The following is a 57,671-nucleotide window of genomic DNA, read 5'->3' as shown; positions in this document are numbered from 1 at the left end:
CGGATTGTCCTGCAGCATCGTGTACACCGCGGTATCGCGTCGCGCCGCCACCTCACCGGGCGTGCCGGTGGGCGGGACCGAGGACACCGCGGCGTCGAAATAGTCGACGATGAGCTGGTCGACCGCCGCCACCAGGCCCGCCTTGGTCTTGAAGTGGTGCTGCACCAGGCCGAGGGTGACGCCGGCCTCGGACGCGATCGCCCGCAGCGAGACCCGGGATTCGCCGAACTGGGCGAACAGGTCCATGGCGGCGTTGCGGATACGCGCCTTGGCGGTCAGGTCGTCATTGCTCGCCCGGGGATTCAGCATCTGCCCTCTACTAGTCCTGGAAGACCGCGGCCACTACGCGGGCGTGGTCGTTCGTGCCTGGATGCACGGCTTCCGATACAGCTGTACCACACGGTGGGCTCGGCGGTTCGCAAACCCGACGTCAGCGGCAGGTCGCTGATCCGGGTGACCGGGAACACGGCCGTACCAGCGGTGATCCGCGATGCGAGTGTGGCCGCGGTGGTGGGCACGCTATATTTCTCTGTGCAGCTGGTTCGCCGGAGGCGGAGTCGAGGAGCCCCTGATCCGTCCGAAGGCGTCGAAGCCCGGTGGTAGTCACTACGCCGGGTGAAGAGGGAACCCGGTGAGAATCCGGGACTGTCCCGCAGCGGTGAGTGGGAACGACAGCCGTCATTCCGCACTGGGCGCGTATGCCGCCCGGGAAGCGACGGTCGGTAGGACCAGCCCCGGGCCTCGAGCGCCGGGGTCGCCCCTTTCGGGGTTGGTGCCCATGAGTCCGAAGACCTGCCCGCTGTGCCGGATACGCCGTATCCGGCGGTCGGCGCCTCGTGGATCGAGCGCCGCGCCGAGTGGGACCGGGCACGGGATCGATGCTTACGGGCTCCGTCGGCGCGCGTTCGGTATGGGTGGCGGCCTTCGACTGCTCGAACGAGGGGGCAACCATGTATTCCATTCCCGCACAGGGAAGTACGCGGATCGGGCACGCTGCCCGCTTCGCGCCGCGACCATCCGTCGTGCAGAGTCTGCGCACCCATGCCAGGGCGCGGGTGCCGTTCTCGGTGGAGTTCAATCCACCTCGCGACGCCGCCGGTGAGGCTCGGCTGTGGCGCACGGTCCGCGAGTTCGAGCGCATGCATCCGGCATTCGTGTCGATGACCTACGGGGCGGGCGGTTCCACCAAGGACCGCACCGCGCGCATCACCGGGCAGCTGGCGCAACAGACAACATTGCTACCGGTCGCGCATCTGACTGCGGTCGGGCACAGCATCGCCGAGTTGCGCGCGCTGGTCGGCTCCTACGCGGACTGCGGCATTCGCGACATCCTGGTGCTGCGCGGCGATCCGCCCGGCGATCCGCTCGGCGCCTGGCAGCCGCATCCCGAGGGCGTCGAGTACGCCGAGCAGCTGGTGCGGATCGTGCGCGATCTCGGCGACTTCAATGTCGGCGTCGCGTCGTTCCCGCAGGGGCATCACCGCTCCCCGGACCTGGAGGCCGACACCGCCTTCCTGGCCGCGAAACTCCGTGCCGGAGCGGACTATTCGATCACCCAGATGTTCTTCGACGTCGAACACTATCTGCGACTGCGGGATCGGGTCCTGGCCCACGATCCGGTCGAGGGCGCGAAGCCGATCATCCCCGAACTGATGCCGATCACCTCGCTGCGCACCGTGCAGCGCGCGGTCGAGCTCTCGGGCCGGGAACTGCCCGCGCCCATCATGACTCGACTGCTCCGGGCGGCGGGTGACGGCCCGCAGGAGAATCGCGCCGCCGTGCGCGCGGCCGGCATCGAGATCGCCACCGAGATGGCGCAGCGGCTCATCGACGAGGGCGCGCCGTGCCTGCACTTCATCACGCTGAACTTCGCCAAGGCGACCAGCGAGGTGCTGACCAACCTGGGCTACGAGGTGACGGCCGCACCCCTGAGCGCCTGACCTGGCGCGCGGGCGTCGTATGCTGCCTACGCAGCTGGTTCGCCGGTGATCGCGGGACAGGGAAACTCCGCGGCGGTCACCGGCGTCGAAGCCCGGCGCGGCGGTGACGTCGACGGGTGAAGAGGGAACCCGGTGAGAATCCGGGACTGTCCCGCAGCGGTGAGCAGGAACGAAAGTCGTCACGAGCACTGGACCCCCGGGTCCGGGAAGCGACGGCCGGTAGGACGATCCGATCGCGGATCGATGCCTGTGAGTCCGAAGACCTGCCCGCTGTGCCGGATGCGCCGCGTCCGGCGGTCGCCGCCTCGTGGAGTGGGCGCAGCGCCGACCAGGCCGTTCCCGCTCTTTCGCGGGATCCGGCCGCATCGGGATGCGCACCGTAGGGCGTCGGCTGTTCCCTTGCTAGCCAACGGAGTTCCTGTGGTTCCTTCCACTACCTCTACCGCCTCGGTCAATACCCGATCGCTGAGCGAGCTCGACCCCGAGCTGGCCGCGGCGATGGCCGGTGAACTCGCTCGCGAACGCGACACCCTCGAGATGATCGCCTCGGAGAACTTCGTGCCGCGTGCGGTGCTGCAAGCCCAGGGCAGCGTGCTGACCAACAAGTACGCCGAGGGCTACCCCGGGCGTCGCTACTACGGCGGGTGCGAGCACGTCGACGTGGTCGAAACCCTCGCCAGGGACCGGGCCGTGGAACTGTTCGGCGCGGAATACGCCAACGTGCAGCCACATTCGGGGGCGCAGGCCAACGCCGCCGTCCTGATGGCTCTGATGAGCCCGGGCGAGCGCCTGCTAGGTCTGGATCTGGCACACGGCGGCCACCTCACCCACGGTATGCGGCTGAACTTCTCGGGCAAGCTGTACGCGGTGCAGTCCTACGGCGTCCGCAAGCAGGACCACCGGATCGATATGGACGAGGTGCGCAGAATCGCCCGCAACACCGCGCCCCGGGTGATCGTGGCGGGGTGGTCGGCGTATCCGAGGCATCAGGATTTCGCCGCTTTCCGGGAGATCGCCGACGAGGTGGGCGCCTATCTGTGGGTGGACATGGCGCATTTCGCGGGCCTGGTCGCGGCCGGACTGCACCCGTCGCCGGTGCCGTACGCCGATGTGGTGTCCTCGACCGTGCACAAGACCCTCGGCGGTCCGCGCTCGGGGCTGATCCTGGCCAAGCGGGAGTTCGCCAAGCGGCTGAACTCGGCGGTCTTCCCCGGACAGCAGGGCGGACCGCTGATGCACGTCGTGGCGGCGAAGGCCGCGGCGTTCAAAATCGCTGCGGGAGAGGAGTTCCGGGATCGTCAGGTGCGCACGCTGTCGGGCGCGAAGATCCTCGCCGAGCGGCTCACCGCCGCCGATGTCGCGGGTAAGGGCATCACGGTGCTCACCGGCGGCACCGATGTGCACCTGGTCCTGGTCGACCTGCGCGATTCCGCGCTGGACGGCCAGCAAGGGGAGGACCTGTTGCACGAGATCGGAATCACCGTGAACCGCAATGCCGTTCCGTTCGACCCGCGTCCGCCGATGGTCACCTCCGGCCTGCGCATCGGCACCGCGGCGCTGGCGACTCGTGGATTCGGCGATGCGGAGTTCACCGAGGTGGCCGACATCATCGGGACCGCGCTGGCGGGCGGCTCCGATACCGCCGCCCTGCGTGAGCGGGTGGTGAGGCTGGCTCGCTCGGTTCCGCTGTACGACGGCCTGGAGGACTGGAAACTCCTCTGAGGAGGCGTTTTTCGACCCCCCGCCGTGCGCCCCGCGCTGACGCACCGATGCCGGTCGGTGCGTCAGCGGTGGTGTGCGCGGGCTCAGCCCTGAGTGCTCGGCACGTACGGGATGTGCTGAGAACTGTTGTCGTCCACTCGGATCGGACGGCCCAGCTGTGGAAAGGCGCGCTGCGCGCAGTCCGTGCGTTCGCACACCTTGCAGCCCGCGCCGATCGGCACCGCCGTGCGCGGATCGTCGATGGGCAGACCGTGCGAGTAGACGAGTTTGTCGGCATAGGTCAGGTCGCAGCCGAGCCCGATGGCGAAATCTCGCTTGGGGGAGAGGTATCCGGGGGTCTTCTCGTCGGTGGTGCGCGCCAGCCACAGGTAGTTGCGCCCGTCGGGCATCCGCGCGATCTGGGTGCGGATACTGCCCGGGGTGGAGAACGCCTCGTGCACGACCCACAGCGGGCAGCTGCCGCCGACCCTGGAGAAGTGAAAAGCCGTGGCTGACTGACGTTTGGAGATATTGCCCGCACGATCGGTGCGCACGAAGAAGAACGGCACCCCGCGCTTGCCCGGGCGCTGCAGAGTGGAGAGCCGGTGGCACACGGTCTCGAAGCCGACCTCGAACTTGGTGGCCAGCAATTCGATGTCGTAGCGCAGGGATTCGGCCGAATTCCAGAATTCGGTGTAGGGCGCGATGAGCGCGCCGGCGAAGTAGTTCGCCAAGCCGATGCGCAGCAGCCCCTGCGAATGCGCGGGCATGGATTCGGCCTCCTCGATCAATGCCGCGATCGGCGCGGCCTGGGTGAGAAATGCCAGCTGCGTGGCCAATTGGAAGGCCCGCTGCCCGGGGGTGAGCCGTCGTGCCAGCGTCAGCACCCGGTCCACCGGATCGTAGAACCGCTTCGGGCCGGGAGCGTCGGGATCGTCGGTGCGGAGGGTGACCGTGATGCCGTGCTGCTCGCGCAGCAGCTGGGTCAATTGCAGGTCGAGCCCGCCCAAGCTCAATCCGTTGCGCGCGAACAGTTCCTCGGCCGCCGCGTCCAGCACCGGAATGTGATTGCGGCGGTCGTAGAAGTAGTCGCGCACGTCCTCGTACGGCATGGCGGCGGTGGAATCGCCGGTGTCGCCGTCGATTCCGGCCGACACCCGTTCCATCTGCTCGGTCGTGCCGCGCAGCCGCCGGTGCAGCCCGACCAGCAGCCGAGCGGCGGCCGGCACCCGGGCGACCAGGTCGTCCATCTCGGCGGTGGTGATGCTCGCGCCGTCGGGGTCCTCGGCGAAGACGTCCTGCAGATCGGCGATGAGCCGGGCGTCGGTGTCGGCGGCGAAGAATCCCATGTCGAGGTCGAAGCGGGCATTGAGCCGCAGCAGCACCGGTACGGTCAGCGGGCGCTGATCGTGTTCGAGCTGGTTGACGTAGCTCACCGATAACTCCAGGGCCTTGGCCATGGCCGACTGCGAAAGTCCCCGTTGCTCCCGGAGCGTGCGCAACCGCGCGCCCGCGTACATCTTCTGCATGGCGTCAATCTAGCAACTCGGAGTTTCACAACTTTTACAAATTCACAGCTCCGCTTCCACAAAAATAGGCATTTGCGGGGTATTTCCGCTGCTTTATTCGCTGTGTAGCGTGCGAAATACACCGATGGAACTGCTGCCTTGGGAGGCCCCGACCGTGAAGAATCATCTCGTCCGCACCCACCGCTCCGCGGAGAACTTCCCCCGCGAAGAGCATCTCGCGTGGCGGATCGCCGAGGTCGCGGCGGACGCGGTGGAGGTTGCTCCGGAGACCGAAGAGATGATCGTCAACCGGATCATCGACAACGCGGCCGTCGCCGCGGCCTCGGTCACCCGCCGCCCCGTCGCCAATGCCCGCGCCCAGGCGCTGACCCACCCGTACGAGCCCGGCGCCACCGTCTTCGGTGTGCGGGGCCGCTTCTCGCCCGAATGGGCCGCCTGGGCCAACGGCGTGGCGGTGCGCGAACTCGACTTCCACGACACCTTCCTGGCCGCGGAGTACTCGCACCCGGGCGACAACATCCCCTCGATCCTCGCCGTCGCGCAGCACACCGGGCGCTCGGGCCGGGACCTGATCCGCGGTCTGGCAACGGGTTACGAGATCCAGGTCGATCTGGTGCGCGCGATCTGCCTGCACGAGCACAAGATCGACCACGTCGCGCACCTCGGACCGTCGGCCGCCGCGGGGATCGGCACCCTGCTCGGCCTGGACACCGAGACCATCTATCAGGGGATCGGCCAGGCGCTGCACACCACCACCGCCACCCGTCAGTCCCGCAAGGGCGAGATCTCCAGCTGGAAGGCCTACGCCCCGGCGTTCGCCGGAAAGATGGCCGTCGAGGCCGTGGATCGCGCCATGCGCGGCGAGGGCGCGCCCTCGCCCATCTGGGAGGGCGAGGACGGCGTGATCGCCTGGCTGCTCGGCGGCCCGAACGCGGAATACGCTGTGCCCCTTCCCGGTCCGGGCGAGCCCAAGCGCGGCATTCTGGATACCTACACCAAGGAGCACTCGGCCGAGTACCAGAGTCAGGCCCCCATCGACCTGGCGCGCCGCATGCGCGATCGGATCGGCGACCTGGACCAGATCGCGACCATCGTGCTGCACACCAGCCACCACACCCACTACGTGATCGGCACCGGCTCGAACGATCCACAGAAGTTCGACCCCAGGGCTTCTCGCGAAACGCTGGACCACTCGGTCATGTACATCTTCGCGGTCGCGCTGCAGGACGGCACCTGGCATCACGAGCGTTCCTACGCACCCGAGCGCGCGCAGCGCCCGGACACCGTCGAGCTGTGGAAGAAGATCTCCACCGCCGAGGACGCCGAGTGGACGCGGCGCTACCACTCCACCGATCCGAACGAGAAGGCCTTCGGTGCGCGCGCCGAGGTCACGCTGAAGAGCGGTGAGGTCATCGTGGACGAGCTGGCCATCGCCGACGCGCACCCGCTGGGCGCGCGGCCCTTCGCACGTGAGCAGTACATCGCGAAGTTCCGCACGCTCGCCGAGGGCGTCGTCGAGTCCGCCGAACAGGACCGTTTCCTCGAGGTGGCTCAGCGTGCGGGCGAGCTGTCCGCGAACGAGCTGCCCGAACTGAACTTCACCGTCTCGGCCGACGTGCTCGCCCGTGCGCCGCGGTCCCCGAAGGGCCTGTTCTGATGAGCGGCCTGCTCGCCGCCGCCACCTCCGCCGCCGACAGGCGCGCGGCGTTCAAGGCCGGTCTGGCCTCCGGCACGATTCAGCGTTTCCCGGGTGCGTTCAACCCGTTGGTGGCCAAGCTGATTCAAGAGATCGGCTTCGAGGGGGTCTACATCTCGGGCGCGGTGCTCTCGGCGGATCTGGGACTGCCCGACATCGGGCTCACCACCCTGACCGAGGTGGCCGGGCGCGGTCAGCAGATCGCCCGGGTGACGGATCTGCCGGTGCTCATCGACGCGGACACCGGATTCGGTGAGCCGATGAGCGCGGCCCGGACCGTGACGGTCATGGAGGATGCCGGCCTCGCGGGGCTGCACCTCGAGGACCAGGTCAACCCCAAGCGCTGCGGGCACCTCGACGGCAAGGCGGTGGTGCCGACCTCCGACATGGTGCGCCGCCTGCGTGCCGCGGTGGCGGCGCGCCGGGATCCGAACTTCGTGATCTGCGCGCGCACCGACGCCGCGGGCATCGAGGGCATCGACTCGGCGATCGAGCGGGCCAAGGCCTATGTCGACGCCGGAGCGGACCTGATCTTCACCGAGGCGCTGTACACCGAGGCCGACTTCGAGAAGTTCCGCGCCGCCGTCTCGATTCCATTGCTGGCCAACATGACCGAGTTCGGCAAGTCCGAGCTGATCGCGGCGCGGACGCTCGAGTCGATCGGCTACAACGCGGTGATCTATCCGGTGACCACGCTGCGCCTGGCGATGTTCGCCGCCGAGGCCGGGCTGCGGGAGATCGCGGCCACCGGCACCCAGTCCGGGCTGCTGGATCGGATGCAGCACCGGAGCCGTCTCTACGAACTGCTGCGGTACGAGCGCTACAACGAATTCGATTCCGACATATTCAATTTCACTCTCGGGAGGGATCAATGACTACGGCATCGCGCAGTGATTCGGCGCGGGCGGCGGACGGACCGGAGAGCGCGATACAGACCATCTACAAGGGTCTCGCAGGCGTCGTCGTCGACACCACCTCGATCTCCAAGGTGGTGCCGGAGACCAACTCGCTGACCTACCGCGGCTACGCGGTCCAGGATCTGGCGGCCAACTGCAGTTTCGAGCAGGTCGCGTACCTGCTCTGGTACGGCGAGCTGCCCAGCGTCGCGGAACTGGAACGGTTCTGCCAGCAGGAACGGGCCTCCCGGCGAGCCGATCGCTCGCTGCTGTCGCTGGTGACCAAACTGCCCGAGAACTGCCACCCGATGGACGTGGTGCGCACGGCCATCAGCTACCTCGGCGCCGAAGATCCGGCCGAGGACGACAACTCGCCGAGGGCCAACCGCGCCAAGGCGCTTCGCATGATGGCGGTGCTGCCGACCATCGTGGCCGCGGACCACCGCCGGCGCCACGGACTGGATCCGATCGCACCGCACTCGCATCTGGGGTTCGCCGAGAACTTCCTGAACATGTGCTTCGGCAAGGTGCCCGCGCCGGAACTGGTGAAGGCGTTCGAGGTCTCGCTGATCCTGTACGCGGAGCACAGCTTCAATGCCTCCACCTTCGCCGCGCGCGTGGTCACCTCCACGCTCTCGGACATCTACAGCGCGGTCACCGCGGCCATCGGCGCGCTCAAGGGTCCGCTGCACGGCGGGGCCAACGAGGCGGTCATGCACGACATGATCGAGATCGGCGATCCCGCGCTGGCCGAGGCATGGATGCGAAACAAGCTGGCGCACAAGGAAAAGGTGATGGGCTTCGGCCACCGGGTCTACAAGAACGGTGATTCCCGGGTCCCCACCATGAAGCAGGCGTTCCTGGACATCGCCGCGGCCACCGACGGCGACAAATGGGTTCGGATGTACGAGATCCTGGACCGCACCATGACCGAGGCGACCGGCATCGAGCCGAACCTCGACTTTCCCACCGGCCCAGCCTATTACCTGCTCGGATTCGATATCGAGGCGTTCACCCCGATCTTCGTGATGAGCCGCATCACCGGCTGGACCGCGCACATCATCGAACAGGGCGAATCCAATGCCCTGATCCGGCCGCTGAGTGAATATGTCGGCGTGCCACAGCGTTCCGTCGTCGCCTGACAGCCCCGGCGCGACATTTCCCGACGGCCCGCACTCACCGGTGCGGGCCGTTCTCCTTTTCGGCGGCGTATCCGGTCGCCGCAGTACCGAAGCAAGAGGTAGCCGACCATGTTCTCGAAAGTCCTGGTGGCCAATCGCGGTGAGATCGCCATTCGCGCGTTCCGCGCCGCGTACGAACTCGGCGCGCACACCGTAGCGGTGTTTCCCCACGAGGATCGCAATTCACCGCATCGGCTCAAGGCGGACGAGTCCTATCAGATCGGCGAGGTCGGACATCCCGTCCGGGCATATCTGTCGGTAAGCGAAATTATCGCTGCGGCAAGACAATCCGGTGTGGACGCGATGTATCCCGGGTACGGGTTTCTTTCGGAGAATCCGGATCTCGCGGCGGCGTGTGCGCGTGAGGGGATCACGTTCGTCGGGCCGTCGGCGCATGTGCTGGAGTTGACGGGTAACAAGGCGCGCGCGATCGCGGCGGCCAAGGCTGCGGGGTTGCCGGTGTTGGCGTCGAGTGAGCCGTCCGCGGATGTGGAGGAGTTGGTCGCGGCGTCGGAGGCGATGGAGTTCCCGGTGTTCGTCAAGGCGGTGGCCGGTGGTGGTGGTCGGGGTATGCGGCGGGTGGCGGATCGGGCGCAGTTGCGGGAGTCGATCGAGGCTGCTGCGCGGGAGGCGGAGTCGGCGTTCGGTGATGCGACGGTGTTCCTGGAGCAGGCGGTGATCAATCCTCGTCATATCGAGGTGCAGATCCTGGCTGATCAGGCCGGGAATGTGATTCATCTGTACGAGCGTGATTGTTCGTTGCAGCGGCGGCATCAGAAGGTGATCGAGCTGGCTCCGGCTCCGAATCTGGATTCGGTGTTGCGGGATCGGATCTGTGCGGATGCGGTGGCGTTCGCTCGGGAGATCGGGTACAGCTGTGCGGGGACGGTGGAGTTTCTGCTCGATGAGCGGGGTAATCATGTGTTCATCGAGATGAATCCGCGGATTCAGGTGGAGCACACGGTGACCGAGGAGATCACCGATGTGGATTTGGTGCAGTCGCAGATGCGGATCGCGGCGGGGGAGAGCCTGGATGATCTGGGTTTGAGTCAGGGTGCGATTCGTGTTCGTGGTGCGGCGTTGCAGTGCCGGATCACGACGGAGGATCCGGCGAACGGGTTCCGGCCGGATACGGGTCGTATTACCGGGTATCGGTCTCCGGGTGGTGCGGGTGTGCGTTTGGATGGTGGCACGAATGTCGGTGCGGAGGTGGGTGCGTACTTCGATTCGATGTTGGTGAAACTCACCTGCCGAGGCCGCGATTTCCCGACAGCCATCGCCCGGGCGCGACGGGCCGTCACCGAATTCCGCATTCGCGGTCTCGCGACGAATATCCCTTTCCTCCAGGCGGTTCTGGACGATCCCGCGTTCCAAGCCGGGCTGATCACCACCTCGTTCATCGACGAGCGGCCCGAATTGCTGACCCGGAACACCTCGGCCGACCGCGCCTCCAAGATCCTCGACTATCTGGCCGACGTGACGGTCAACAAGCCGCACGGGCCCCGGCCCACGACGGTCTACCCGCACGACAAGCTGCCCACCGTCGACCTTTCGGCCGCGCCGCCGGACGGTTCCCGCCAGCGGCTGCTGGCGCTGGGACCGGAGGGTTTCGCGCGGGCGCTGCGCGAGCAGAAGGCGTTGGCGGTCACCGACACCACCTTCCGCGACGCGCACCAGTCGCTGCTGGCCACCCGCGTGCGCACCAGTGGATTGCTCGCCGTGGCCGGGCATGTGGCACGCATGACGCCGGAGTTGCTGTCGATCGAATGCTGGGGCGGGGCAACCTATGACGTGGCGTTGCGGTTCCTGTACGAGGATCCGTGGGAGCGCCTGGCCGCGCTGCGTGAGGCGGTGCCGAACATCAACCTGCAGATGCTGCTGCGCGGACGCAACACCGTCGGCTACACCCCGTACCCGGAGAAAGTCACGCGCGGTTTCGTGTCCGAGGCGACCGCGACCGGTATCGACATCTTCCGGATCTTCGACGCGCTCAACAATGTCGATCAGATGCGCCCGGCCATCGACGCCGTGCGCGAAACCGGCACCGCCCTGGCCGAAGTCGCGCTCAGTTACACCGGTGACCTGTCGAACCCGAACGAGACCCTCTACACCCTCGACTACTACCTGAAACTCGCCGAGCAGATCGTCGAGGCCGGCGCGCACGTGATCGCGATCAAGGACATGGCGGGGCTGCTGCGCGCACCCGCCGCGCACACCCTGGTCACGGCCTTGCGCACCAACTTCGATCTCCCGGTGCACGTGCACACCCACGACACTCCCGGTGGTCAGCTGGCGACCTATCTGTCCGCGTGGATGGCCGGTGCCGACGCGGTGGACGGTGCGAGCGCGCCGATGGCGGGTACCACCAGCCAGCCCGCGCTCTCGGCAATCGTTGCCGCAGCGGCGAATTCGCCGTACGACACCGGGTTGAACCTGCAGGCCGTCTGCGATCTCGAGCCGTACTGGGAGGCGCTGCGGAAGGTGTACGCCCCCTTCGAATCCGGGCTGCCGTCGCCCACGGGGCGGGTCTACACCCACGAGATTCCCGGTGGTCAGCTCTCGAACCTGCGTCAGCAGGCGATCGCTCTCGGGCTGGGTGACCAGTTCGAGGAGGTCGAGGCGAAATACGCTGCGGCGGACCGGCTTCTGGGCCGTCTGGTCAAGGTCACCCCGTCCTCCAAGGTCGTCGGCGACCTCGCGCTCACCCTCGTCGGGAAGGGTGTGGATGTCGAGGACTTCGCCGCCGACCCCGCTCGTTTCGACATCCCCGACTCGGTAATCGGTTTTCTGCGTGGTGAACTCGGCACTCCGGCCGGTGGATGGCCCGAGCCGTTCCGGACCCGGGCGCTCGCCGGTCGTGGTCTCGCCGAGCCCGACATCGAACTGCTCCCGTCGGACGAGGAAGGGCTGGACGGAACATCGAGCGAACGCCGGGCCACCCTCAACCGGCTGCTGTTTCCCGGACCCACGGGCGAATTCCTCACGCACCGTGAGAAGTACGGGGATACCTCCCGGCTCTCGGCGAATCAGTTCTTCTACGGGCTGCGTCACGACGAGGAACATCGCGTGGAACTCGGGAAGGGCGTCACCCTGCTCATCGGCCTGGAGGCGATCTCCGAGCCGGACGAGCGCGGTATGCGCACCGTCGTCTGCCTGCTGAACGGACAGCTGCGGCAGGTCGTCGTGCGGGACCGATCGATCGCGGACCCGACTCCGCTTGCGGAGAAGGCCGATCCCACCGATGCGGGCCACGTAGCCGCCCCCTTCTCGGGCGTGATCACCGTCGCGGTCGCGGTCGGCGACCGAGTGGACGCGGGGGACACCGTGGCCACCATCGAAGCCATGAAGATGGAGGCGGCCGTCACCGCGCCGCGCGCCGGTGTGATCGACCGAATCGCCATCGGCGCGATCCAGCAGGTCGACGGCGGCGATCTACTGCTCGTGGTGGCCGATCGCTGAGCCGCCGAGGGTGCGGGCCGCATGCCATCGGTCGGGAGCTTGGGAGAACCGCCGCCAAGACGCCGGTCATGAGGCCGAAATCGCCGATCGCCGTGTCACGATAGCCGGATGATTCTGTTTGCTGACGAGTTGCCATCTGCTGGACCGTCAGCCATCGTGTCGCTCTGCTGGATCATGGCGGCAGGGGTTGCCGCGCCGATTCTGTCGCGGTTGCTGCGCGGTGCGATACCGGGTGTGGTGCTCCTGCTGCTGGCGGGTGTGCTGCTGGGTCCGTTCGCATTGGACTGGGCGGGTACCGGCGGCGGTGTCGATCTGCTCAGCGAACTCGGCCTCGGAATGCTGTTCCTGCTGGCCGGTTACGAATTGGATCCTCGGTTGCTGGGCGGGCGGTCCGGGCGGGTCGCGTGGCTGACCTGGCTGGTGGGTCTGGCCTTCGCGCTGGCGCTGGTGACCTTCGCGGCGTCGGACGCCGACTTCACCGCTCGCATCGCGGTGGCCATCGCACTCACCTCCACGGCACTGGGCACACTGCTGCCGATCGTGAAACACGATGGGCTACTGGACAAGCCGCTGGGGCGTGCGGTTCTCGCGCACGGAGCGGTCGGGGAACTCGGACCGGTGGTGGCCATGTCGGTCCTGCTCACCAGTCGAAGCGTGGGCGGTGCGATCGTGGTGCTGGCCCTGTTCGCGATCGCCACCGGCGTGATCGGGTTCGTGCCGCAGCGGATGCTCGACCGGGTCCCCGCTTTCGGTCGCATGCTCGACAAGGCCGGCGGCGGCTCGGACCAGTTGCCGGTCCGCGGTGTGCTGCTGCTTCTGCTGGTTCTCATGATGGTGGCCGAGGTGTTCGACCTCGACGTCGTACTCGGTGCGTTCGCTGCCGGTCTGATTCTGCGCAGGCTCATCGCGGCCGGTCATCCGGAGGTCGAATCCTCGCTGGAGACAATCGGATTCGGCATGCTGATCCCGGTGTTCTTCGTCGTCTCCGGGATGGGGATCGATATCCACGCCGTCGCCGCCGATCCGCTGCTGTGGGTGCTGCTGGTGGTGATCATTCTGGTGGCGCGCGGACTTCCGGTCCTGTTGAGCGAACGGTTCGTTCCGCACGGTGCGAACCTGACCTCCGGTCGCGAGCGTGCCGAACTGGCCCTGTACGCGGCCACCGGATTGCCGATCATCGTCGCGGTGACACAGGTCGCGACCGGCGCCGGTCTGCTGCGCGCCGAGCTCGCCTCGACGCTGGTCGCCGCGGGTGCGACCACGGTGCTGCTGTTCCCGTTTCTGGCGCGGTTGCTGCAGGGGTCGCGTCCCAGCCGCTGACCGCGCCCGGTCGAATGCCGGGCCGCTCCTGGCCGGAAGGATCTCTCGCGTTCCTGGAGGCCGCACGAGACGACCGACCATCACGTAATGTGGCAAACATCCGGCTATCGCTCGGGTGTTCACGGCTCCATGAAATCGACCCTGACCGCGAGACATATCGTGAAAGAGGTAATCATGGCGAAGGCGTACCTGGTGGGAAGTGGAATCGCCGCGTTATCGGCCGCGGCCTTTCTGATTCGGGACGGTAAGTTCTCCGGTTCCGACATCGTTCTGCTGGAGGAGCAGGGGCGCGAGGGCGGGAGCCTGGACGCGGCCGGATCGCCCGAGAGCGGCTACACGATGCGCGGCGGGCGCATGTTCGAGATTCACTTCGACTGCACCTACGACCTGCTGCGCTCGATTCCCTCCATGGACGATCCCACCGTGTCGGTCACCGACGACACCTTCGCCTTCCACAAGGACTTCGCCTGGAACGACCACGCGCGGCTGGTGGACGACACCGGAGTTCCGATCGACGCGCACACGATGGGGTTCACCGAACGCGACCGGCTGGAACTGATCAAATGCGTCGGCACGCCGGAGAAGCTGCTGAACGGCAAGCGCATCACCGACTGTTTCAGCCCGGAGTTCTTCACCACCAACTTCTGGTGGATGTGGTGCACCACCTTCGCCTTCGAACCGTGGCATTCCGCGATCGAGTTCCGGCGCTACCTGAATCGATTCGTGCACCTGTTCAAGACCTTCGACACCATGTCCGGGATCTACCGCACCAAGTACAACCAGTTCGACTCGATCGTGCGGCCGATGCTGAAGTGGCTCACCGACCAGGGCGTCACCATCCGGCTCGGCGCGAGTGTGACCGATGTGCGCCTGGCGGAGGGCAAGGCCCTGACCGCCGAGGCGCTCACGGTGATCAGCGACGGCAAGACCGAGGAGATCACACTCGGCCCGGACGACCTGCTGCTGATCACCAACGGCTCGATGACGGCCGACTCCACGCTGGGCTCCACCGACACCGCCGCGGTGCTGGACACCTCGCGGTCCTCCGGCGCGTGGAAGCTGTGGCGGACCCTGGCGGCCAAGCGATCCGGGCTCGGCAATCCCGAGGTCTTCGATTCCTCGATCAAGGATTCGACCTGGGCGTCGTTCACCGTCACCACCAAGGACCCGACCTTCTTCGCCGAGATGGAGAAATTCAGCGGCAGCGAGGCGGGCAAGGGCGGCCTGATCACGTTCAAGGATTCCAACTGGCTGATGACGATCGTGCTCAACCACCAGCCGCACTTCCGTGAGCAGCCCTCGGACACCTTCGTCTGGTGGGGCTACGCCCTGTTCCCGGACAAGCCCGGCAACACGGTCACCAAGACCATGGCGGAGTGCACCGGTCAGGAGATCCTGCGGGAAGCGCTGTCGCACTTGAAGATCGACAACCGCGAGCAGATCCTGAAGAACTCGATCGTGATCCCGGCCCTCATGCCGTACATCACCAGCCAGTTCCTGGTCCGCTCACACGGAGACCGCCCCGACGTCGTCCCCGCGGGCTCGACCAACCTCGCCTTCATCGGCCAGTACGCCGAGGTCCCCGACGACGTGGTCTTCACCGTCGAGTACTCGGTCCGCACCGCCCAGGTCGCCGTGGCGACCCTGCTCGGCCTCGATACCCAGCCCAAACCGGTCTACAAGGGCGGCCACGACCCCAAGATCCTCGTCGAAGCCCTCGAAACCATGCACCGCCGCGGCGATCGAGCCGCCGCCGGCACGCGCTGACAACACGACGCGGCCCGGGCACCCGGTAAGGGGTGCCCGGGCCGCGTCGCGAGTCCTGTCGCCGGAAGAGTTCTCCGGTGAGCGCTCCGAGCAGGTGGCGGGGAGTGGACTGTGGCGGCGTCGTGGTCAGAGAACCGGCTGCGGGGTCTCCGGTCGAGCGAGGCGGCGGGTGAAGGTGCCGTGGAACCCCCAGGGGATGTGGTGGCGGAGCCAGGCGGTGGCGAGCGGGCCGGATTCGAGATCGCGGGCATCGAGAACCACGAGTTGTGAGCGGTTTTCGGTGAGGTCGTGGTTGAGCGCCAACAACCAGCCCTCATCCTCGTCGGCGTCGGGTGTGCGGGGCACGAACAGGGGCTCGCCGATGGAACTCGCGCCCAGGTCGCAGAACGTGGTGGCGCCGGTGCGGTGGTCGACCTTGAGGATCGCGTTGAACAGCCCCGCGGGGCCGCCCGCACCGGCCAGATAGCTGTAGCGATGAGCGCGGGTGGACCTGCGCCAGTCGTACTGCGGGAATTCCCCCGCGCGGTCGGAGAGTTCGTGCTCGATGACGGTGCCCCCGCGGGTGATCCGGTATCGCATGAGTCGCGAGTCGGGGAACTGCGGGGTGTCGGGGGTGTCGCGGTTGACCATCCCGGTCATGGTGCGAAAACTGTCCCATTCGGCGTCCAGCCGCACCAATTCGACCACCACGTCCTCGCCGTCGTCATAGGCGTTGGTGACGTGCACGTGCAGCAGCGCCTCGTGCTCGACGATGCGGGGGCGGCCACCGGCTTTCGGGACGAGGACGAATCGAGTTCCCTTGGCCCGCTTGAATTCCAGCGAATCGATGAACGAATCGGAGGCGAGGGCGATCTTGCGGATATCGGGCAGCAGCGGGTCCAGGACGAACACCATGTAGTCGCCGGTCAGCGCGAAGTCGTGGTTCCAGGGCAGATCCCGCAGCGGGATGGTCGCCAGCCGGTGCAGTCGTCCGGCGCGGTCGATGCGATAGGTGCGGATGCGGGGCGTGGGCAGCAGATCGAGGCCGAAGTTGTACATGTCGCCCGTGGCCGGATCCCATTTCGGATGGGCGGAGAACGCGCCGAGGAAACCGAGTCGCCCGCCGAAATCGGTGGGGCCCAGGGTATCGAGCGAGTCCGGATCGATGCGATGGGGATTGCCCAACTCCCACAGTGCGAGCAGCCCGCCCGCGTAGTTGACGATATTGGTATTGGCCACATTGGCGGGCAGGCGGCCGATATTGGCGAGCGGACCGCCGGGGATCTGCCCGCCGACACCGCGATAGCGGATCCGGTCCGAGTGCTGCCCGTGTTCGAAGTGGCGGGTGCGGACATAGCGGTTGCGATAGCGCACCGTGGCACCGTCGAGAACGAACTGCGAGATCATGCCGTCGCCGTCGAACACGTTGTGCAGCAGGGATTTACCGACCTGGTGCTTACCCGGGCCGATGCGGTAGAGGGTTCCGGTCAGATCCCGGGGGAGCCGCCCGTCGATCTGGTCGACTGTGTAGTCGCGCTCGTCGAGCAGCGGGGCGGTGGCGGCGCGATAGGCGGCGAGGCTGATGGTCATCGCGGATTCTCCCTTGAATCACCGATCTGATGACAGCTGTCATCTGATGACGTATGTCTGCAAATGTAGGGAGGGCCTAGAGTCTTGTCAATGGGCAGACCAGCAACCGCGCGCAGCTACGGCGGCGTGAGCGCCGAGGACCGCCGGGCCGAACGCCGCACCCGGCTACTGGCCGCCGCCCGTGAAACCTGGGGCGAGGCAGGCCTTTCCGCCGTCACCGTGCGCGGAATCTGCAAACAATCCGGCCTCACCGACCGCTACTTCTACGAGCACTTCGCCAACCGCGACGAACTCCTCGCGGCGGTGGCCGACGAGGTGCGCGAAGAACTTCTCGGCGTGCTGGTGGTCTCCGGCGTCACCGCCGACGGCGGGGCCGAGGCGAAACTGCACGCGGCCCTGCGCGCATTCCTGGAGATCGTCGCCGGTGATCGCCACATTCACCGCATCATGACCAGCGACACCAACACCGTCCCCGCCCTCGCCCAGCGCCGCCGCGAAGTCCTGACCACCATCGCCGACCTCGTCGTCCAGAACGCCCCCGCCGCCTTCCCCGGCGACCTCACCCCCGAGGCCCTGCGCCGAGCGGCCCTGTTCGTCACCGGCGGCGTCAACCAGCTGATAGACGCCTGGCTCGACGGCACGCTCTCCCTGGACGCCGACGCCCTCGCCGCCGAATGCGCGGCCCTGTGCGTCAGCGTCTTCGAGCGCGAGCGGCACTGAGTTAGCGTCTGTGCCCTCGACGCTCTCCCCACTCAGTGTGGAACGTCGGTATGGCCGTCGGCGGCACGCCGCCACTTCGCTGCCCATTCCGAACGGCGATGCTCCTCCGGCAGCGCATCCACCGCAGCCCGCACTTCGTCCTGCGCTCGGTCGGCCTGCCCTAGGGTCCGTAGTACGCGAGCCCGCTGGAGCCCGAAAAACCCTGGGGTGTACCAATATCCGGCCTCAGGCGGTTTACGGCCCTCGGTCGCTTCCATCGCCCGGTCGGCGCGGACCAGGAGGCGTTGCGCGTCGCGCGGTTCCGCGGAGGCGGCATGGATACGTGCACGCTGAAAATGCTCGTACACCCTGATCAGCGGATCCACGTCGCGGACGGTCAGTGCCGCGTCCGACAGTCCGGCCGCCTCGGCACGATCCCCACGCGCCAAATCCACATACGCCGTGAAGGACAAGCCGTGAACGAGCCGGTCCGAGTCACCGGACTGGGTGGCCAACTCCACCGCCTTGCGCAGGCTTCGATTCGATGCGCTGTTCGCACCGGATGCGTGCTCCAACCAGCCTCGGTACTGATCGATTTCGGAGGCGATGCCCGCAGCCTTCCGCGCTGCCGTACCGCTACGCGCCTGGTCGACGAAGGTCTCCGCCATGGCCGACATTCCTCGTACCGCAGGCAGCACCGCGAGCGTGCCCGTGCGGTCCTCGATACGGCGGGTGGCCGACAACATGACCGCGACGTCCGAGAGTGCCGAGAGATCAACGCTGGCAGGTGTTTTCGCGGCCGAGGTCAGTCGTTCCAGATCCGACCCCAACGCAGCCTCATACGCGGCCACCGCAGCGGCGGGGACGGTTCGTTTACCTGATTCGAGCAGCGACAGATACGACGCCGAATAGTGCGTGCGACGAGCGATCTCGCGCAACCCGATACCCGCCGCTTCGCGGGCGGTCCGCAGCATCACCCCTGGCTCCATCACCCCAGCTCCCGGATAGAAAACACCTGTCAACACGGTATCGGTTCCGGTCGGAATGCGGCACGCCTAACGTCGAATTCAGCCCCACCGCAGGGTGTTCGAAAGGTCCCTCGCAGTCCCCGGCGGTGGGCGCGGACCACGCCGACCAACGAAGGGGCGGGCATGGATGTACCCACACGACGCGATGACGAAGACCTCCGAAAGTTGGCGCGCTCCCTACCGGACGGCATGGGATTCCTGCATCGCGCGGATGGTTCATGGGCGCTGGTTGGTGCGGATGGTTGGCCCATCGATCCGGAAGACCTCGAAGAGGAGACCCTGGTCGCCATTACGGCCGTGATGTTCGAACAGATCGATTTAGAGCCGATCAGCCTCACGGACACCGAGCTCTCATGATTATGCCGGGAGCCTCGTGTCTTGGCACGGGTGTATCCCGCTCGACGAACTATGGGGGTGGGGTCTGGACTTGGGCGAGGCGAATGCGGTGGTCTTCTGCGGTATCGCCGAAGTCGCGTTCGTCGCCTTCGCGGAAGTGTTTGTAGAACCATTCAGGTACTCGGGTGGTGTCCAGTCGGGTTCGGAGTATGCCGTCCTGTATATCGCGGGCCACGCTGCGCAGGCGGTGCCATTCGGAGTCGGGTACGGCGCCGGGGCGTGCGTTGTGGAGTTCGCTGTTGACGACCTTGGTGAGTCGGTCGCGCTCGTCGGCCACCTTGCGTTGGCCGGACCAGATCTCGTAAGCGATCTGGTAGGCCGCCAGTGACGGGACGAAAAAGGTGAGGAGGGTGTCGAGGAAGGTGGCGTTCGAGACCGCGAGACCGACGACGAGTCCGATAGAGGTCCACAGGATCGCAGCGGCGGCGATGAGGTGGCTGTAGCGGCGACGGAGGCGAGCGTCCCAAGCGAGGTTCTGTTCTTGGGCGATAAAGACGTCGTAGGGGTGGTGGACGTCGTTGGTGGGGTCGTACCAGCCCTCGGTGATGCGCTTGTCCTTTTTCCCTCCTTGGGGAAGTTGGCGTGCGAGGCGGCGAATGTCTGGTTCGGGTATGGGGTCGCCTGCGACTGTGGCACGCCATGGCAGGTGGAAAAGGGCAGTGTCAAATCTTTCTTGGAGTAGAGCGCCTTGTCGGGCGGTGCTCCCGGCGAGACCCTTGAGTAAGAACGCGGAGACGACGAACCAGAAGAATCCGGCGATCGAGATGGGGGTGCGGCCGTAACCGCTCAGCGTTATCAGGACGCCGACGGCGGCGAGGGAGATAGCGGCGGTGACGCGCACGGCCTCGAGGAGTTGGCCGCGTTGATGGCTTACCGCCGCGGCGCGTTGCAGAAGCAGCATGTCGTCGTCGAGTTGCCGTTCGTGGATGGCGCGGGGCGGAATCCCTCGAATACCGGTGGGGTCGGTGGAGAAGTTCATGGCTTGGTGATCCGGTTTCCGAAGAGCTTTCTCCACTCGTTGTAGGCGGCTTCGTCCTGGCCGTCGTCTTCAAGGTCGACTGCTCGTTCGGCGATGGCGCGTGCTTGGTCGAGCGCATTGGCCGCGGCGAGTTTCTGAGTGGCGTTCATGACGGCGTTGACGTCGCCACCGAGTTCGGCGGGGTCGGGCCACTCGTCGTCGATGCGTTCGGTGGCGGTGGCCAGGAACAGCACGATCTCGTCCTGGAAGCGTCCGATCGGTGGCTTCACCAATGACAGCGCTATGACTTCCAATAGGAAGGATGGCGAGACGGGCTCGCCGACTTCACGGTTGATGCCCTTGACCATCTTGACGAAGGGCACATACTTGCCGTCGCACTCGGTATTCTTGGCGATACTCAGTTCGTGGTGGCGCTTGGGGTCGGTCGCGATCCAGTCGCCTGCCGAGGGGTTGGGGATGTAGTAGCCGCCATCCTCCCGCTTAAACGCGGGGACCACGTCGATGGACATGACATCGTCATCGGGGCCATAGGGGATCACGACGGCCATGCCGTCGCGGGCGGCATGCTTCCATTTCTGTCGGAGAAGGGACTCGAGGGCGTTGATCACTTGAACCGGGGCCTGGTCGCGGAAGCTGGCTTGGAAGCCTTCGGCATCGAGGACGACGAAGATGTCGATGTCCTTGAGTTTCTTCGTCTTCGTGTCGCGCCGGTAGCTGCCGGTAAGGAAGTCGTCCGCGAGGTCCCAGTGTGAATTAACGAAGTCGCGGATGGCCGTATGTCGTGCCTTGGCCAGATCCTGCTCAGTCTGGGTAATTTCCAGGTTGTGCCTGAGGTTGTCGAAGGCGTCGTCGATATATCCCATAGCGGGTGTACCTAACTCCATGGTCTCAGTAGTAGTAGCGCATGCCAGTCGAAGCGTGTGGGGCTGAGCCGAGGGTGCCGAAGGTAATGCCTTGCAGGCCTACAGTGTTCGACCGGTGGCCGGCCCCCCATCCCGGTTGGTCGGATGGGGTCCTGTTGTGGGTGCAGAGCAGTTTGTAAGTAGTGCCTGCGGGCACTTGGTCGAGTTTGGCCCGGAACCGGGAGAGCCGGGCGCGGGACGCGGTGAACTCGGTGTCGCCTTCGCCGGAGGAGGTATAGGACACCGGGAACTCGATCACCGCGACCACCCCGCCTGAGGGCTGGTGACATTCGAGGACGACTGCGGCCAGTGAGCCCTCCTCGATCCACGCTTTGATCGCATTCTCGGTCTGCACCCAATCGCGGTATAGCCGATCCATGTTGACTCCGAGGTCGGCGAGAATCTCGGTGATGGTGCCGAGGATGACATCGGTCAGGTGTGTCGCGGTGTGCGTCTGGGTGTAGCTGTAGGTATGGGTAGAGGTCATCGCTGAGTCACCGCCCGGCGCAGCACCTCGCGGTCGATCAGCGGACCGGAGATGGCGGCGTTCACCTCCGGAGCGGGCGGGACGGCCTCGGACAGCCGAGCGTGCCCGCCTGCCGCGGCTTTCACCAATTCTCGGAACGGCATCGGGGACGGCAGATAGATCGTGAAGTCGTCGGCACCCGCCGCGCCGGGGATGGGGTTGAGGTTCTCCTCCAGCGTCAAGGCCGCCGCGCCGGACACCGTCGTAATCTCGCAGTGCACCTTGCCGACCACCAGTGTGATGGCCTGCGTTTGCAGGTGCCCGCCCGCGATCAGCGTCCGTCCAACCGCCTCGGCGGCCGACATCGCCTGCAGCGCCTCCGTACGGGACAGCGCGGAGGACTGCGCCACAGTGTCGGCCACGAGGTCCGCGATCACCGTCCATGTCACGCTCGCGTTGCGTACAGGAGAGGCCGCCACCTGCCTAATGCGCAGCATCCGACACCTCCAGACGCCCGTTCTCTGCGACGGCGTTTCGTACTGCAGTCGTCAAGTCCTCCCGGGTGAGACAGCCGGGGTCCAGCACCGTATTCAGTCGCTGAGCAAGAGCTTCGAAGACCACCTTGCGCGTGCGGCGGCCGTCCAACCCATGCGCTGCTTCGGCGATGAAAGTCATCGCCGAAGAATGTGCCAGCTCTTCCAAAGCCGGGTACTTGTCGGCGAGGGCCAGCAGCGTTGAGGCCAGGATCTCCCGCAGCGCCTCGATTTCGGGCAGCGGGATGAGGATGGCCGCGTCGGAGCGGGAAAGAAACGCCTCGTCCAATGCAGTGGTGAAGTTGCTGGTTGCGACGAAGAACAGATGAGGGTGTTCGATGGCGTTGAGATCCAACGCGGTGAGCACTGCGTCGGTAGCACGATGGACGTCGGCCGGGTTGGCGGCCAACGACGCCGCCGAGCGGGCCACGGCCATCGACTCGACCTCATCGAGGATTACCACGGTCGGCATACCGTCTGCCGCGAGCCCTGGCACATACTCGCCGAGCAGCTCGCTGACTCGCCGCTGTGACTGCCCGTGCTCGGCACTCATCAGTCCATGTGGGTTGATCTCGATCCGGCGGACCTCGCCACCGGGGACGTAACCCGCGACCTGTGCCGGGAGACCCCGAGCCAGGGTGGTTTTGCCGGTTCCCGGCGGCCCATATAGCGTGCACAACCCGTGCAACGCCGTCATCGCGAATGGCAAATCAGGTCGCACGAGCAGCGACAACAGGGTCTGGTTGCGCAGCCTCTCCTTGATTGCCTCCGGCACCACGATGGCGTGCCACAGAGCGGCCTCCGCCGAGTCGGCAGCGATGACATCCTCCGACAGGACACACTCTTGAACCTTCATCCCTTGTGACTCCGTCTCTCGCATCCGGCAGCGAGTAACCTCAGATTGGAACAGTACTTTCTCGATCTAAGGTAGACTACATGACATAATCAACGTGTAGTCAGACACATTTCAATCGGAATTGTCCTGGTGGTGCTGAGAGGTTGACCCGCGTGGTAACCGAGGTGTGCTTAAGATGCGAAGGGAATTAACAAGATCGAGGATCGTCGGCTGACAGGCGGACACCGACTGGCACGGAGACGAGCGACGTGAAGGACTCGCAACTGAAACTGGAGCCGGGCGACATATCGGCCCTGTTCGACAGGGCCAGATTGCGGATGGCCCGCGAACTCCGCGGCCTGACCCAGGTACAGCTGGCCCGGGAAGTCGGCTCCGTCACCGCAGGCTCAATCAGTCAATTCGAGAACGGCCACACCAAACCTGCCGCATCAACGCTCCGGCGCCTCGCGGTCGCGCTACGGGTACCGCCGTCCTTTTTTGCCGCGCCAGCGCGCCCCCCGGCGCACGAACAGGTCAACGGGTTCTTCCGAAGCCTTCGATCGACCTCTCCCCGAGATCGGCAACAAGCTCTGGCTTATGTTCACCTCGCACGGGAACTCGCGCTTGAGCTTGAGAAATATGTAGTGTTGCCCCCTTTGAACCTGTCTCGCGTGCCCATCGACAACGAAAATTCGCTTCAGCTCGTAGACATCGAACAAGCAGCTGCCCAGGTTCGTCACCACTGGAACGTCCCACGCGGTCCTGTTCAAGATGTCGTACGACTGCTGGAAGGGAACGGCATTGTTGTCGTCCGTTTCCGTGTCGGCATCGAGAAGGTCGATGCGTTCTGCGTCGATTTCCCTGACAGGCCGGTCGTTGCTCTCGGGGCAGACAAGGGCTTGCGTGACCGCTCCCGTTTCGATGTTGCCCACGAACTAGGCCATTTGGTTTTGCACGGCGTTGCAGGAGCAGTAGGTGACAAAGTCACCGAAAACCAAGCCCACGAGTTCGCTGCCGCATTTCTCATGCCAGCCGACGACATACGATCCGAGCTCCCGGATCGCCTTGACTGGCCGACATTTCTCCGCTTGAAGGCGAAATGGCACGTCTCGATCGCCGCCCTACTGGTCAGGGCTAAGACCCTCGGCGTCATGGACGAACACACCTACGCCCAGGGATGGAAAGCCCTGTCCGTTCGAGGTTGGCGGAAAGTAGAGCCAGGTCCGCTGGGGAACCCGGAAGGACCAGTACTTCTAGGCCGTGCAGTGGAACTCATGGAAACGACCGGTCTTTCCTTCACGGACTTTGTCAGTCGATCCGGACTCCCTGAAGCTGATGTTCGAGTTCTGCTCGGCCGAGATATCAGCGAACGACCTCGTGTAGAGATTTAACCAATGCCGTGAGCCATCGCCAATGCTTGCCGAGCACAGAGAATTCGCAGAAGCCGAGCCATGGTCGGCGACCGCGCGGTACCGTCGGCGCGATGGCATTGGGTAGCAGGAATTCTCGTTGTGCCGGCTACCTGATTCGCGGATGCAGCCACAGCACTAGAGGGTGCTAGCGGGGCAATCCAGTGTGGCCGCTGCCGGCCGTTCACGCGCACCAACCTCGGACGCCAGAACCATTACATGACCCTAGCGAATGAAGGTCCTGTTGTGCCCTCGGCAGGATTCGAACCTGCGACACCCGCTTTAGGAGAGCGGTGCTCTATCCCCTGAGCTACGAGGGCTGGACCGGCTGGGTTGGGGTGCGGCCTAGCTGGGACGTCGGGGAGTCTACCTGGTTGGGGGGCTGGGGGCCGCATCCGTTACGGGTGGGAGGGGTTTCGGCGGTGGTTGGCGGGATGTGGGTCCTCCGAGGAGCGGTTTGTCCCCGACCACGCGGCCTGTAGAGCTGACGATCCACGGTTCGAGTGGAGACAGTCACGGACAGTCGGGTCGGGGAGTCCGGGCCGCCGCATTCCGGCGGGGAGTTCACCTGCGCTCGGCGCGCCGTTCCTCGTAATCGGAGGGGGTGAATTTCCTTGTCTTCCAACGGAACAGGGAGGTGGCGCCGGGCCAGTTGTTGGTGATGCGGCCCGAGGCGTTGCGGTACCAGCTGGAGCAGAAGTTCCAGGGGGTGTCCTTCAGGCGGGGTTGGAGCCAGTCGTCCCAGGACTGTTCGGCGTCCGCGCGCACCGAGAGGAAGGTGGCCGGGCGCTGCGCCAGATACTGCGCCACCTGGCGGATGTAGCGGGCCTGCGCCTCGAGCATGTAGATGATCGAACCCGAGCCGACATTGGTGTTCGGGCCGTACATCATGAACAGGTTCGGGAATTCCGGCACCGAGATGCCCAGGAACGCGCGCGCGCCCTCGGCCGACCAGACGTCGGCCAGCTTGCGACCGCCCAGGCCGTAGATGTTCATCGGCGCGAGGAACTCGGTGCCCTTGAAGCCGGTGCCGTAGATGATCACGTCCACCGCGTGCTCGACACCGTCGGCGGTGCGAATCCCGTTGGGGGTCACCGCTTCGATGGCGGTGGTCTCCACGCTCACGTTGGGCTGGGCCAGTGCGGGGAAGTACTCGTTGGAGAACAGTCCGCGCTTGCAGCCCGCCGGATAATCGGGAGTCAGCTTGGCGCGCAACGCGAGATCGGGAACCTGCTTCTCGAGATGCCGGTTCGCCAGGGCGATCACGGGGTGCTTGAGTCCGGGGATATCGGTCAGGGCCAGCGCGAGGAATTCGAACGTCGACCAGATGGCGAAGCGCTCGGCCAGCTGGGTGACGGGCACGCGTTCGAACAGCGCGTGATGCAGCGCGCTGTACTCGGTGTCGAACTTGGGCAGCACCCAGGCGGCCGAGCGCTGGAACAGCGTCAGGTGCGCGGCCTCGGGCTGGATGCGCGGAATGTATTGGATGGCACTGGCTCCCGTGCCGATGCATGCCACGCGTTTGCCGGTCAGATCCACCGAGTGATCCCATTCGGCGGAGTGGAAGGCCGCGCCGGTGAACGAGTCGATGCCGGGCAGATTCGGCATCGCCGGGCGCGAGAGCTGACCGACGGCCGGGATCAGGATGTCGGCGATATGGGTGACGCCGTCGGTGGTGTTGACTCGCCAAATGCCCGCGCCCTCATCGAATTCGGCGTCGGTGACCTCGGCTCCGAATTCTATTTTCGCTGGCAGGTCATACTTCTCGGCGACCGTGCGCATGTATCCGTGGATATCGCGCTGCTGCGAGAACCGGCGCGGCCAATCGGGTTTCGGCTCGAACGACCACGAGTAGAGCGGTGACGGCACATCGCAGGCGGCGCCGGGGTAGGTGTTCTCGCGCCACACACCGCCCAGATCGGCGGCCTTCTCCAGAATGGTGAAGTTCGACATCCCGCGGCGCTGCAATTCCAGCGCCATGCCGAGTCCGGCGAACCCGGCGCCGATGATGAGAATGGACGGCTCTCGCTTCATCCCTCGACGGTAAACGTATCGCCGCTGGTCGCGAACACATACGCGGACATCGAATCGATATTTTCGGCCATTCTGGCCACGGTCCGGGCAGCCGGATTCCGGCGATTGCTCGCGCACGGCCTCACGGACAGCTGTCTCGGTCAGTGAGCACCATCTGACCTGCGACGCTGTCCTCGACTGGACATTCGGGCGTCGGTTTCCCTATATTCACGGAAGATAGTACTCCAATTTGCTTGTCCTGGTTAGCAATTGGCTATTCTGCGGCACCGCAGGGGGTGTCGTCGCGAGTCGATGTGATCAGGACTTCGATGTCGGCTGGTCGCCATGTTGGGTGGCGGCGGGTCGGCAGCAGGCTGCGGGCGGCGAAGGTGGGGTTCGTCGCCCGCAGCCGATACTTCGCGCGGGGGATCCGGCACGGTCCGAATGAGCGGGCGGTGGCTGTGCGTCGCCACACCGCGCCGCCGGGTGAGCTGGGCGCATCCCGCCGTCAGCTAACCGCCAGACCGCGGATGTCCGATTTCGGATATCCTGCCCAGCAAGTGACTCAGTTCACTCTCCAGTAGGTATATCCAAGGAGCGGTTGGGAAATGTTGAGCACCATGCAGGACGAGCAGCTGTCACTCGCGACGCTGCTGCGGTACGCGGCCACCTTCCAGGGCGACAGCACCGTGTCCACCTGGACCGGCGACGGCGTCCGCACCCAGACCTATCGTGAGGTCGGCCAGGACGCGGCCCGGCTCGCCAATGCCCTGCGTGACCTGGGCATCGGCGAGGGTGACCGGGTCGGCACGTTCATGTGGAACAACAACGAGCACATGGTCGCCTACGTCGCCGTGCCCGCGATGGGCGCGGTGCTGCACGCGCTGAACATCCGGCTCTTCCCGGAGCAGCTGGTGTTCGTGGCCAACCACGCCGAGGACCAGGTCGTCATCGTGGACGGCACCCTGGTGCCGATGTTCGCGCAGTACCTGCCCAACCTGACGACGGTCCGGCACGTCATCGTCGCCAACGGCGACGCCGCCTCGCTGACCGCGCCCGAGGGCGTGCAGGTGCACTCGTACGCCGAACTGCTGGCCGCGCAGCCGGACACCTTCGACTTCCCGGTCGTGGACGAGCGTTCGGCCGCGGGCATGTGCTACACCTCCGGCACCACCGGCGATCCCAAGGGCGTCGTCTACTCGCACCGCTCCAACTGGCTGCACGCCATGCAGGTGATCTCGCCCAACGGTATGGGCTTCGACGCCGCGGACACCGTGCTGGCCATCGTGCCGCTGTTCCACGCCAATGCCTGGGGCATCCCGTACGCCGCGCTCATGTCGGGCGCGAACGTGCTGATGCCGGACCGGTTCCTGCAGCCCGCGCCGCTGCTGGAGATGATGGCGGCGGTCAAGCCGACCTTCGCCGCGGCCGTGCCGACCATCTGGGGCGGTGTGCTGGCGGGCCTGCAGGCCGCGCCGCAGGACATCTCGCATCTGCGCACCTGTGTGGTCGGCGGCGCGGCGGTGCCGCCGTCGATGATGCGGGCCTTCGACGAGCAGCACGGGGTGAAACTGCTGCACGCGTGGGGCATGACCGAGACCTCGCCGCTGGGATCGGTGGCGCACGCGCCCGCCGGCAGCGAGGGCGACGAGGCCTGGTCCTACCGCTACACCCAGGGGCGCTTCCCTGCCGGTGTGCAGGCGCGGCTGGTCGGCGACGACGGCGCGGTGCTGCCGAACGACGGAGTCGCCCTGGGCGAGTTGGAGGTTCGCGGACCGTGGATCACCGGCTCGTACTACTCCCCGAGCGGTGCGCAGATCGATCCGGACAAGTTCGACGACGGCTGGCTGCGGACGGGTGACGTCGGCAAGATCAGCCCGAACGGGTATCTGACGCTGGTGGATCGGTCCAAGGACGTCATCAAGTCCGGCGGCGAGTGGATCTCCTCGGTGGATCTGGAGAACGCGGTCGTGGGCCATCCGAGCGTCGCCGAGGCCGCGGTCATCGGCGTGCCGGACGAGAAGTGGGACGAGCGGCCGCTGGTCGCGGTCGTGCTCGCCGAGGGCGCGGAGGTCAAGCCGGAGGAACTGCGCGACTTCCTGTCCGACAAGTTCGCCAAGTGGCAGCTCCCCGAGCACTGGGCCTTCATCGACGAGGTGCCCAAGACCAGCGTGGGCAAGTTCGACAAGAAGCGGCTCCGGGCGCAGTACGCCGACGGTGCGCTGACGGTCACCACGCTGTCCTGAGGGGTTCGAACCTCGCATCCCGGCGGCGTGCCGGGGTGCGAGGTTCGGTCAAGGGTTCCGCTCCGGGGTTCCCGGCTCTACCGTTGGTTTCGAAGGCGGATGCCCGCGGGGGTCGTCCGGAGTGGTGGGGCTCGACGAGGAGGTCCGTGTGGAATCGACGTGCGCGCAAGGTGAATCGGTGTGGGAATCGGCGGGGGCGAGCGCATGACACTCGGAGTGATCCGCACGGTGGGCGATCGGGCCTACACGGAAATGGAATCGGCGCGGCTGGTCGTCGAAGCCGGTCTGGCCCGGCTCGAATCACCGGCCGCGCTGCTGGCTGCGGGCACCGCCATGCTGCGATACGGAACGCTGTCGGCCGGACTGCGACTGTCCTCGGCGCGCTACCCGGACCGGACCGCCGTGATCGACGAATTGGGCACGCTGACCTTCGCCGAGCTCGAGGAACGGTCCAATCGGCTGGCCAACTCCTGGCGTGAACGCGGGCTGAAACCGCGTGAGGGCGTGGCGATTCTGGCCCGCAATCACCGCGGCCTGCTGGACTCGATCTTCGCCGCCGCCAAGTGCGGGGCCCGGATCATCCTGCTCAACACCGATTTCGCGGGCCCGCAGATTCGCGATGTCGCCACCCGTGAGGGCACCGACCTACTGGTCTACGACGACGAGTACGCGGACATGCTCTCGGAGGTGTCCCCACGGCGCGGCAGCTATCGGGCCTGGACCGACGACCCCGGCGAGGACAGTCTGGAATTCCTCATCGCCGAGGGCTCACCGGCCTCGCCGCCCGCGCCGGGAGCCGAGCCCAAGATCATCCTGCTCACCAGCGGCACCACCGGAACACCCAAGGGTGCGCCGCGCGCGGAGCCGAAATCGCTTGCCGCACTGGGCGGTCTGCTGTCCAAGGTCCCGTTCCGGGTGAACGAGGTGACCGAATGCTGCGCTCCGATGTTCCACACGCTGGGCTTCGCGATGTCCATGCTGACCCTCGGGTTCGGGTCCACGCTGGTGATCCGCCGCCGGTTCGATCCGCAAGAGGCCATCGACAGCGCCGCCCGGCATCACGCGAGCACCATGATCGTCGTCCCGGTGATGCTGAACCGCATGATGGATCTCGGCGGCCGGGCGCTCACCGGGCGTGACCTGTCCGCGCTGCGCATCGTGTTCGTCGCGGGTTCGCAACTGGGAGCACAGCTCTGCCGTGAGGTGACCGCCGCCTTCGGGCCGGTCGTCTACAACCTTTACGGCTCGACCGAGGTCGCCTACGCCACCATCGCGACGCCCGAGGACCTGGCGGTGGAGCCCGGTTGCGTGGGTCGTCCGGTGCTGGGTGCGCGGGTCGCGATCCTGGACGAGAACGGCCGCCGGGTTCCCGTGGGGACCACCGGGCGAATCTTCGTCGGCAATGTGATCCAGTTCGAGGGCTACACCGGCGGCGGGAACAAGGAAGTGATCCGCGGTCTCATGTCCTCCGGCGACGTCGGTCATTTCGACTCGGCCGGAAGGCTTTTCATCGACGGCCGGGACGACGACATGATCGTCTCCGGCGGGGAGAACGTCTTTCCGGTGGAGGTCGAGGAGCTGCTGTACACCCATGTCTCGGTGCGGGAGGCCGCGGTTCTCGGGGTCCACGACGAGAAATACGGGGCGCGACTCAAGGCTTTCGTGGTGATCCACGAGGGTCACTCGCTCACCGAGGGCGAGATCAAGGACTTCGTGAAGACGAACCTGGCGCGGTACAAGGTGCCCCGCGAGGTCGTGTTCCTCGGGGAGCTACCCCGTAACCCCACCGGGAAGGTGCTCAAGCGCAAGCTCCAGGACGTGTGAGCCGACGACTGCGGGGGAGGGGACGTCGCTGCGCGGCCGGTGGGGCGCTCCGCCGCGACTATCATTTCCGCTACTGAGCTGCCCGTCGCAGCGCGGCGACGGGCACGGTTCAGGGCGCGAGTGTGGCCAGGAGCGCGGCGAATTCGGCTCGGGAGAGGTAGCCGTCGCCATCCAGGTCGGCGGTGACGAGCAGGGCCGCCGCGGATTCGTGGGACAGGTCGGGGCAGGTGCGGAGCAGGGATTCGAGCTCGTCGAGTTCGATGAGCTCGTTGCGGTTGGTGTCGAAGGTGTCGAAAGCGGCGTCGGGATCGTTGATCTCGGGATCGCGGCCCAGGCGCGCGGCGTCGAACTCGGCGCGGGAGATGAGCCAGTCGCCGTCGGTGTCGGCGGCCGCCACCAGGCGTTCGACCGCCTCGGAGTCGATGTCCAGACCCAGGGCGGTGATTCCGGCGAGGATGTCCTGCGCGGAGATGAGGCCGTCGCCGTCCTGATCCCAGAGGGCGAAGGTGTCGGCGGGCTGTTCGGCGGTCACGGGTCCCCCTGAGCGATACGGCGAAAAAGTGGTGATGCGAGCAGAATACGACTATGCGCGGACTTCGCGGCGATAGGTGAGTTTGTCGAACTCGCGGCCGTATTCGTCCACCGCCACCACATCCATCTCGCTGGAGAAGAAGCCGGGGCGCACATCCACTCGCAGGAACGAGTAGTTGCGGAAGCGCACCCGCGACCACGGCGCGGCCTCGTCCTGTTTGGATCCGTCGCGCGTCCAGACATAGCTGTTCGGAACCGTGGTGTCGGCAGCCACATTGCCGCGATAGGTCTCGGGCGATCCGGGTTGGAAGCCGTAGCGCGGCCGTCCGCCGCCCCCGACCGTGTAGTAGACGGTCCCGTCGGTGCGCGGGTAGACGATCGAATTGTCCAGTGCCGGTTTGGCTGCCTGACCGCCGCGGATCGGATCGGTGCGCTCGAAGATGTGATTGTGCCCCTGCAGCACCAGATCCACCTGATAGCGGTCGAACAGCGCGCACCAGGCCTCGCGAACGCCACCGTCACTGGCATGCGAATCGGTGGTCGAGTACGCGCAGTGGTGGAAGAAGCACACGATGAAATCGATGTTCGGGTCGGCGCGGTAGGCCGCGAGAGTGCGCTCCACCCAGCTGGTTTGGGCATCGCCCGAGTAGCCGAAGTTGGCGCGGATCTCGTAGGAGATGTCGTTGGCGTCCAGCGACAGCACCGCCACGTTGCCGTAGGTGAACGAGTACGCCGATGGGCAGCCCGTCGGACCGTTGCCCGGAAGATCCAGGCGCGCAAGGTGTCCGCCGTAACCGTGCGTGCCGTAGGCGGCTTCCATATCGTGATTGCCGGTGGCGAACATCCACGGCGTGACCGAGGCGCTGGATTCGATCGCGCCGAAATACACGTCCCACACATACGGATTGAACTTGTCGAAGCCGCCCGAGAGCTTGCCGCCGGACGGGACGAACTGCGGGTTCTTGCCCGCTCCGGACGGGTCGGCGTAGGCGATGTCGCCGGCCAGCACATGGAAATCCGGTCGGCTGTCGGCGATCTGGCGCATCACGTTGGCGGCGTGCGGCGCGGTCGGATCGTTGTCCGGCTTGTAATAGCGGTCGTCGTAGTCGCCGGGCGCGAGACCGGCGGGCATGGCGGGTGTGTCGTCGGTGCCCTGATCGCCCATCATGGTGAAGCGGAAGGGCAGCACCGCGTTTCGCGCCGACCCCATCGCGGGCGCGGCCGAGCGGATATCGCTGGTGAAGCCGTCGGAGGTGCGCCATCGGTAGAAGTGCGGCAGTCGTGCGGGCAGTCCGTCCACCGGCACGTGCGCGTAAAACTGTTCGGCCGACAGGATGCCGCCGTCACTGTCGGGGATCTGGGTGACCAGATTGCGCACCTCGGCCTCGGCGGTGCCGCCCAGCGCGGGTGTCGGCCCGTGATCCAGGAACACCCGATTGTCCTTGGGGTTGCGCGAGAGCTGAGCCGCGAACCGGAGCTGGCTGGTCGAATCCGCGCCGAAACCCACATGCCTGCCCGCCACCGACAGCTGTGCGTCCTCCGCGTAGGCCCGGGTGACGAAGGGGGACGCACCCACCGCGGCCACGGCGGCCGCCGCTGCCGACCCGCGCAGGAAATTGCGCCGCGAGACCCGATGGCGGCGCAGGTTCGCGCGATGCCACTCGTGTTGCTCGGCCATGGTCATCGCGGCGGCGAGCGGGGCGGGAATCCCGGTGTCCGGAACGTCTCCGGCGGGGTTCAGCGGATTCGACGGCATGCACCCGGATGTTGCTGCACCCAGGTTGCGTAAGCAATCCGACACTGCCGGTGGCCAGCGAATTCTTGATTAATTCTCGTCGCACACCCCGGGCGTGACCGGCCGATAGGTATGGCGGGACGCGTTCGGGCCTGGTGTGTTGTCGGACCCCGCGTCGTATGCTGAGCACCTCACATGCCGGAAATTCGCATGCTGAGGATCGGATCTGGGAGGGCATGTGCCGGGGGACGGCGAACTCGGTCACTATCGACTCGTGAAGCTGCTCGGGCGCGGCGGCATGGGGCAGGTGTGGCTGGCCGAGGACAGCATTCTGGAGCGCGAGGTCGCACTCAAACTGCTGCCGTCCGAGCTGGCCTCGGACCAGGACTACCGGCGGCGCTTCGAGCGCGAGGCCAGGCTTGCCGCCCGGTTGCGCGGCCCGCACGTGGTGCCGATCCACTCGTTCGGCGAACTCGACGGCCGGCTCTTCATCGATATGGAGCTGGTGGACGGGTCGGACCTGGGCAAGATCCTGGACCGGACGGGCGCGCTGACCCCCGCCCGCGCCGTCGACCTGCTCGGGCAGATCGCCGAGGCGCTGGACGTGGCGCACAAGGCCGGGCTCATTCATCGAGATGTGAAGCCCTCCAACGTCTTGACGCTGCCCAGCGGCTACGCGTACCTGATCGACTTCGGCATCGCCCGCGGTATCGGCCAGTCGAGTCTGACCTCCACCGGGATCGCGGTCGGGACCTACGCCTACATGGCACCCGAGCGTTTCGCCGGTGTGGAGGACGATCTGCGCTCGGACGTCTACTCGCTGGCCTGCCTGCTTTTCGAATGCCTCACCGGGAAAAGGCCCTTCGCGCAGACCAATCCGGCGCAGCAGATGGCCGCGCACCTCACCGCCCCGCCGCCGCGCGCGAGCGATCACAGCCGGTTGGTTCCCGCCGCGCTGGACGCGGTGATCGCGCGCGGAATGGCGAAAGACCCGGGCCGCCGGTACAACAGCGCGGGCGAGCTGGCCTCGGACGCCGCCACCGCGCTTCGCGGGGGTGGTTCGGCGGCCTATACGCCACCACCGATCGATCGGGCGGCTCCGCCGAGCGGGCGGGACGGTACGCCGGTGCGGGCCTACGGGTCCGGTCCGGTGTCGCAACCCGCGATTCCGATGACGCCGCCGCCGGTCGGAATGCACAGCGCGGCAACGTCCACCCGGCCTGCGGCCCCCGGATATTCGGGCGGTCCGTCGCACAGCGGTCCGGTCTCGGGGCATGGCGGTCCGGTCTCGAGGAACAGCGGACCGATTGCGCGCAACGGTGGTCAGTCGCCGTACGGTGGTGGACCTGTTCCGGCTCCTTACGGTAGTAGTCCGATTCCGGCTCCGCGCGGTAGTAGTCCGATTCCGGCTCCGCGCGGTAGTGGCCCGATTCCACGCAACGGTGCTCCGGCTCCGGGTGGCAGCGGATCGATCGATATGAGTTTCGCCGGCTACCGCAAACCGGAGGTCGCGCCACGCATCCAGCCCTGGCGACCGCTGGTGTGGATCCTGTTGGCGCTGGGCCTGTTGCTGTTCGGGATGACGACGGCGGTCGCGGTCACCGAGACCTTCAACGCTCGCCACAACTCGGCGAGCGACATCATCGCGACGGTGGCCGCTGCGTTCCTGTTCACCTCACCCTTCGTGGTCTGCGTCTACTACACCGTCCGCGAGGTCAAGCGATTCAAGGCCGTGCGCCGGTAGTCCAGCCGCGAACGCGAACGGCGCGACCGGGTTACGGTCGCGCCGATGGCGTGCTCAGGAAACAGGTTTCAGCAGTTGCGGAGCTCGGGGCTCTGGTTCAGCAGCTGAGCGCGGGTGGAGATGAAGGTGCTGTAGGTATCGCCGCCGACGGCCGAGAGCGGGAACGCCGCCACGCGATGGCAGTTCTGGAAGGCGATCTTGATGCCGAAATGTCGTTCCAGACCGGCGCGAATGGAGTCGGACGCCATTGCGCGCAGCAGCTGCCCGCGCGCGGTCTCGTCCGGCGGCGGGACCAGATTGTCCGCGTATTCCTCTGTGCCGGAATGCAAGTCGGCCGCCACCCGGGCCACTACCTCATACGCGTAGGGCAATGAGTTACGGACACATTCGACGAACTCGTCGTCGCTGACTTCACCACGTTCGGCACGCTCGAGTAGTGCGGTGGGTACGTCGAGTGACATATCGCTCTCCTCATGGGATGGCGGAATGATGTACGCCCGAATTCTAAACGAAAAACGTTGTCAACAACCCTGAATTCGAATCGAAAGTGCCCTTTTCAGAGCATCTTTCGCGGATTCCGACAGTTGCCGGACCAGCTCGCCTGCCGGTAGCTCGGGGGCGAGTGAATGCGCTTGACCTGCCCAGAGATTCACCGCGTCGGCGTTGCCCTCGGTTCGCGCGGCGGCCCGCAAAGGTCCGGTGGCGTAATGGATTTCCGGGTAGGCGGCCGGTGCGTCCGGATGCTCGAGCATGAAGAGATTGCGCAGCCCGCGCGCCCGGCGGCCGGTGAAGGCGCGGGTGAGCATGGTGGGGGTGTCCAGGGTGATGGCATCGCGCAGCAGCGGCGCGGTTCCGGCCTCCGGGCAGCGCAGGAAGGCCGTGCCGATCTGTGCCGCGGCGGCTCCCGCGCTCAGCGCCGCGGCCAGGCCCGCGCCCGTGGTGATGCCGCCGGTCGCCACGATGGGCGTGTGCACCGCGGCGGTCAGCAGCTGTACCAGGGCCAGCAGCCCCAGGGGGTCGGTGAGGTCGTCGGCGGGACGGTCGGCGAAGGTGCCGCGATGTCCGCCCGCCTCGGAGCCCTGGGCGATGAGCGCGTCCGCTCCCGCCTCCACCGCGTATTTCGCCTCCGCCACCGAGGTGACGGTCACCCACACCTCGGAACCGGCCGCGTGCAGCCGGGTGATCTCGGGCGCGGACGGGCAGCCGAAGGTGCACGACACCACCGGAACCGGTGCGGCGGTGAGCAGGTCCAGCTTCGCGTCCCAGTCGTCGGAGTCGTAGCGCGGTTCGCCGACCGGGAACTCCCGCGCCAGATCGGTGACGTACGCGCCGAACGTCTCGGTGGGGCTGGGCGCGGACGGATAGAAGAGATTGACGCCGAACGGCGCGGAGGTGAGGGCGCGGGTGCGCTCGATGCGATCGCCGAGATCGGCCGCGGACAGATATCCGGCGGCGATGAATCCCAGCCCGCCCGCGTCGGAGACGGCGGCGGCCAGTTCCGGCGTCGACGGACCGCCGGCCATGGGCGCTAGAACAATGGGGGTACCCAGCTCATCCAGAACCATGCCCATCAGTGTGCGCTCGGGGTTACCCTTCGTGATCAAGGGTTCATATTTGCGACCTGGTGTTATGTCAGAAAAGGTTGCGGAATGGTCACGAGCGAGTACTGTTTCCATCACAGCGATGCCGAATCGTTACCGGAACCACCGAACGCTAGGACGAGCTTTGCCGCACCACAGAGAGACCGCGAACTCAGTCTCGGTTATGGATTTGCTCGGTGATTCCGGCGGCAATGCTGGCACCCCCTCGCGCAGACGGCATCGGGCCGAATCGAGCGCCGTCGACCGCGTGAAGGTCGTGGCCTCGGCCGCGGTCGCCGCGGGTGCGCTCATCGGCACCGCGTCGCAGCTGGTTCCCGCGCTCGCGCACGCCGCACCGCTGCTGCCGAATCACGACGAGAAGTCGATCGGTTCCGAAGTCGCCCTGCAGGATTCGTCGCAGACGTTCAAGCAGGCCGCCGAGGTCGCCGCTCCGGCCCCCGAGGCCCAGGCCGCTCCGGTCGCCGGCGCCGCTCCGGTCGCCGCCGCACCCGCGCCCTTCGGTCTGCAGAATCTGCCGCCCGAGGTGTCGGGTCCGCTCGCACAGGCCGAGAAGACCCTCAAGGACCTGCAGCAGCAGTTCGCCCCCGCCGCCGCCGTCCGCCCCGTCTCGGACGCGGTCATCAGCTCCACCTTCGGAATGCGCTGGGGCGCAATGCACTACGGCATCGACTTCGCCGACGCGATCGGCACTCCGATCCACTCGGTCATGGGCGGCACCGTGGTCGAGGCCGGCCCGGCGTCCGGATTCGGACTCTGGGTCCGCGTCCTGCAGGACGATGGCACCACCGCTGTCTACGGCCACGTGAACGACATGTACGTCACCGCCGGCCAGCGCGTCAATACCGGCGATGTGATCGCCAGTGTCGGAAATCGCGGCAATTCCACAGGTCCCCACCTGCACCTGGAGATCTGGGACGCCGCCGGAAGCAAGATGGATCCATTGCCATGGCTGGCCAGCAAGGGCGTCCTCATGCAGCAGCAGTGGGGACCGGACCAGTAGAGCGCTCACCGGCACCTTCGAACGGGCGATTCCCGGATCGGCGCATGCCGGTGGGTGCGGTGACGACGCTGGATGACCTGTTCGACCCCACCTCCCTACACGGCCGCGCGTACGCGGTGCTGATCGCGCATCCGCGATCCACCGCCGTCGAAGTGGCCGAGCGACTGGGCAGCGCGCCACGAGTGGCCGAGGCCGCACTGGAAATGCTCTGCCATCTCGAGGCCGCGGTCCGGCTCACCGAATCGACCGGCATCGTGCGCTGGGACGCGCACGCGCCGGAAGCCCTGTCCGAGGCCGAGACTCGACGCCGCAACCACGATCTGGTGCGCATGCAGTCCGCTGCCGCGCGCCTGGGCGAGACCTTCCGTTCGGTCCGGCGCACCACCGACGCCGACGGCGCGGTGGTGGCCGTCTACGAACGTCGTCAACTCCTGGCGGACTTCGAGGATCTGCAGCACACCGCGCACAGCTGCGTGAAGGTGGTCGAACGCGGACCGTTCCTGTCGGATGTGGAGACCGAGGAGCGCATGTTCGAGCTCAAGAGCTCGCGCATCACCTCGGGCATCGACTACCGCACGCTGTATCAGGAGACCATCTACCAGGACGCGGAACGGCTGCGGCACGTGCTGGCCACCAACGCGGCCGGCGCCCAGGCGCGCACCCTGCCCGATCCGCCCATGAAGCTGATCGTGGCGGACGATCGCCGCGCGGTTCTGGTGCTGCACACCGACGAGCGCCGCGGCGATCCCATGGGTGTGCGCGTCGGCCCTTCTCCCACACTGGATCTGCTGGTCAAGACCTTCGATTCGCTGTGGTCCATGGCCACTCCGATCTCGGTCAACCCGTCCGAGGCATTGGACGAGCGGGACAAGGCCATCCTGACCCTGATGAGCATGGGCGCGACCGACGACACCATCGCCCGCCGCCTCGGTCTGTCCCGGCGCACGGTCGTGCGACGGACCGCGAGTCTGCTCGAGCGGCTCGGCGCCAGCACGCGCTTTCAGGCCGGAGTTCAGGCCACTCGCCGCGGCTGGCTCTGAGATACTGGCCAGTACGAAAGTGTGGTGTGCGTCACCTGAAAGGGTGTTCTCTGCAACATCCGCGCACCCCCGCGGCGATGGGTCAAGGGAGCTCGGGCGGTCTCGGCCGCACAGCTACCCCGTATAGGATTGCTCGGACCGCAAGTCCTCCGACGACCAGAATTTCAGACCGTTGGGTGGGGAACCGAATTCGCTCGGACTTGCGACCTGATGGATTGCGAGAGGTGACGAGTTCGAATGGATACTGCCCGCCGTTCCGCACGTGGTAGCCGCCGCCGCCGGTCGGGCAGCCCGCTGTTCGCCCAGTTGTTGACCGCCGCGGTCGAATCCGCTGCCGATGCGGTGGCCATCCGATTCAACCCGACCGGAGCTCCGGCGGACGCCCGCGAGCTCACCTATCGGGAACTCGACGAAGCCTCCTCGAAGCTCGCTCGCGAACTCATCGAACGCGGCGCCGGGCCGGGTGACGTGGTCGCCATCGGCATCTCACGGTCGCTCGAATCCGTCCTGGCGGTATGGGCCATCGCCAAGACCGGCGCGGCCTACGTCCCCGTCGATCCCTCCTATCCGGCCGAGCGCATCCAGTACCTGCTCTCGGACTCCGGCGCGGTCCTGGGTCTGACCACCGCGGCGCATCGCGCGGCCCTCGGCGACACCGTCGACTGGCTGCCGCTGGACGATGCGGACGTCACGGCCTCCGTCGAGGCGCGGCCCGCGCACCCCATCTCCTACGCCGACCGGGTTCGCCCGCTCACCGAGCAGCATCCGGCGTACGTCATCTACACCTCGGGTTCGACCGGTCTGCCCAAGGGCGTCGTGGTCACCCACACCGGTCTGGCGGGTCTGGTCGCGGCCGAGCGGGAACACTATGCGGTAACCGGTGATTCGCGGGTGCTGCACGTCTGCTCCCCGAACTTCGACGTCTCGGTGCTGGAACTGCTGCTCACCTTCTCCACCGGTGCGGCCCTGGTGATTTCGCCGCCCAAGGTGTTCGGCGGTGACGATCTCGCCGAACTGCTGCGCCGCGAACGCGTTTCGCACATGCTCATCACCCCCGCCGCCCTGGAATCGGTGGATCCGGCCGGACTGGACGAGCTGAAGGTCGTCGTGGTCGCGGGCGACAAGTTCGGACCCGAACTCGTGGCGCGCTGGGCCGTGCCCGGTCGCTCGTTCTACAACGGCTACGGGCCGACCGAGGCCACCATCCTGGCCACCAGCACCGCGGCCATGCTGCCCGGCGAGGCCATCACCATCGGCCCGGCCATCGCGGGCGTGGGCGCGTTCGTGCTCGACTCCCGGTTGCGGCCGGTGCCCGCCGGCGTCATCGGCGAGCTGTATCTCTCGGGTCCGGCGCTGGCGCAGGGCTACCTCGCCCGTCCCGGCCTGACCTCCGAGCGGTTCGTCGCCAGCCCGTTCGGCGCGGACACCGACAGCCCGGGCGCGCGCCTGTACCGCACCGGCGACCTGGTGCGACGCCGTGAGGACGGTGTCATCGAATACCTGGGCCGGTCCGATTTCCAGGTCAAGATCCGCGGTCTGCGCATCGAGCTCGGCGAGATCGACAACGCGCTGACCTCGCATCCGGACATCGACTTCGCGGTCACCATGGGCAAGACACTGCCCTCGGGCGCGACCGCGCTGGTCGCGTATGTGCTGGCCAAGCCCGGTCACGCCGCCGATCCGGCCGCGCTGAGCGAATTCGTCGGGCGCGGCATGCCCGCGCACATGGTGCCCTCGGCGATCGTGGTGCTGGACAAGCTCCCGCTCACCCCGAACGGCAAGCTGGACCGCGAGGCCCTGCCGGAACCGGTCTTCGAGACCACGGCCACCCGGCCCGCGTCGGGTCCGGTCGAGGAGAAGATCGCGGAACTCTTCGGCGAGCTGCTGCGCATGGACGAGGTGGGCGCGGACGATTCGTTCTTCGCCATCGGCGGCGATTCGATCATGTCGATCCAGCTGGTGTCGCGGGCCCGCGCGGCCGGCATCGTGTTCACGCCGCAGGACGTGTTCGAGCAGCGCACCGTGGCCGGGCTGGCCAAGGTCGCCATCGTCGGGGCGGAGAACGCTCCGGTCACGCTGGAGGAGCTGCCCGGCGGCGGTGTCGGTGACATTCCGCTGACCCCGGTGCTGGCCGATTACCTCGAAGACGGTGTGTTCAACCGTTTCTCGCAGAGCATGGTGCTGGCGCTGCCGGACCGCATCGACCGGGCGGGGTTGGCCGAGACGCTGAACGACGTACTCGCCCATCACGACATCCTGCGGGCGCGACTCGTGCGGGCGGACGGGCGATTCCAGCTCGAGGTGCCCGAAACCGGTGCGCCGAGCGCGGATTCGCTGATCGCCGAGGTCGAACTCCCGGCCGGCGTCGAGGGCGAGGAGCTGGCCCGGCTCGGCAGCGCCGCAATGGATTCCACCCTCGACGCGCTGGAACCCGCCGCCGGGCGCATGCTGGCCTTCACCTGGCTGCGCCGCCCCGATGCCCGCGACGTGCTGCTGGTGGCCGCGCACCACTTCGTCATCGACGGCGTCTCCTGGCGCATCCTCATCTCCGATCTGGTGGCGGCCTGGGCGCAGCGCGCGGCTGGACAGCGACCCTCGCTCCCCGCGATCGGCACCTCGTTCCGGCGCTGGGCGCACGGGCTGGCCGAGGCCGCCGCGAGCGAGTCCCGAGTCGCCGAGGTCGAGTACTGGCGCGATGTGCTGGCGACCGCCGACCCGCTGCTGGGCGCCCGCGAACTCGATTCCGTCGTGGATACTTTCGCGACCGTCGAACGGTTCACCGTGCAGGTGCCCTCGGATGTCACCGAGGCGCTGCTGAGCGAGGTCCCCGCGCTGTACCGCGGCGGCGTGAACGACGGCCTGCTGGCCGGGCTCGCGCTGGCCGTGCAGACCTGGCGGGCGCGTCGCGGTGTGGACGCACCGGTCACCCGGGTGCGCATGGAGGGCCACGGTCGCGAGGAGAGCGCCGTGCCCGGCGCCGACATCACCCGCACCATCGGCTGGTTCACCAGCGTGTACCCCGTCGCGCTGGACCTGACCGGCATCGACACCGCCGCCGCGCTCGAGGGCGGCTCGGTCACCGCGGCCGCGCTGCGCTCGATCAAGGAACAGCTGATCGCGCTGCCGGACAAGGGAATCGGCTTCGGTCTGCTGAAGCATCTGAACCCCGAGACCGCGAAGCGGCTGGACGGGCGGCTCGCGCAGATCGGATTCAACTACCTCGGCCGCGTCTCGGCCGACGAGGTCCCGGCCGGACTGGCCGACGCCGCGTGGATTCCGACCGATGCCCTGGGCGAACTGTCGGTCGAGCAGGACCCGAGCATGCCCGCCGGGATGGTGGTGGATTTCAACGCCATCGTCACCGACGGACCGGACGGTCGTCCGCGCATGTCGGTGTCCGTGCAGTACGCCGCGCGGATCCTCGACGACGCCGCCGTGCGCGAACTGGCGCAGGACTGGGTCACCGCGCTGACCGCCGTCGCACGCCATGTGCAGGATCCGGCCGCGGGCGGTCTGACGCCGTCCGACGTGCCGCTGGTCCGGGTCGCGCAGCCCGAGCTCGACACCTGGCGCGTCACCTACCCGGGCCTGTCGGACGTGCTGCCGCTCTCGCCGCTGGGCGCGGGCCTGCTGTTCCACACCCAGCTCACCCAGGGCGCGACCGACGACTACGTCACCCAGTTCGCGCTCGAACTCGGGGGACAGGTCGATGTGGAGCGGTTGCACCGCGCCTCCCAAGCCATCCTGGAACGGCACTCCGGACTGCGCGCCGCGTTCGTCACCGCCGCCGACGGCACCCCCGTGCAGGTCGTGGTGGATTCGGTCGAGGTCCCGTGGCAGGTCGTGGAAGGCATTGCCGACCAGGACATTCCGGAGCTGCTGGCGCAGGACCAGCGCACCCGGTTCGATCCCGCGCTCGCGCCCCTGATGCGGTTCACCGTGTACCGCACCGAAACCGGTCGCACCCACTTCGTGCTGACCACGCACCACCTGCTCTTCGACGGCTGGTCGCTGCCGCTGCTGATGAAGGATCTGCTGATCCTCTATGCGACGCACGGTGATTCCTCGATGCTGCCCCCGGCACGGCCGTACCGCGACTACCTGCGGTGGCTCTCGCGCCAGGACCGCGAGGCGACGCTGGACAAGTGGGTGAGCACCCTCGCCGGGGCGCAGCCCACCAAACTGTCCACGGTGCTGGAGAAGCCCGCACAGCCGGAAATCGGTTACGGCGAGATCGAATTCGAGTTCTCCGAAACCGAGACCGCCGCCGTCACCGCCTTCGCGGCGGCCGCGGAGGTCACGGTCAACACCGTCGTGCAGACCGCGTGGGCCCTGGTGCTGGCCACCCTCACCGATCGCGAGGACGTCGTCTTCGGAGCTGTCGTATCGGGTCGTCCGCCGCAGCTCGACGGCGTGGACGACATGATCGGCCTGTTCGTCAACACCATCCCGGTACGGGTGCGCTTCGATGCGCAATGGTCGGTGCGAGAACTGCTCACCGCGGTGCAGTCCGAGCAGGCCGGTCTGCTCGAACATCACTACCTGGGTCTGGCGGAGATCCAGAGTGCCGCGGGCACCGGCGGTGTCTTCGACTCGCTGGTGGCCTACGAGTCCTATCCGGTGGACGCCGACGGCCTCAAGGCCGCGGGTGGCTCCATCGACGGGCTCGAGATCGCCGGTGTGCAGTCGGTGACCTTCACCCACTACCCCGTCACCGTTGTCGTGGAATCCGGTGCGTGCCTGCGGTTCAAGGTGTGGCATCGCCGCGACACCGTCGGCGATCCGGCCGCGCGGGCGCTCGCCGACGTGCTGCGCACGCTCATCTCCCGTTTCGTGGCTGTGCCGTCGAATCCGATTGCCGCGCAGTCGAACTGGTGGCGCACGGGTGCGCTGCCCGCCGGGCTGGAACTGCCCGCGGATCGGCCGCGCCCGGCCACCCCGTCGCGTCGCGGCGGTGAACTGAGTTTCGATCTGCCCGCCGAGGTGCGCGCGGCACTGGAACAGGTGGCACGGCAGCGCGATTCCTCGCTGTTCACCCTGATGCACGCGGCCTTCGCGGTGCTGCTGGCCCGGCTCTCGGGCGGCACCCGCGAGATCGCCATGGGCGTGCTCGAGCCCGAAACAGCCGCGGTGCACCCGGTTTCGGCCACCGTGCTGCGGACCGAGGTGGATCCGGGCATCGCGTTCTCCGCGCTCCTGGACGCGGTGCGGCGGCTCGACGCCGACGCGCGCGAAAGCGACGGCGGCGCCGGCGAGCGGCTCGCCGATGTGCTGGACCTGGTGCGCGCCGCGGCGGGGCATCCGCCGTTCGAGGCGCTGCTCACCGCCGGGCAGAACGATTCGGGCAACGCGATCGCGCTGGCCGATCTGCAGCTCGACGTCTCCGAACCGGCCGACGCCGAGGGCGTCGTGCTGACCGTCACCTACGCCACCGATCTGTTCGACGAGCCCACCGTGCTGGACTTCGTGGACCGGCTCGGCCGCATCCTGCTGGCGGTGGCCGCCGATGCCGACACGGTGGTCGGCGATATCGCCATCTACGCGCCGGGTGAGCGCGAACTGGTGCTGCGCGAATGGAATACGCCGGGCGCACCCGTGCCCGAGGTGACACTGGTCGACCTGATCACCGCCGTGGCCGCGCAGCGACCCGACGGCACCGCCATTCGTTTCGACGGGGTCACGCTCACCTTCGGTGATCTGGTTCGCCGCGCCAATGCCGCCGCCCGGGCGCTGATCGCACAGGGCGCGGGTCCGGAATCGCTGGTGGCGGTTGCCGTTCCGCGCACCGCCGACCTGCCGGTGGCACTGCTCGCGGTGCTCATCTCCGGTGCGGGCTACCTGCCCATCGACACCGCGTACCCCGCGCAGCGACTCGAGTTCATGCTGGGCGACTCCCGCCCGGTCTGCGTGCTCACCACGGCGGACGAGCGAGACGCGGTGCCCGCCGGGGACATTCCGGTGGTGCTGCTCGAAGAGTCCCGCGGCCTGTCCGACGCCCCGGTCACCGACGCCGATCGCCGCGCCCCGCTGCGCGCCGATCACCTGGCCTACGTCATCTACACCTCCGGTTCCACCGGTGTGCCCAAGGGCGTCGGAGTGGCCCACCGCAATGTGGTGGAGCTGTTCGCGAACACCCAGGCGCACTTCGAATTCGACGACACCGACGTGTGGACGCTGTTCCACTCCTTCGCCTTCGACTTCTCGGTGTGGGAACTGTGGTGCGCCCTGGCCAACGGCGGCGCTGTCGTGGTGGTCGACCACCTCACCTCGCGTTCGCCGGAACAGTTCCGCGAGTTGCTGATCCGCGAACGGGTCACGGTGCTCAACCAGACCCCGTCGGCCTTCTACCAGCTCGCCGAGGCCGATCGCGCGGCCGCCGCGCAGCCGGGGGACTACGCGCTGCGGTACGTCGTATTCGGCGGTGAGGCACTGGATCTGCGTCAGCTGCGCCGCTGGTACGAACGGCATCCGTCGAACTCTCCGACGCTGGTCAACATGTACGGCATCACCGAGACGACGGTGCACGTGTCGTTCCTGGCCCTGGACGAGGAACTGGCCGAGCAGCCCAGCAGCATCATCGGCCGGGCGCTGCCGGGCCTGAGCGCCCGCGTGCTCGATCAGCGCCTGAACCCGGCGCCGGTCGGCGTCGCGGGTGAGATCTACGTCGACGGCGCGCAGCTCTCGCGCGGCTACCTCGGCCGCCCCGGGCTCACCGCGACCCGATTCGTCGCGAATCCCTACGGCCCGGCCGGTTCTCGCGTGTACCGAACCGGTGACGTGGGCCGCTGGGCCGGATTCGGCGGCGAGGCCAACCTCGAATACGCCGGGCGCAGCGATCAACAGGTGCAGCTGCGCGGCTTCCGCATCGAACTCGGCGAGATCGAGACCGCGCTGTTGAAGCTGACGGGCGTGAGCCAGGCCGTGGTGTTGGTGCGCACCGACAACGGTGTGGATCAACTGGTGGGATACGTGGTGACCGAAGGCGATTCGGCCTTCGACCCCGCCGCCGCCAAGACCGCCCTCGGTGAATTCCTCACCGCCTACATGGTTCCCGACGCCATCGTCGCGCTGGACGTGCTGCCGCTCACCCCGAACGGCAAGCTCGACCGCAAGGCGCTGCCCGCACCGGAGTTCGGCGGATCCGCCGCGTACCGCGCCCCGCGTACCGAGGCCGAACGCGTCATCGCCGCCGAGTTCGCCGCCCTGCTGGGCGCGGCCGAGGTCGGAGTGGACGACGACTTCTTCGCGCTCGGCGGCAACTCGCTGCTGGCGACCCGCGCACTGGCCCGCGTCAACGAGGCGCTCGGCGCGAATCTCGCTGTGCGCGAACTGTTCGAGGCCTCCACCGTCGCGGCCCTGGCCGCCAAGGTGGTGACCGGCGCGGCGGCCAACCGCCCGCCGCTGGTGCGAACCGAGCGTCCCGCCCGTCCGCCGCTCTCGCTCGCACAGCAGCGGATGTGGGTCATCAACCAGATCGATCCGGACTCGCCCGCCTACAACATCCCACTGGCACTGCGGCTTTCGGGCTCCCTCGACATCGAGGCCCTGCGCGCCGCGGTCCTGGACGTCGTCGAACGCCACGAGGCCCTGCGCACCCGCTACCCGGTCGACGGCCCCGGCGGCCTGCCCTACCAGGACATCCTCACCGTCGCCGACGCACTGCCCGGCGGTCTGGCGGTCGAGCCGCTCGCCAACGCGCAGCACCGCATGATCGAGGTGCTGTCGAGCGGTTTCGACGTCACCGCCGCGGTTCCGCTGCGCGCCCTGCTGTGCAGTGACGGCAGTGCGGGCACCGAGCACTACCTGGTGGTTGTCGTACACCACATCGCCACCGACGCGGCGTCCCTGCCACCGCTGGCTCGGGATCTGATGACCGCCTACGTGTCCCGGGCAGCGGGCGCCGCCCCGGTCTGGGCTCCGCTCGCGGTGCAGTACACCGACTTCGCCATCTGGCAGCGCGAGGTCATCGGCACCGACGACGACGAGAACTCGGTCGCCGCAGGACAATTGGCGTACTGGCGCGATCAGCTCGCCGGTGCGGCCGGGAGTCTGGCACTGCCGTTGGATCGGCCGCGCCCCGCCGTGCGGACGATGCAGGGCGGCGCAACGACTTTCACGCTGCCGGCCGAGGTGCACGAGGGCCTGCAGCGGATCGCCCGCGAGCACAGCGCGTCGCTGTTCATGGTCGTGCACGCCGCGCTCGCGGTGCTGCTCTCGCGGATCTCGGGCAGCCGGGACGTCACGATCGGCACCCCGATCGCCGGTCGAGGTGAGCGGGTACTGGACGACGTGGTCGGCATGTTCGTGAACACGCTGGCACTGCGCACCCCGGTCGATTCGGCGGCGGCGTTCGACGAACTCGTCGACCGCGCCCGCGAAGCCGACCTGGCCGCGTACGGCAATGCGGACCTCCCGTTCGAGCGGGTCGTCGAGGTCGTGGCTCCCGACCGGGCCGGTGCGCAGGATCTGTTCCAGGTCGTGCTCTCGTTCCAGAACACCGAGCGGGCCGAACTGGAGCTGCCCGGTCTGAGCATCACCGGCCTGGACACCGGTGCGATTTCGGCCAAGTTCGATCTGCAGGTGACCATCGATCCTCGGCAGTGGGAGGCCGACGGCACCATCGGCGAACTCGCCGGCGCGATCACCTACGCCGCGGACATCTTCGACGAGGCCACCATCCGCACCTTCGGGGAGCGGTTGCAGCGGGTGCTCACCGCGGTGGCCGCCGATCCCGCCCAGCTGGTCGGGGCCATCGACTTCGGTGGCATCGCACCGCATCGCCCGCAGTCGGTGGCGGCGCCGGTCACCGAGGCGTCCGCGGTCACCCGCGGCACCGCCTTGCCGCAGTTGCTCACCGCGGCGGTCGAGGACGACCCCGACGGTCCGGCGCTGGTCTGGGGCGAGGACGCGCTGTCCTACCAGGAACTCGATGCCCGTTCCTCACGTCTGGCGCGAGTGCTCATCGGCCGCGGCAGCGGTCCGGGCACAGGTGTCGCGCTTCGTCTGGATCGCGGGATCGACGCGGTCGTCACGACCTGGGCGGTGCTCAAGGCGGGCGCCACTCTGGTGCCGGTGGCCGGTGTGGATGATTCGCTCCCCGCGGATCTGGTGATCAAGGTCGGTCTGACGGCCGCTGCCGACCCCTCGGCCGGTGGCGTCGACTGGTTGGTGCTGGCCGATCCGTCGCTGGTCACCGAGATCGCGGCCGCCTCACCCCGCCCGGTCACCTACGCCAACCGCACCCGAGCCCTGCAGGGTGGCGACACCGCGTTCGTGAACGGAACGCAGGTCCTGAGCTATGACGAGCTCGCGGAGCTGGTCAACCGGGTCACCGCGCGTTCCGACCTCACCTTCGAATCGCGCACCCTGCGTTCCGGTCGGCCCGAGACGCTCGCCGCCACCGTCGAGGTGCTCGCGGCGGGTGCGAGCGGTGCGTCGGTGGTCGTCACGTCCGTCGATACCGGCGAACTCACCGAGGTGCTGTCCGAGGAATGGGTGACCCACCTGTTCGCGACCGATGTCGACGGGCTGGGTTCGGAGCCGCTCGAGGATCTGAGGGCGGTGATCCTGGACGGCGGGTCTGTGGACGGGGCCTCTGGTCGCGTGCCATGGGTCGGCAGTCTGATATCACTCGAGAGCCTGTAGAGGTATAACCGCAGTTCGGACGGTGGGCGCGGTGAGGCGCCCACCCTTCGGATGTCCAATCGGACCGCGGGGAGTGAACACACGGCAAAAGCCGGGCAACCTTCTGAAATGAACCCTTGTCGAAATGTCGCATTCGGCCTAGATTGTCTTGCGCTCTCCAGGGCGCAGATTTTCTTTGTGTCGAACGGTGAGGGGAAGAGCGTCGCATGCTCCGGGGTGAGGACAATGCCGTAGGCGACGCCGTGATCGGGACAGCGCGGGACCGCCGCCGCCCCACGCGAACCCGCACTCAGCGGGTCACGACCCTGCCGCAGTTCATGGCCGCGGCGGTCGAGGCCGATCCGCTGGCGACCGCCCTGGTCTTCGGTGACGAGAACCGCACCTTGGGCTCGCTGACCTACGCGGAGCTCGACGAGCGCTCGAATCGATTGGCGCGGTTGCTGATCGAGCGTGGTGTCGGTCCCGAAGACCTGGTCGCGGTGGGAATCGCGCGCTCGATCGAATCGGTGCTCGCGGTGTGGGCCGTCGCCAAGACCGGCGCCGGATTCGTCCCCGTGGATCCTCGATATCCGGCCGATCGCGTCGCGCACATGGTCACCGATTCCGGAGCTGTCCTGGGCCTCACCGTCGACGCGGTACGCGAATCGCTTCCCGGGGTGGTGGAGTGGCTGGCGATCGACGCTTACGACGGGTCGACGACGCTCGCCGCGTATCCGGCCGAGCTGATCACCTCCACCGACCGGGTGCGACCCCTGCGCGCCGGCCATCCGGCGTACGTCATCTACACCTCGGGTTCCACCGGTAAGCCCAAGGGCGTGGTGGTCAGCCAGGCCGGTGTCTCCGTGTTCTGCGGCGAACAACGCGAGAGGTTCCTGGCCGCGGCAGATTCCCGTGTGCTGCACTTCGTCTCACCCTCGTTCGACATCTCGGTCGGTGAGCTGCTGCTCGCGATCGGCGCGGCCGCGACCCTGGTGATCGCCGCGCCGACGATTTACGGCGGCGAGGATCTGGCCGCGCTCCTTCGCCGTGAGCGAGTGACGCACATGCTGATCACGCCCTCGGTGCTGAACTCCGTCGATCCGGCCGGACTGGACACCGTACGGGTGGTCGTCGCCGGTGGCGAGGCGGTGCCACCGGATCTGGTGCGGCGCTGGGCGATTCCGATCGCCGAAGGCCGTACCAGGATCGTGGTGAACGGGTACGGCCCCACCGAAGCCACCATCTTCGCCAATTCCACGGAGCTCTCGCCTGACCGGCCGGTCACGATCGGCACGCCGTTCCGGGGGTTGGCCGAGTATGTGCTGGACGATCGGCTCGCGCTGGGATCGGTGAGTGTGACAGGCGAGTTGTACATGGCCGGAGCGCAATTGGCTCGCGGCTATCACAATCGGGCGGGACTCACCGCCCAGCGATTCGTCGCGAATCCGTACGGCGAGCCGGGATCCCGGATGTACCGGACCGGAGACCTGGTTCGCCGTCTCGACTCCGCGGATCTGGAGTATCTGGGACGCAACGATTTCCAGGTGAAGATTCGCGGCTTCCGGATCGAACTCGGCGAGATCGATGCGGTGCTGGCCACGCACGACACGGTCGATTTCGCGGTCACCATCGGCCACGAATTGCCCAGCGGTGCGACGATTCTCGCCTCGTATGTGCACTCCGTGACCGAGGCGGCGCCGGATCCGGGCGAGCTGATCCGGTTCGCCGCGCGCAGCCTTGCCTCGCACATGGTGCCCGCGGTGATCGTGGTGCTCGATTCCGTCCCACTGACTCCCACCGGAAAACTCGATCGCCGGGCGCTTCCGATACCGCGGTTGCGCGGCAACGAGTTCCGCGCACCGCAGGGCGGTCTCGAGCGGGTCGTAGCGGATGTCTACGCCGAGCTGCTGAATCCGGCCGACCCGATCGGCGCGGAGGACAGTTTCTTCGAGCTCGGCGGAAACTCGCTGATGGCCACCAGGGCCGCCGCCCGCCTGGGCGCACTGATCTCGGCCCGGGTTCCCGGCCGGCTGATCTTCAATGCGCCCACGGTTGCCGAACTCGCCGCCCGGCTGGCCGAACTCGAGGGTGCGGGCGGCCGAGTGCCGCTGGTCCCCGCGGTGCGCCCGGAGCGCATTCCGCTGTCCCCTGCCCAGGGACGTATGTGGTTCCTGAATCAGTTCGACACCGGCTCGGCGGCCGGCAATATTCCGTTCGCGCTTCGCTTGGTCGGACCGCTGGACGTCCAGGCGCTGCGCGCGGCGTTCGGGGATCTGGTCGATCGGCACGAGACATTGCGCACGGTGTATCCGGCCGTCGACGGCGTGGGGTACCAGAAGATCCTCCCGGTCGGGCGAGCGTTCGCGGAACTGACACCTCAGTGGGTGGAGCCGGGTGCGCTGATCGATCGGCTGACTCGTTCGGCCGGAACCGGATTCGACGTGTCGGCCGACGTGCCGCTGCGTGTGGACCTGGCCCGGATCGGGACCGAGGACCATGTACTCGCGGTCGTCGTGCACCACATCGCCGCGGACGGCGCGTCGATGGGCCCGTTCGCACACGACCTGATGACCGCATATCTCGCGCGGGTCGATGGCGAGCGGCCGCGGTGGAATCCGCTCCCGGTGCAGTACACCGACTACACCCTGTGGCAGCGTGAGCTCCTGGGCGACGAGCAGGAGGGCGATTCCCTCGCCGCCCGGCAAATCGGCTACTGGCGCGAAGCACTGGCCGGAATCCCCGATCGGATCGATCTGCCCGCCGATCGCCCGCGACCGGCCGTGGCCTCCGGCCGAGGCGCGATGCACAGCTTCGAGATCGACGGCGCACTGCGCGCCGGAATCGAGGCGCTCGCACACGATATCGGTGGCTCGCCGTTCATGGTGCTGCACAGCGCTTTCGCGGCGCTGCTTGCTCGCCTGTCGGGTCTGGCCGACATCGTGATCGGGACGCCCGTGGCGGGCCGTGGCGAGGCCGAACTCGACGGCTTGATCGGAATGTTCGTCAACACGCTGGCGCTGCGCACCCGGATCGACCCGTCCGCCGCGTTCGGCGACCTGCTGAGAAGTGCCAGGGACACCGACCTCGCGGCCTTCGCGCACGCCGAGTTGCCGTTCGAACGTCTGGTGGAGGTACTGGACCCGGTCCGGTCTCAGTCGCACCATCCGCTGTTCCAGGTGGCCCTGTTCTTCCAGAACCTCGACGCGGCGGCCGTACAGCTGCCCGGATTGAGCGTCAGCGAAGTCGAATTCGGCGGCGCGGTGGCAAAATTCGACCTCCAACTCTCGATCGTGCCGCGCAGCCGCGACGGGCACCACGATGACTTCGGTGCGCTGTTCACCTATGCCACGGACCTTTTCGATGATTCGACCGTGGCCCGCTTCGCGGAGCGGTTCCTTCGGCTGTTGTCCGCGGTGGTCGCCGAGCCCGGGCGGCCGCTCGCGGACATCGATCTGCTCGAGCCGGTCGAGCGTGAGCGAATCCTGCGGAGCTGGAACGACACTCGGCACGCGGTGCCCGCCGGACTGCTTCTCGACGACTATCGCCGTGCGGTCGAGGCACATCCCGATGTCGTCGCGTTGCGATACGAGAGCGAGGTGCTGACCTATCGGGAATTCGACGAGCGGGTCAATCGCCTGGCTCGCCTGTTGATCGCGCGTGGTGTCGGCCCGGAATCGCTGGTGGGGCTCGCTGTTCGCCGATCACTCGATCTGGTGGTCGGGATGTACGCGGTGATCGCGGCCGGCGGTGCGTACGTGCCGCTGGATCCGGATCATCCGGCCGAGCGCATCGCGCACATCCTGGACACCGCGCGCCCGGTCTGCGTACTGTCCACGGCCGATGCCGCGCAGTCGATTCCCACGGATATCGCTGTGCTGCGGCTGGATTCACTCCGGCTGAGCGACTACAGCGGTGCACCGCTGACCGCCGCCGATCTACTCGGTCTCCTCCGCCCCGAGCATCCGGCGTATGTCATCTTCACCTCGGGCTCCACCGGCCGCCCCAAGGGCGTCGCGGTATCGCACGCGGCCATCCACAACCAGCTCGCGTGGATGCTGCGGGAGTACCCGCTCGGGCCCGGAGATGTCTATCTGCAGAAGACGGCCACCACGTTCGATGTGTCACTGTGGGGCTATTTCATGCCGCTGCGCACCGGCGCGACGCTGGTCGTGGCCACGCACGACGGGCACCGAGATCCGCGATATGTCGCGGAAACAATTGGCGGACGAGGGGTCACGGTCACGGACTTCGTGCCGTCGATGCTGAGCGTGTTCGCCGCGCACACCCCGCCGGGATCGATGCCGACGCTGCGTGAGGTGTTCGTGATCGGTGAGGCGCTGCCGCCGGAGACCGTGGCCGCCTTCGCCACGGTGTCCGATGCCCGCGTCCACAACCTGTACGGCCCGACCGAGGCGGCGGTGTCGGTCACCTACTGGCAGGCGCGGGGCGACGAGCATCCGACGGTGCCGATCGGCCGGCCGCAGTGGAACACCGAAGTGTTCGTCCTGGATTCGCGGCTGCGGCCGGTCCCGACCGGTGTCGCGGGTGAGTTGTACTTGGCGGGCGATCAACTGGCGCGCGGTTATGTGGGCCGCCCCGATCTGACCTCGGATCGCTTCGTCGCGAATCCGTTCGCCGACGGTGCGCGCATGTATCGCACCGGTGACCTGGTGGTGTGGCGTGCGGGCGAGGGCGATCGGCCGCAGCGTCTGGATTACATCGGTCGTACCGACTTCCAGGTGAAGTTCCGTGGTCAGCGCATCGAACTCGGTGAGATCGAGACCGTACTGTTGGCGCAGCCCTCGGTGAGCCAGGCCGTAGCGCTGGTCATGCCGTCCGAACTCGGTGATCAGCTGGTCGCCTACGCGGTCGCCGCACCTGCGGGCGTGATCGACCGGACATCGGTCCTCGGCGAACTGGCCGAGCGGTTGCCGGGATACATGGTGCCTGCGGCGCTGACCGTTCTCGCGGAGTTTCCGCTGAACTCCAGTGGCAAGCTGGATCGCAGGGCGCTGCCCGCGCCGACCTTCGTGCATCGTGAATTCCGTGCTCCGGCAACGCCGGTCGAGGAACTGACGGCAGGGGTGTTCGCGGAAGTGCTGGGTATCGGCCGGGTCGGCGCGGACGACGACTTCTTCGCTCTCGGCGGCAATTCGCTGATCGCCTCCCGGGTGGTGGCGCGCCTGGGGGCGGCGCTGGGGGATCGGATTCCGATTCGGATGCTGTTCGAAGCGCCGACTGTCGCGGCGCTGGCCCGAGCCGCCGCCGCTCGCGCGCACGGTGGCCGGAGCGCGGAGCTGGGTGCAATCGCACGGCCCGAGCGGCTCCCGCTGTCGCTGGCCCAGCAGCGCATGTGGTTCCTGAATCGCTTCGAGGACACTGGCGATGGCGGAGTGAGCGCCGGGTCGGCCGCCTACAATCTGCCGTTCGCGCTGCGCCTGTCGGGCGTCCTGGACGCTCAGGCCTTGAGCGCGGCGCTGGATGACGTGGTGGCCCGGCACGAGGTGCTGCGCACCGTGTATCCCGAGACGGACGAGGGGCCGGTGCAGGTGGTCCTGCCGATGGCGGCGGACCCGGTGCTGGCTCCGACGCCGAGCAGAATCACCGCCCACGAGGTTCGCGGGGCCGTCTTCGAACTGGCGATGACGCCGTTCGACGTGACCCGGGACGTCCCGATCCGCGTGCGGCTCTGGGAGATCGGCGAACCCGCGCCGGGCACACCGCGCGACTATGTGCTCGCCGTGGTCGCTCATCACATCGCCGCGGACGCCTCGTCGATGGGGCCGCTGGAGCGCGACATCATGCACGCCTACGCCGCGCGGGTCGCCGGAACGGAACCAGGGTGGACCCCACTGGCAGTGCAGTACGCCGACTACGCACTGTGGCAGCGTGCCGTGCTCGGTGACGAGTCCGACCCGGAAAGCACCGCCGCACAGCAGATCGCCTTCTGGCAGCGGGAACTGGCGGGATTGCCCGCACTGCTGGAATTGCCCGCCGATCGGCCTCGCCCGGCCGTGGCGACGTCGAACGGCGCCCGGGTCGAGGTCCGGATCGGCGCTCGAACCCATGCGGGACTTGTGAAGCTGGCCAAGGATCATCAGGCGACCCTGTTCATGGTCGTGCACGCCGCGTTCGCGGCGCTGCTGGCGCGGTACTCCGGGTCCGGCGACATCGCGATCGGCACGCCCGTCGCCGGGCGCGGCGAGCGCGAACTGGACGACCTGGTGGGCATGTTCGTCAACACCGTCGTGTTCCGCTGCCGTGTAATGGACGCAGAATCCTTCTCGGACCTGCTCACTCGACAGCGGGAGAGCGATCTGCGGGCGTTCTCGCATGCCGATGTGCCGTTCGAACGACTCGTGGAGGCGCTCGATCCGCCGCGGACCACGGCCTATCACCCGCTGTTCCAGGTCGGGCTCTCGTTCCAGAACCTGGCGCGCTCGGTGCTCGAGCTACCGGGCCTGAGCATCGCCTCCCTCGACGCGGCGGTCGAGGTGTCGCAATTCGATCTGCACCTGATCGTCTCCGACGGTTACGACGAGGCCGGAGACGCGACCGGCATCGGCGGATATCTCACCTACGCAACGGATCTCTTCGATGCAGGCACCGCCGCGCTGATCGTGGAACGGCTGATCCGGGTGCTCGACTCGGTGGCGCTCGACCCGACCGTACCGATCGGCGATATCGAACTGCTCACCGCTCACGAGCGCACCGAACTGCTGCACACCCGTAACGCGACCGGCCGCCGGGCCGAGCCGGCGACCCTGGCCTCGCTGTTGCGCGGCACCGCCGACAAGGATCCGGCGGCCATCGCCCTGGTCGGTCCGGACGGCGAGCGGCTGAGCTATCGCCGGCTGGATGAGCGAGTGAATCAGCTTGCCCGGCAGTTGATCGCGCGGGGCGTCGGCCCGGAGACGCGGGTGGCCTTGGCGCTGCGTCGTTCGGTGAACCTGGTGGTGGCCATGTACGCGGTCGCCGTCGCGGGCGGTGCGTATGTGCCCGTGGACCCCGATCACGCCGCCGAGCGGACCGACGCCGTCCTGACGACGGCCGAGCCGCTGTGGGTGCTGACCGATGCCGAGACCCGCTTCGACACCACGCGCGCGCCGATCCTGTCGGTGGACGACCTGGCGACGGAATCGGTTGCGGTGGAGCCGATCACAGATGCCGAGCGAATCTCGCCGCTGCTGGCCGCGCATACCGCGTACGTGATCTTCACCTCGGGATCGACCGGCACGCCGAAGGGCGTGACGATCTCGCACGCCGCGATCGTGAACCAACTGCTCTACAAGACAGCGGATTTCGGGCTGAGCGCTCAGGATGTGATGTTGCTCAAGACCGCCGCGACCTTCGACCTCTCGGTCTGGGAGTTCTGGTCGGCGGCGGTATCGGGTGGGCGGCTGGTGCTCGCGACCGCCGAGGGGCATCGCGACCCCGCCTATCTGAACGAGTTGATCGTTCGCGAATCGATCACCACCCTGCACGCGGTGCCGTCGATGCTGGACGCGCTGCTGGCCGAATCCCGCGGCGCCGCCACCGGTTCGCTGCGCCGGGTGCTGGCCATCGGGGAAGCCCTGCCCGCCGCGACGGCGCGGCAGTGGCGGACCGCGCACCCCACCGCCGTTCTGTACAACCTGTACGGGCCGACCGAAGCGGCCGTATCGATCACCGTGCACGAGGTCACCGACGCCGATCTGGTCGCGGTGCCGATCGGACTGCCGCAGTGGAACAGTCAGGTGTACGTGCTGGATTCGCGGTTGCGCCCCGTTCCGGCCGGGGTGTCCGGTGAGCTGTACCTGGCCGGTGCGCAGCTGGCGCGCGGATACCAGGGCCGGCCCGATCTGACCGCCGATCGATTCGTGGCGAATCCCTTCGGCGACAGCGGTTCCCGGATGTACCGGACCGGCGACCTGGTGACCTGGAACGCCGAGGGCGAGCTCGATTACCTGGGTCGCACCGATTTCCAGGTCAAGATTCGAGGGTTCCGGATCGAACCGGGCGAGGTCGAGGCCGCGCTGACGGCGCTGCCCTCCGTCGCGCGAGCCGCCGTGCTGGCACGATCCGATCGCACCGGGGATCATCTGGTCGCGTACCTGGTCGGCGCGAATATCGACGTGCCGCAGGTGAAAGCGAACCTCTCGACGCGTCTGCCGTCGTACCTGGTGCCTTCCGCCTTCGTGGTACTGGACGAGTTGCCGCTCACCACGAACGGCAAACTCGATCGCACCGCCCTCCCGGAACCGGTCTTCGAGGCGGGGGTGTTCCGCGCGCCGTCGACTCCGATCGAGGAGATCGTCGCGGGCGTCTTCGCCGATGTCCTGGGCTCCGAGCAGGTGGGCGCGGATGACGACTTCTTCGCTCTCGGTGGCAATTCGCTGTCCGCGGCCCGGGTGGCGGCGCGGATCGGAGCGGGCATGGGCCGGCGGATTCCGGTGCGCGCCCTGTTCGAGTCGCCGACCGTGGCGGGTCTGTCCGTACGCGTTCAGCAGGCGGGCGTGGATGATCGACCACTGCTGTCCGCGCACGCCGGTGGCGCCCGGCGGCCGAGTTCCATTCCGCTTTCTCTGGCGCAGCAGCGCATGTGGTTCCTCAACCGTTTCGACAGCACGTCGGCCGCCTACAACATTCCGGTGGCGGTCCGGCTCACCGGCACCCTCGACGTGGACGCGCTGCGTGCGGCAATCGCCGACGTGATCGACCGGCACGAAGTCCTGCGGACCGTCTACCCGGAGGTCGACGGAGACCCGGTGCAGCTGATTCTGCCGGTGACACAGGCGGTTCCGGACCTGTCGGAGGTGCCGCTGCGATCCGCGGACATTCGCGAATCGGTGGCGGGGTTCCTCTCGGCGGGATTCGATGTGACCACCGAACCGCCGTTGCGGGCGAGGCTGTTCCGGATCGAGGACACCGAGATCCCGGAGTATGTCCTGGCATTCCTCACGCACCACATCAGCGCGGACGGCTGGTCCATGGCCCCGCTCACCCGCGAGGTGATGATCGCCTACGCGGCGCGGCAGTCCGGTGCGGCTCCCGGTTGGGCCCCGCTGCCGGTGCAATACGCCGATTACAGCGGCTGGCAGCGTGAGTTGCTCGGCAGCGCAGACGATCCCGGCAGTGTGCTTTCGACCCAGTCGGAGTACTGGCGGACCGCGCTCGCGGACCTGCCCGACGAGCTGAAACTGCCCTCGGATCGTCCCCGTCCGGCGGTGTCGTCGGGCGCGGGCGGCCGAGTGCGGTTCACGATCGATCGCGACACCACCGAAGCGCTTCGAGACATCGCCCGAGCGGGCAACGCGACCATGTTCATGGCCTTGCACGCCGCACTGGCGCTGCTGCTGGCGCGATCCAGCGGCACCGACGACATCGCCATCGGCACCCCGGTGGCCGGGCGCGGCGAAGCCGAACTCGACGAGGCGATCGGAATGTTCGTCAACACCCTGGTGCTGCGCACCCGGGTGCGCGGTGCGGAGGACTTCACGACCCTGCTGGCTCGGGCGAGAGATGCTGATCTGCACGCATTCGCGCACGCGGACGTGCCGTTCGAGCGGCTGGTGGAGATTCTCGCCCCGGTCCGGTCCACCGCGAGGCACCCGCTCTTCCAGGTGATGCTCTCGTTCCGGAAACTCCCCGAAGGGTCTTTCGAGCTGCCGCAGTTGCGATTCGAACTCCTCGACCTGGACTTCACGGTCGAACAGTTCGACCTCTCGCTGACCGTGAGCGAACTGCCCGAGTCCGGTATGCACGCCGAGTTCTCCTTCGCGGCAGACCTTTTCGACGAGGGCACGGTCCGAGTGCTGGCCGAACGGTTCCTGCGTCTGCTGGCGCGGATCACCGAGCGGCCGGATACGCCCGTGGGCGACCTGTCGTTGCTCGGCGAGGAGGAGGCGCGGCTGCTCACCGCCGGTGCGAGGGAACTCGCGCCGGGAGCGGTGCTTCCCGAGCTGCTGACCCGGGGCGTGCGCTTCGGCGTGGACCGCACGGCGGTGCGCTTCGGCGAGCGGTCCACCA

General features: G+C 67.5%; 32 protein-coding genes, 1 tRNA gene and 2 riboswitches (2 of these 35 cut by a window edge). Of the genes, 18 read left to right on the top strand and 15 right to left on the bottom strand.

The features are described from left to right. Window positions 1–309: the 5' portion of a TetR/AcrR family transcriptional regulator gene (locus NJ1_RS19045; protein ID WP_067696005.1), read on the bottom strand. 279 nt of this gene lie to the left of the window's left edge; the window shows 309 of its 588 coding nt (coding positions 1–309); the start codon lies at window positions 307–309; the stop codon falls past the left edge of the window. A 267-nt stretch (window positions 310–576) separates the two neighbouring features. Beyond that, window positions 577–814: riboswitch (cobalamin riboswitch) on the top strand. Between the two features lie 136 nt (window positions 815–950). On the opposite strand from NJ1_RS19045, the gene NJ1_RS19040 reads away from it, so the two are divergent. Both NJ1_RS19040 and glyA read left to right on the top strand, forming a co-directional pair. Then, a complete protein-coding gene (locus NJ1_RS19040) occupies window positions 951–1,940 on the top strand; it encodes a methylenetetrahydrofolate reductase (protein WP_084478500.1) in 990 nt (329 codons plus the stop codon). Between the two features lie 85 nt (window positions 1,941–2,025). Continuing rightward, window positions 2,026–2,225: riboswitch (cobalamin riboswitch) on the top strand. A gap of 135 nt (window positions 2,226–2,360) precedes the next feature. Further along, a complete protein-coding gene (gene glyA / locus NJ1_RS19035) occupies window positions 2,361–3,662 on the top strand; it encodes a serine hydroxymethyltransferase (RefSeq protein ID WP_067696002.1) in 1,302 nt (433 codons plus the stop codon). Window positions 3,663–3,745: 83 nt separating this feature from the next. Here the strand turns inward: glyA and NJ1_RS19030 are convergent, their stop codons facing one another. Next, the gene (locus tag NJ1_RS19030; RefSeq protein WP_067695999.1) at window positions 3,746–5,170 is read right to left on the bottom strand and encodes a short-chain fatty acyl-CoA regulator family protein; all 1,425 of its coding nucleotides are present in this window, start codon (window positions 5,168–5,170) and stop codon (window positions 3,746–3,748) included. A 154-nt stretch (window positions 5,171–5,324) separates the two neighbouring features. Between NJ1_RS19030 and prpD the strand changes: the two genes are divergently transcribed. The 6 genes from prpD to NJ1_RS19000 all read left to right on the top strand — a co-directional run bounded on the left by prpD (window position 5,325) and on the right by NJ1_RS19000 (window position 15,489). Further along, entirely contained in the window at window positions 5,325–6,827 is a 1,503-nt protein-coding gene (prpD, locus tag NJ1_RS19025) for a 2-methylcitrate dehydratase PrpD (RefSeq protein WP_067696120.1), read from the top strand. After that, on the top strand, window positions 6,827–7,741 hold the full coding sequence (gene prpB / locus NJ1_RS19020) for a methylisocitrate lyase (RefSeq protein WP_067695996.1): 915 nt from the start codon (window positions 6,827–6,829) through the stop codon (window positions 7,739–7,741). Before prpD ends, prpB begins: the two co-directional genes overlap by 1 nt. Then, window positions 7,738–8,904, top strand: a complete 1,167-nt coding sequence (locus tag NJ1_RS19015; RefSeq protein ID WP_067695994.1) for a bifunctional 2-methylcitrate synthase/citrate synthase — start codon at window positions 7,738–7,740, stop codon at window positions 8,902–8,904. Before prpB ends, NJ1_RS19015 begins: the two co-directional genes overlap by 4 nt. Before the next feature lie 108 nt (window positions 8,905–9,012). Beyond that, a complete protein-coding gene (locus tag NJ1_RS19010) occupies window positions 9,013–12,402 on the top strand; it encodes a pyruvate carboxylase (RefSeq protein WP_067695991.1) in 3,390 nt (1,129 codons plus the stop codon). A 108-nt stretch (window positions 12,403–12,510) separates the two neighbouring features. Continuing rightward, window positions 12,511–13,722 (top strand): cation:proton antiporter, encoded by a 1,212-nt coding sequence (locus NJ1_RS19005; RefSeq protein ID WP_067695988.1) that lies wholly within the window; start codon window positions 12,511–12,513, stop codon window positions 13,720–13,722. 87 nt (window positions 13,723–13,809) lie between these two features. Further along, on the top strand, window positions 13,810–15,489 hold the full coding sequence (locus NJ1_RS19000) for an oleate hydratase (RefSeq protein WP_084478487.1): 1,680 nt from the start codon (window positions 13,810–13,812) through the stop codon (window positions 15,487–15,489). 126 nt (window positions 15,490–15,615) lie between these two features. Here NJ1_RS19000 and NJ1_RS18995 read toward each other — a convergent pair whose 3' ends face one another. Further along, window positions 15,616–17,058, bottom strand: coding sequence for a carotenoid oxygenase family protein (locus tag NJ1_RS18995; protein ID WP_067695985.1), 1,443 nt, complete (start codon window positions 17,056–17,058; stop codon window positions 15,616–15,618). Between the two features lie 90 nt (window positions 17,059–17,148). On the opposite strand from NJ1_RS18995, the gene NJ1_RS18990 reads away from it, so the two are divergent. Beyond that, window positions 17,149–17,778 (top strand): TetR/AcrR family transcriptional regulator, encoded by a 630-nt coding sequence (locus NJ1_RS18990; RefSeq protein ID WP_067695981.1) that lies wholly within the window; start codon window positions 17,149–17,151, stop codon window positions 17,776–17,778. Window positions 17,779–17,810: 32 nt separating this feature from the next. Here the strand turns inward: NJ1_RS18990 and NJ1_RS18985 are convergent, their stop codons facing one another. Next, window positions 17,811–18,731 carry a helix-turn-helix domain-containing protein gene (locus tag NJ1_RS18985; RefSeq protein ID WP_245717462.1) on the bottom strand — a complete coding sequence of 307 codons (921 nt, stop codon included), beginning with the start codon at window positions 18,729–18,731 and terminating at the stop codon, window positions 17,811–17,813. A gap of 177 nt (window positions 18,732–18,908) precedes the next feature. Between NJ1_RS18985 and NJ1_RS39240 the strand changes: the two genes are divergently transcribed. After that, the gene (locus NJ1_RS39240) at window positions 18,909–19,142 is read left to right on the top strand and encodes a hypothetical protein (RefSeq protein WP_157574082.1); all 234 of its coding nucleotides are present in this window, start codon (window positions 18,909–18,911) and stop codon (window positions 19,140–19,142) included. A 49-nt stretch (window positions 19,143–19,191) separates the two neighbouring features. Here NJ1_RS39240 and NJ1_RS18980 read toward each other — a convergent pair whose 3' ends face one another. From NJ1_RS18980 to NJ1_RS18960, 5 genes are read right to left on the bottom strand one after another with little or no spacing between them, the layout of a single operon-like run. Next, window positions 19,192–20,160, bottom strand: a complete 969-nt coding sequence (locus NJ1_RS18980) for an S-4TM family putative pore-forming effector (RefSeq protein ID WP_067695975.1) — start codon at window positions 20,158–20,160, stop codon at window positions 19,192–19,194. Then, a complete protein-coding gene (locus NJ1_RS18975) occupies window positions 20,157–21,023 on the bottom strand; it encodes a CBASS oligonucleotide cyclase (protein WP_067695972.1) in 867 nt (288 codons plus the stop codon). The genes NJ1_RS18980 and NJ1_RS18975 overlap by 4 nt, the downstream gene beginning before the upstream one ends. Before the next feature lie 25 nt (window positions 21,024–21,048). After that, on the bottom strand, window positions 21,049–21,549 hold the full coding sequence (locus tag NJ1_RS18970; RefSeq protein WP_067695970.1) for a hypothetical protein: 501 nt from the start codon (window positions 21,547–21,549) through the stop codon (window positions 21,049–21,051). After that, window positions 21,546–21,977: a CBASS system Cap8 protein gene (locus tag NJ1_RS18965; protein WP_218025228.1), complete on the bottom strand. Its 432-nt coding sequence runs from the start codon at window positions 21,975–21,977 to the stop codon at window positions 21,546–21,548. Before NJ1_RS18965 ends, NJ1_RS18970 begins: the two co-directional genes overlap by 4 nt. Window positions 21,978–22,011: 34 nt before the next feature. Then, a complete protein-coding gene (locus NJ1_RS18960; RefSeq protein ID WP_067695964.1) occupies window positions 22,012–22,917 on the bottom strand; it encodes an AAA family ATPase in 906 nt (301 codons plus the stop codon). Window positions 22,918–23,165: 248 nt separating this feature from the next. Between NJ1_RS18960 and NJ1_RS38245 the strand changes: the two genes are divergently transcribed. Next, window positions 23,166–24,287 carry an XRE family transcriptional regulator gene (locus tag NJ1_RS38245; RefSeq protein WP_084478485.1) on the top strand — a complete coding sequence of 374 codons (1,122 nt, stop codon included), beginning with the start codon at window positions 23,166–23,168 and terminating at the stop codon, window positions 24,285–24,287. Between the two features lie 265 nt (window positions 24,288–24,552). Here NJ1_RS38245 and NJ1_RS18950 read toward each other — a convergent pair. Together NJ1_RS18950 and NJ1_RS18945 are read right to left on the bottom strand one after the other, a co-directional pair. Next, window positions 24,553–24,625: transfer RNA gene (locus NJ1_RS18950), tRNA-Arg, on the bottom strand. A gap of 244 nt (window positions 24,626–24,869) precedes the next feature. Beyond that, the gene (locus NJ1_RS18945; RefSeq protein WP_067695959.1) at window positions 24,870–26,339 is read right to left on the bottom strand and encodes a flavin-containing monooxygenase; all 1,470 of its coding nucleotides are present in this window, start codon (window positions 26,337–26,339) and stop codon (window positions 24,870–24,872) included. 587 nt (window positions 26,340–26,926) lie between these two features. Between NJ1_RS18945 and NJ1_RS18940 the strand changes: the two genes are divergently transcribed. Together NJ1_RS18940 and NJ1_RS18935 are read left to right on the top strand one after the other, a co-directional pair. After that, the gene (locus tag NJ1_RS18940; RefSeq protein ID WP_067695956.1) at window positions 26,927–28,564 is read left to right on the top strand and encodes a long-chain fatty acid--CoA ligase; all 1,638 of its coding nucleotides are present in this window, start codon (window positions 26,927–26,929) and stop codon (window positions 28,562–28,564) included. 180 nt (window positions 28,565–28,744) lie between these two features. After that, window positions 28,745–30,388, top strand: a complete 1,644-nt coding sequence (locus tag NJ1_RS18935; RefSeq protein WP_339380990.1) for an acyl-CoA synthetase — start codon at window positions 28,745–28,747, stop codon at window positions 30,386–30,388. Between the two features lie 109 nt (window positions 30,389–30,497). On the opposite strand, the gene NJ1_RS18930 is transcribed toward NJ1_RS18935, so the two are convergent. Both NJ1_RS18930 and NJ1_RS18925 read right to left on the bottom strand, forming a co-directional pair. Then, window positions 30,498–30,920 (bottom strand): EF-hand domain-containing protein, encoded by a 423-nt coding sequence (locus NJ1_RS18930; protein WP_067695954.1) that lies wholly within the window; start codon window positions 30,918–30,920, stop codon window positions 30,498–30,500. A gap of 51 nt (window positions 30,921–30,971) precedes the next feature. Beyond that, on the bottom strand, window positions 30,972–32,675 hold the full coding sequence (locus tag NJ1_RS18925) for a metallophosphoesterase family protein (RefSeq protein WP_067695951.1): 1,704 nt from the start codon (window positions 32,673–32,675) through the stop codon (window positions 30,972–30,974). A 217-nt stretch (window positions 32,676–32,892) separates the two neighbouring features. On the opposite strand from NJ1_RS18925, the gene NJ1_RS18920 reads away from it, so the two are divergent. Then, window positions 32,893–34,398 (top strand): serine/threonine-protein kinase, encoded by a 1,506-nt coding sequence (locus tag NJ1_RS18920; RefSeq protein WP_067695948.1) that lies wholly within the window; start codon window positions 32,893–32,895, stop codon window positions 34,396–34,398. A gap of 68 nt (window positions 34,399–34,466) precedes the next feature. On the opposite strand, the gene NJ1_RS18915 is transcribed toward NJ1_RS18920, so the two are convergent. Further along, window positions 34,467–34,859: an SCO5389 family protein gene (locus NJ1_RS18915; RefSeq protein WP_067695945.1), complete on the bottom strand. Its 393-nt coding sequence runs from the start codon at window positions 34,857–34,859 to the stop codon at window positions 34,467–34,469. A 60-nt stretch (window positions 34,860–34,919) separates the two neighbouring features. After that, complete coding sequence (locus tag NJ1_RS18910) at window positions 34,920–35,963, bottom strand: NAD(P)H-dependent flavin oxidoreductase (RefSeq protein WP_067696112.1); 1,044 nt, start codon at window positions 35,961–35,963, stop codon at window positions 34,920–34,922. Window positions 35,964–36,162: 199 nt separating this feature from the next. Between NJ1_RS18910 and NJ1_RS18905 the strand changes: the two genes are divergently transcribed. The 4 genes from NJ1_RS18905 to NJ1_RS18890 all read left to right on the top strand — a co-directional run. Further along, complete coding sequence (locus NJ1_RS18905) at window positions 36,163–36,999, top strand: M23 family metallopeptidase (RefSeq protein WP_067695942.1); 837 nt, start codon at window positions 36,163–36,165, stop codon at window positions 36,997–36,999. Window positions 37,000–37,058: 59 nt separating this feature from the next. Then, on the top strand, window positions 37,059–38,039 hold the full coding sequence (locus NJ1_RS18900) for a helix-turn-helix transcriptional regulator (protein WP_067696109.1): 981 nt from the start codon (window positions 37,059–37,061) through the stop codon (window positions 38,037–38,039). Between the two features lie 237 nt (window positions 38,040–38,276). Beyond that, window positions 38,277–47,684 carry a non-ribosomal peptide synthetase gene (locus NJ1_RS18895; RefSeq protein WP_084478484.1) on the top strand — a complete coding sequence of 3,136 codons (9,408 nt, stop codon included), beginning with the start codon at window positions 38,277–38,279 and terminating at the stop codon, window positions 47,682–47,684. A 206-nt stretch (window positions 47,685–47,890) separates the two neighbouring features. After that, window positions 47,891–57,671 carry the 5' portion of a non-ribosomal peptide synthetase gene (locus tag NJ1_RS18890; protein WP_067695935.1) on the top strand. It continues 2,771 nt past the right edge of the window, so only the first 9,781 of its 12,552 coding nucleotides appear in the window; its start codon is at window positions 47,891–47,893; the stop codon falls past the right edge of the window.

This window comes from Nocardia jejuensis NBRC 103114, from assembly GCF_001613145.1.
GTDB classification, from domain to species: domain Bacteria; phylum Actinomycetota; class Actinomycetes; order Mycobacteriales; family Mycobacteriaceae; genus Nocardia; species Nocardia jejuensis.
The sequence above is the reverse complement of the archived record's forward strand: the minus strand, read 5'-3'. Positions and strand labels throughout refer to the sequence as shown.

Bases quoted from the DNA above. Each gene is read 5' to 3' on its own strand.
- NJ1_RS18995 (WP_067695985.1), bottom strand. From the start codon at position 17,058: ATGACCATCAGCCTCGCCGCCTATCGCGCCGCCACCGCCCCGCTGCTC.
- NJ1_RS18895 (WP_084478484.1), top strand. From the start codon at position 38,277: ATGGATACTGCCCGCCGTTCCGCACGTGGTAGCCGCCGCCGCCGGTCG.
- NJ1_RS18975 (WP_067695972.1), bottom strand. From the start codon at position 21,023: ATGGGATATATCGACGACGCCTTCGACAACCTCAGGCACAACCTGGAA.
- NJ1_RS18980 (WP_067695975.1), bottom strand. From the start codon at position 20,160: ATGAACTTCTCCACCGACCCCACCGGTATTCGAGGGATTCCGCCCCGC.
- NJ1_RS18925 (WP_067695951.1), bottom strand. From the start codon at position 32,675: ATGCCGTCGAATCCGCTGAACCCCGCCGGAGACGTTCCGGACACCGGG.
- NJ1_RS18990 (WP_067695981.1), top strand. From the start codon at position 17,149: ATGGGCAGACCAGCAACCGCGCGCAGCTACGGCGGCGTGAGCGCCGAG.
- NJ1_RS39240 (WP_157574082.1), top strand. From the start codon at position 18,909: ATGGATGTACCCACACGACGCGATGACGAAGACCTCCGAAAGTTGGCG.
- NJ1_RS18970 (WP_067695970.1), bottom strand. From the start codon at position 21,549: ATGACCTCTACCCATACCTACAGCTACACCCAGACGCACACCGCGACA.
- NJ1_RS18960 (WP_067695964.1), bottom strand. From the start codon at position 22,917: ATGAAGGTTCAAGAGTGTGTCCTGTCGGAGGATGTCATCGCTGCCGAC.
- NJ1_RS18905 (WP_067695942.1), top strand. From the start codon at position 36,163: ATGGATTTGCTCGGTGATTCCGGCGGCAATGCTGGCACCCCCTCGCGC.
- NJ1_RS18910 (WP_067696112.1), bottom strand. From the start codon at position 35,963: ATGGTTCTGGATGAGCTGGGTACCCCCATTGTTCTAGCGCCCATGGCC.
- NJ1_RS19030 (WP_067695999.1), bottom strand. From the start codon at position 5,170: ATGCAGAAGATGTACGCGGGCGCGCGGTTGCGCACGCTCCGGGAGCAA.
- NJ1_RS19015 (WP_067695994.1), top strand. From the start codon at position 7,738: ATGACTACGGCATCGCGCAGTGATTCGGCGCGGGCGGCGGACGGACCG.
- NJ1_RS19000 (WP_084478487.1), top strand. From the start codon at position 13,810: ATGTGGCAAACATCCGGCTATCGCTCGGGTGTTCACGGCTCCATGAAA.
- NJ1_RS19040 (WP_084478500.1), top strand. From the start codon at position 951: ATGTATTCCATTCCCGCACAGGGAAGTACGCGGATCGGGCACGCTGCC.
- NJ1_RS19010 (WP_067695991.1), top strand. From the start codon at position 9,013: ATGTTCTCGAAAGTCCTGGTGGCCAATCGCGGTGAGATCGCCATTCGC.
- NJ1_RS18940 (WP_067695956.1), top strand. From the start codon at position 26,927: ATGTTGAGCACCATGCAGGACGAGCAGCTGTCACTCGCGACGCTGCTG.
- prpB (WP_067695996.1), top strand. From the start codon at position 6,827: ATGAGCGGCCTGCTCGCCGCCGCCACCTCCGCCGCCGACAGGCGCGCG.
- NJ1_RS19005 (WP_067695988.1), top strand. From the start codon at position 12,511: ATGATTCTGTTTGCTGACGAGTTGCCATCTGCTGGACCGTCAGCCATC.
- NJ1_RS18915 (WP_067695945.1), bottom strand. From the start codon at position 34,859: ATGTCACTCGACGTACCCACCGCACTACTCGAGCGTGCCGAACGTGGT.
- NJ1_RS18985 (WP_245717462.1), bottom strand. From the start codon at position 18,731: ATGCTGCGGACCGCCCGCGAAGCGGCGGGTATCGGGTTGCGCGAGATC.
- NJ1_RS18945 (WP_067695959.1), bottom strand. From the start codon at position 26,339: ATGAAGCGAGAGCCGTCCATTCTCATCATCGGCGCCGGGTTCGCCGGA.